We start from the raw sequence: 57,671 nt of genomic DNA, 5'->3' as shown, positions 1-57,671 counted from the left end.
GATACGTTCGAAGATCCGCAGGCCGAAGAGATCATGATGAAGGATCCGGTTTTCCATCAGGACGTTCAGGGAGCAAAAGAGCCCGCGCCGATGGCCGACATGCGACATGGCGACCCTGCCAGAGAGGGCGGCAAAAATCATGGGCCGCTGCCGGGAACGCACATGGGCCCCCCTCACGGCGAGGGACTTCCACCGCCACCACCGCCACCCAGTGTTATTAATAACGGCGGCGGCAGCAGTGGCAGCAGTAGCAGCAGCACCGGCACACCCGGTTTGGACCTGACCAATGGAGCGGGCAGTCCGGGTGTCAGCCACATCGTGGATAATATTAACAACCAGATAGGCCATTCCATCAGCGCCGTCGGGGACGCAAATAATGACGGCTATGCGGATTTCATGTTTACGAACAACTCAACCGCCGCTGGAGAAAATCATAGCTACATTATGTACGGGAATTCATCCGGAAACCTGAGCGGCTTGGTTTCTACGCTGAACGATACGAACATTGTTTCCTTTGCGGACGTTGATGCCGATCAGGGAGAGCTGGCGATTTTTGCAAACCCCAGCACGGGCACGGGATTTGACCATGCGGCCATCTCCGGTATCGGCGATTTCAACGGGGACGGCGTAAACGACTACCTGGTCGGACAAGGCCAAAACAACGCGACAGGAAATGCCTTTATTGTGAGTGGGGATAACCCCGTCAATTCCATTGCACTCGGCGGCTTAAACCCTGCCGACTTGGCCGGCCATTCCGTTTCCGCTATCGGGGACATAGACAATGACGGCTATGCCGATGTGATTATCGGCGCACCGGGAACAGCGACGAATACCGGCTCCGCCTTTATTCTGACAGGCCACATGGGAACCATAATAGGCACGGAAGACGTATCCACCGGCTTTACCGGAACACGCGTTAACGGCGCCGCTGCCGGGGACCGTTTTGGCGAATCCGTGATCGGGCTGGGTGATTTTGACAGCGATGGGAAATCCGACTATGCCGTTGGCGCCAGCGGCCACAACAGCCTTACAGGCAAAGTGAGCATTTACAAGAGCGACGGATCGACAATAACAGACCTTTTTGGCACAAATGTGGGAGACCAGTTCGGATCCGGCCTCTCCGCCATCGGTGATTTTGACGGCGATGGAAAAAGCGACCTGATCATCGGAACGGAAAGCACGGACACAGCCCGGCTCTACGCAGGCGGAACAGGCTACGAAATCTCCACAGACGCCCACAGGATCATGGGTGGCGGCGGTGTCGGCGATTTCAACGCGGACGGGTATGACGATTTTGCCATCGCGGTGGAAAACGGATCGAGGGCTGACATATACGTCGTTTTTGGGGACGATACCCCGATCAACATGACTCTGGCCGAGTTGAACGATCCGTCAAAGGCGTTCAAAATGAGCTATGAAGGAATTGCCGCAGGCTCCGATATTTCCATTTCTTCTGTCGGCGACGCCAACGGAGACGGATTTGACGACATGGCTATCGGAATCTCCAGCTATGATATCAATAGTGATACGCTCGGAGACGGTCAGGTTATCGTTGTAAACGGCCGTGAGGTCGGAAACACGAACTATGTCAGGGACGGATATGGGCTGGATGCAAACGGCGGTGCAGGAAACGTTTCCGCCAGCGCAAACAGCCAGCATCTGGTTGACATGAGCGGCAGCGACAATTTCAGCGATAACGGATTTGCCGGCCTGAGCTTCCGCGGCGGCCATGGGGACAATGAAATATTCCTCAGCAACACCCTCTTTCAGGATATTGACGGCGGGCTGGGTTACGATACGCTTAGGATTGACAGCTCTCTTGATTTCAGCAATATCGACTATGAAAGAATCTCCGGCATTGAAGAAATTTACCTGCAAGGATCAGCGTTGGGCCCCGGCCCCACCCTCACGCTGACGGTTGAAAATATTTTCAATATGCTCAAATCCAGCGATACGGGAGAGCTAAAGATTGATTTCAGTAATGATTTCTCCGATCTTGTCATTGATGATGGTATACTGGGTGATCCTTATGCAAACGATGATGCTGCAGATATTGCTACGGCGCTTGGAACATTGGCGGGCGGCGCTGTCTCCATCGGATCAGGAGGAGGCTATGATACGTTCACTGTTGGGGGCTACCAGCTTCTCATTGATAATACCAACCCCTTAACATTCCAGTACGTCGTTTAATCACTTGCTCTTGGCTTCAAAAACCCCGTCCCAGGGCGCCTGGGGCGGGTTTTTTACAAGGTCTACAATACGTTCCATATACAGATCGTAATAGAAAGAAAGCTGTCCGTCTGCCGCTGCGCGCGCCTCCTTTAAGTCCTGCGCGGCGCAATCGAAATCCCCTGCGCGGTAAGCCGCAAGCATGCCGTTGTGAAGGGTTTCCCATCGCCTGAAACCGTCTTCCCCGGCAAAGGATTCATCCCCGAGAAGCGTAAAAACCTTCAGGGCGTTTTCCCGCCCCTTCACCTTTAAAAGGTCCAGTTCGATGAAAGCCATTTCCTGAACGACGTTGCGCGTGTCTTCCCCCACCAGAATATCCACGCCATATGTTTTTGTCTGCCCTTCCAGACGGGAGGCCAGATTGACGGCATCCCCCAGCGCCGAATAGGCGAAGCGCTGTCTGGACCCCATATTCCCGACGCTGCAGGGCCCTGTGTTAATCCCGATCCCCGCGCTCAAAAGAAGCGCCTCCCGCCCCTCTTCTTCGGCCCGCGCTTCAAGCTTCCGGTTGATCGGCCCCAGCGCCTCCTTCATTTTCAGCGCGCTTATGCAGGCATGGCGCGCGTGGTCTTTGTCATCCAGCGGCGCGTTCCAGAAGGCCATCATGGCATCGCCCATATATTTATCGATCGTGCCGCGATTTTCCATGACCGTGTCGGACATAGGCGTCAGGAAATCGTTCATCAGGTGGATCAGCTCTTCCGGCGTCAGATTTTCCGATATGCTTGTAAACCGCCGGATATCGGTGAACATCACCGTAAGGTCCCGAACCTCTCCGCCCAGTTTCAGTTTGTCCGGGTTTTTCGTCAACTCCTCCATAAAGCTTGGCGAAATATAAAGGCCGAAGGCCTGGCGAACCTGCCGCCGCTCGGATTCGCTGCGAATGTAGCTGAGCAGGGAAGACACCAGAAACAAAACGGACAGCGCCGCGCTCGGATAAACGGGGTCCAGCAAAATCCCCATGCGCGTATAGGCTTCCCACGAACCCAGAAACATCCCGCCCATCAAGATCGCCGTAAACAGCGCGAGCCATATCACATTGATAAAAGGCGCCAGAACAATAATCAAAAATCCGGCCAGACCGATAATGAGAGCTTCCACGCCAACGATAATATCAGGACGTTTGAGATATTTCCCCTGCAGGATTTGCTCGACAATATTCACGTGGACCTCCACGCCCGGCACAAAAATATCCAGCGGCGTGGAACGGATATCTCTTAACCCTTCCGCGCTTGTCCCGACGAAAACGATTTTATCTTTCAGGCGTTCGCGCAGCCGCTCTTTTTCCGCCGGATTAAAAAGCCTTTGCGCGGAAATATATTCTTCCTGCGCAATATCGCGGTAATACACCCAGAGTTTTGAATCGCTCTCGATCGGCACGTCCAGCCCGGCGATTTTAATCAGGTAATTCGTATCCAGAGCCGTTTTATCCTTGCGCTGGCGCAGCACAAGACGCGCTTTTTTATTGATATAAACCCGCAAGGCTTCGATCCCCAGCATGGGATAAAGCTCCGGTTCAATGCCTTTGGTATTCTCCGGCGGGTAGCGCACAAGTAAAGAAACTTCCCGGATAATCCCGTCGACGTCCGGAGTCGCCATAAAGCTTCCGTTTCCCGCCGCCGAAGAGGAAAATTCCGGCAGGTTTGTCGCCACGCCGGGCACTGAAAACCCGTCCCTGAAAAAAGGGGTTTTATCTTTCATCAGGAAGGTCGGCTTGCCTGTCTGAAACGGACGGCGCAGCGTTTCTTCGGGGCGGGCGCGTGTAAAACCGGTTACAACGTTTCCGGCTTCCCGGATAGCCTGTGCAAAAATCTCATCGTTGTCCGGCAGCTCTTTCAGCCGCTGGCGAATATCGTCATACCCTTCCTCGGGGAGCGTTGCCGCTACAAGCGCAGGAGAGGTGCGGTCCTTCTCGGCAAAAACAATATCGAAAGCAATGACTTTTGCGCCCAGTTCTTTAAGCGTGCCGACCATGTCCGCTATCACGCTGCGCGGCCACGGCCATTGCCCCATGACCTTCAGGGATTCTTCATCCAGATCTATAATGACCACGTCACCGGAAGGCGGGCGCGGGTGCAGCCGGTTAAAACTGTCGAACGTTGCGTACTGGAGACGCTTGCGCAGTTCGTGAGAGGAACCGCTGAAATAAACGCCGGCACCCAAAAGCCCGAAAAGGATAAGAATATGTATCCATTTATTCGTGAGAAATTTTATCATCTCTCCGTCAAAGCGCGATCGCGTGCACGCAAGATAGGTTTCAACAAATATTCCAAAATCGTGCGTTTGCCCGTAATGACTTCTGTTTCCGCAACCATCCCCGGCGTAATAGGAAGCGGTTTTCTCTCTGTGCCCAGATAGTTTTTATCCGTTCGCACTTCAATTTCAAAAAAGACGTTTCCCTCACGGTCCGTGACGCTGTTCGCGCCGATCCGCACCAGATTTCCCTTTAAGGACCCGTAACGCTGCGGATCGTAAGCGGTGATCTTAACGTTGACATCCTGCCCCGGATGCAGGAAAGCAATTTCATGCGGCGGCACGCGCGCCATGATCTTCAATTCATCGTCCAATGGAACGATCTCCACAAGCTGCATGGCCGGTTCGACGACACCTCCAATCGTTTTGAGCGTAATTTTGTTTACCACCCCGTTCACCGGAGAACGAATTTCGGATCGAAAAACCCGGTCCCCAATCGTGGTCAGGTTTTCATCCAGTTGTTTAATGCTCGTTTCAACTTCGTTCAGTTCGCCCAAAGCCTGCGTATGAAACTTGGCCCTTTGGTCTTCGCGCTCTTTCCTGGCGGCCCTGAGTTCAGCCTCCAGCCCGCTGCGTTTTTGACTGGCCTCCCGTATCTGGCCGGAGATATCGTTCAGCTCCCGTGTCAGCCTGATTTCCTCAAGCTGCGGCACGGCTCTTTTCTTGACCATTTCACGGGTAATCGTCAGCTCTTTTTGAAGGAGGGTCCGACTGTCCGCCAAACGCGCAATTTTAGCGCGCACTTCCGCAAGCCCCGCGCTCGCACGGGAAATCTTGTCTTCCAAAATAGATTGTGCATTGTCGAGTTCCTGCTGGCGGGAGTGATAAAGAGCCTCTTCATTCTCCGCAATCTTGGGTGCTTTTTTACGAATGTCTTCGGATAAAGAAAACTCGCTTCCATCCGCCTCTGCCTTCAGCCGCGCGCGCTTGGCCTTGAGCGCGACCGACCGCGCCTCCACCCCGCGCTCTTCCGAAGCGGACGCCACATCGCTGATCCGCAGCAAAACCTGATCTTTTTCGACAACGGCCCCTTCACTGACAAGAAGCTCGCTCAAAATGCCGCCTTCCAGAGATTGTACCACCTGAATTTCACTTGTCGGCACCACCTGCCCGCCGCCGCGAATGCGTTCTTCGATTTCTGAAAAGCCGGCCCAGACGATAAAAGCACCCACCAACGAAGCCACGGCAAGCAGCATAAAATGAGAGCTGTCCGACGGCTTCAGCCGCGTCGCCGCCTCCAGTTCGTCCATAAAGTCTGTTTCGTCTGTCATGCCGCTTCTATTCCTTCGGAACCTCAATACCGCCCTTGCTCAGAACCTCAATTACCTTATCCCGCGGGCCGTCGGCCACGACCTTGCCCTGATCTATTAAAATGAGCCGCTCCACAAGCGTCAAAAGATGATGCCTGTGCGTAATCAGCACCAGCGTTTTGTCTTTTGTCTGTTCCTGGATATGCCGCGTAAAAACGGCCTCGGCCTGCATATCCATGGCGTTTGTCGGCTCGTCGCAGATATAGATATTCGGCTTTAAAAGCATCGCGCGCGCCAGCGCGACACATTGCCGCTGACCACCGGAAAGCCCTTCCCCGCGTTCCCCCACCGGCGCGTCATACCCCATCGGGTGGCGGGAGATAAAATCGTGCACGCCCGCGGCCTTCGCCACTTCCAGAATTTCGGCTTCGGAGGCATGCGGCGCGCTCGCGGTGATATTGTCGCGAATGGAGCCGCTGAACAGGACAACATCCTGCGCGATATAGGCAATGTTCCGGCGCAAATCTGCCGGATCGATCTGCTGATAGTCCGTTTCATCAAACAAAATCGTGCCGCCGGCAGGATCGTAAAGCCCCATCATCAGGCGGGCAATCGTGCTCTTGCCCGATCCGATGCGCCCGATGACTCCGACCTTTTCTCCGGCCTGAATGGAAAAGCTTACCTCATCCAGCGCCTTTCCTTTTGTCCCCGGATAGGCGAAAGAAACTTTTTGAAAAGAAATCTGGCCCTTGAGATCCGGGCGGTGAAGAAAGTGTTTATGCGGTGGACGATCTACGGGCTTGCCCATAATGCCGTTAAGCGTTTTCAGCGCGCCCTTGGCGGTATGGTACCGGCTCATCAAATTGGCAACCTGCCCGATCGGCGTAATGGCCCGTCCTCCCAAAAGCACGCACGCAATCAGCCCTCCAACCGTAAGCACATGATCTTTTACCAGATACATACCGATTAAAACGATCAGGATAGAGGCAATCTGTTGCAGGAACGTTGCGGCGTTGACGCCCATTCCCGACACAAAACGCGAGCCCTGGGCATAGCCTGCATTCTCCGCCACATAGCCCCCATAGCGCGCCCGCAGACGTCCGTCCGCTCCGGTGGCCTTAATGGTTTCCAGCCCGTAAATGCTTTCCACCAGAAGCCCGTGCTTGGCTTCCGATGATTTTGTGGATTTACGCACCAGCGCTTTCAGGGGAAACTGAAGCGCAAGTCCCGTAACAAAAACAATGACGATCAAAGCGAAGAGAAGAAGCGCAACCGGCCCGCCGATCAGCCAGATCACAAAAAGGAAGAAAAAGGTAAAAGGCAAATCGACAACAGCCGTCAAAGTGGCCGAGGTGTAAAAATCGCGCACGGAATCGAAGTCCCTGAGCATATTCGCAAAAGATCCGCTCGAGGCAGGACGATCCGCCAGCTTCATATTCAGCAGATGATCGTAAATCCGCCGGGCCGCAATCACATCGACCCGCCGCCCCGCCAGATCAATGAAATAGCCGCGCAAACTGCGCATAATAAAATCAAACAGGAAAACCGTAAGCGCCCCCAGCGCCAGAACCCATCCCGTTTCAATCGCATTATTCGGGATCACGCGGTCATACACATTCATAATAAAAAGCGGGCTGGTAAGACCGAACAGGTTGATAAGAACCGCCGCCAGCGCCACGCGCATATAAATTGATTTCGCCTCGCTTATCGGCCCCCAGAACCAGTGACGGTCGCTATCCTCCAGATGGGGCGCGTCGGGGTCCGAGAATTCAGGCTTTGGATGCACGAAAATGGCATACCCGCTATAGGACTTTTCCAGATCCGCCATAGAAACATCCCGCAAAGCGCGCGTTTCAGGCGACCAGATATGCGCCTTTTTCCGGTCTTTGCTCACCCCCAAGAGCACACAGGCCTGGTCCTTTTCGAGAATAAGCACGGACGGCAAAACCGGCGCGGGGATTTTGACGGGTTTTTTACGCTTAACAACCCGCACGTTAAGATTGATTTTTTCTGCCGCTTCGCAAAAAAGCTCCGGCCCCATATTTTTTTCGCCGTAAGCGAGCCCTGCGGTTAAAGCAGGAGCCGATTTTGCACGTCCAAAATGGCTCGTCAGGAAAACAAGGCACTCCAGCAAAGGGTCTATAGAGGAGGCGTCAATTTTGCTCATGCGATACAGAAACCCCCTTCAGAGAGGATTTATAAAGCAGGGTTTCGTCTGCCTTTACAAGAGGCACAGATTCTTCCAACGCTTCTTCTCCTTCTCCCCCCTCCTCTGCCACAGGTGCCGCTGCCGCAGGCACGTCCGACTCCGCAAGTTCTAAAGACTGTTGCAACCGGCCGGTAGAGGCCAACGTCATATATTCGGACAAAAGAGTACGGTATTCCGCATTCATTTTTTCAATCTGCGCGCCAAAGAGCTGGTTATCCGCTTGCATGAGCTGCAAAAGCCGAATGCGTGCGCCTTCGAACTGGCTCTCATAAGCTTCGAAAAGTTCGGCGGTAACCGCCTCCCTTTCCTGCGCCAGATCGCTTTGCTTGCGGGCCGTTTCAAGCTGCGCATAAGCCAGGCGAACCTCCTGTTCAATCTGGCGCACAACTTCCTGAGAACGTGCCTGTTTTTCCGCATAATCGGCCTTGGCGCGGCGAATCCGGGCCAGTTCCGCGCCGCCTGTTGAAAAACTCCAGCTTGCGCGCAAAAGCGCCCGCCGGTCTTCGATCTCGCCGCCGATTTCTTCGAGCTGATCTTTTTTCAGATAAGACAACTCCCCGTTCAAATCGGGATAAAGGGTTCCTTTTTCTGCCGTCACGTCATATCCCGCAGCCTCGGATTCCTTGCGCGCAGCCATAATGCTCGGATGATGCGCCTTGGTGTAAGAGAGAGCTTCTTCCACAGAAGGGAAAATCATCTCCTCATGCACGGAAGGCTTTTTGAGCGCCCCGTCCGGCATCTTCCCGACAACTTCCACATAGGCCGCATAAGCCGATTCAAGCTGCCCGGTCGCCTCGCTCAAACTATTGGCGAGCAACAAATTGATATTGCGCGCCTGCGCCGCCTCGACCTCGTCGGCAGCGCCAGCATCCACCATCATTTCGACCCGTCCCAGATAATCCTGGAGCTTGTCTTTATAATCCCTCGTTTTTTCCAGCGTATCGCGCGATTGCAAAACATTGATGTAGGCCTGAACGGCGCGTAATGCGAGGCTTTCTTCTACACTGGAAACATTATAGTCTGCGGCAAAAATTCGCGCGCTTGCGGCATCCACGCGGTTTACCGTTTCAAAACCGCTGAAAATAGGCTGGGTCACGGAAGCGTTTCCTTCCCAAATCCATGAATAGGCCGCCCCCCTGCTTACGGTCAAACCGCGGCTTGTACTGTTATCGCCGTACATTCGTCCGCCCGAAGCGTTCGCATTCAAAACAGGAAAGAAATCCGATTTCTTTTCCCGGCGTTCCTCCATAGAGGAAAGATGGCTTGCCTTGGCCGCTTCTACGCTCGGATGATTGTTTAAAGCCGTCTGAACCGCTTCGCGCAAAGTCTCCGCATGCGCACCCGAGGACAGACTCAGGGACGCTCCAGCAACCGCCAGCAATAAAAATCTATAACACATCAAGAAATCCCCAGAATCGAGGCCAGAACTTCAGCCTTATTGAATTTAAAGGTTTATTGGACTTTAAGCAAGACTCTGACCCAAAATAACGCACGATTATGTATTTTTGGGAAAAACTTCACAAATTATATGCTTTCAGGCATTGTCTCTTTCGTTCTTCCTGCGTTAAATAACGTATCAAATAGAAAGTGAAAGGGTTTCCCTGTGACTCTCAAGATTGCCGTACCAAAAGAAACTTCGCCGGATGAAAAGCGCGTGGCCGCCTCACCGGAAACAGTCAAAAAGCTTGCCGCCCTTGGCGCAAGCGTCTGTCTTGAAAGCAACGCCGGAAAAGGGGCTGCCTTTTCCGACAAGGCCTATAAAGAGGCGGGCGCAACGATTGTCAAAACGGCAACGGAAGCCCTCAAAGACGCCGATATCGTCCTTCGTGTCCGTCCGCAAGCCGGCGAGGATTTCAAATCCTTACGTAAAAACACGCTTCTGGTGGGCATGTTAAACCCCTATCAAAACGAAGCGCTGATTAAAAACTGTGCCGAAAGCGGCATAACCGCTTTTGCGATGGAACTCGTGCCGCGCATCACGCGCGCGCAGGCAATGGATGTCCTGTCCTCCCAGTCCAATCTGGCGGGCTATAAATCCGTTCTGGACGCTGCGGAGCATTACGCCCGCTCCTTTCCGATGATGATGACCGCTGCCGGCACGATTGCGCCGGCAAAAGTGATGGTGATGGGCGCCGGCGTTGCGGGATTGCAGGCAATTGCAACAGCCAAAAGGCTGGGCGCGATCGTCTGCGCCACGGATGTCCGCCCGGCCGCCAAAGAGCAGGTGCAATCTCTGGGCGGCACTTTTGTGGCTGTCGAGGACGATGAGTTTAAGGAAGCGGAAACATCCGGCGGCTACGCCAGGGAAATGTCAAAAGCTTACCAGAAAAAACAGGCGGCCCTGATTGAAGAAACCATCGCCAGACAGGACATTGTAATTACGACCGCCCTGATCCCCGGACGCCCTGCGCCTAAACTTATCTCGGAAAAAATGGTGAAATCCATGAAACCCGGGTCCGTGATTGTCGATCTGGCCGTGGAAGCGGGTGGAAACTGCGAACTCTCGCAAAGCGGAAAAGTCGTTGAAAAGCATGGCGTTACGATTGTCGGACATTCGAACACGCCTTCCCGTCTCGCGACAGACGCCTCCGCCCTCTACGCCAAAAACCTTCTGAGTCTTCTGGCCCTGATAATAAAAGACGGCGCACTTTCGATTGACTGGGAAGATGAAATTATCAAGGCCATTGCCCTGACCAAAGACGGTGACATTATTCACCCCGGTTTTCACAAGGAAAAGGCGCAAGAAAACCCTGTCAAAGGCAAAGCCGCATCGGAAGAGCACCTTGTAGAGGAACCGGAATCGCAAAAGAAAACAGGGACGGATAAAGAATAGAAAGCAAAAAAATGAGCGAAGACAAAACACTTTCCGAAAGCGCGGCGGATCTCGCCAACAAAGCGCAAGACATAGCAGACCAGGCCGCAAATATAGCGGTGCAGGCAAGCCAGGCCCTTGCGGACATGGATGGCGGACACGGCTCGTTCTTCCTAAGCGGCCTGACCGTCTTTATTCTGGCCTGCTTTGTCGGCTATTACGTCGTCTGGCACGTCACCCCGGCCCTGCATTCACCGCTGATGGGTATCACAAACGCATTGTCTTCCGTGATTATTGTCGGCGCCCTGATTGCCGCCGGACCGGCGGAGATGAGTTTTTCAAAACTCCTCGGATTTCTGGCCGTTGTTCTGGCAGGCGTCAATATTTTCGGCGGCTTTATCGTGACCCGCCGTATGCTAAGCATGTTCAGGAAAAAAGGATCGTAAGCCATGGAAGCCCTCTCCACCCTCGCCTATCTGGTGTCTGCCATATGTTTTATCATGGCGCTGCGCGGTCTTTCCCATCCTGAGACGGCGCGCGCCGGCGCCGTTTACGGCATGGGCGGCATGGCCATCGCCATTACAGCCACACTTTTTATCGCCGTCCAGTCATGGTGGCTTATTCTGTGCGGGCTTGCGATCGGCGGAAGCATCGGCACCGTCATCGCCAACAAAATCAAGATGACGGCCCTGCCCCAACTGATTGCCGCGTTTCATTCCCTTGTGGGCCTTGCCGCCGTTTTTGTCGCCGCCGCCGCGTTTTTCAGCCCGGAAAGCTACGGCATCGGACTGAAAGGGGACATCCCCGCAGGCAGCCTGATCGAAATGTCTCTGGGGGCGGCTATCGGGGCCATTACCTTTACAGGCTCGGTCATCGCCTGGGGGAAACTGCAGGGCAAAATCAGCGGTAAACCCGTGACCTTTCCCATGCAGCACCTTATCAATGCCGCATTGGGCGGAGCGTTAATCGCGCTGATTATCCTCCTGACCTTAAGCGAAAGCACTCTCCTGTTCGGTCTGGTCGTTCTGGCGGCGCTGGCACTGGGCGTCCTGATTATCATCCCGATCGGGGGCGCGGACATGCCCGTCATTGTGTCCATGCTCAATTCCTATTCGGGATGGGCCGCCGCCGGTATCGGCTTTACGCTGCAAAACGATCTTTTGATTATCACCGGGGCGCTGGTGGGCTCTTCGGGCGCCATTCTGTCTTACATCATGTGCAAGGGGATGAACCGCTCCTTCCTGAACGTGGTGCTGGGCGGATTCGGCGCGGAAGAAAGCGGCGGCGGCGCCGCGGATACGGGAGACAGACAGGCCCATATCGGATCTGCCGAAGACGCGGCCTTTATCATGAAAAATGCCTCTAAAATCATCATCGTGCCCGGTTACGGCATGGCGGTGGCGCAGGCGCAGCACGCTTTGCGGGAAATGGCGGATATCCTGAAGGCTGAAGGCGCGGAAGTGAAATACGCGATCCATCCCGTGGCGGGCCGGATGCCCGGCCATATGAATGTGCTTCTGGCCGAAGCCAACGTGCCTTACGACGAAGTGTTCGAACTGGAAGACATCAACCGCGAATTCGCTCAGGCGGATGTCGCTTTTGTCATCGGCGCGAATGACATCACCAATCCGGCAGCCAAAAAAGATTCCTCTTCTCCGATTTACGGCATGCCCGTTCTGGACGTGGAAAAGGCCAAGACCGTCTTCTTTATCAAGCGTTCTTTAGGCTCCGGCTATGCGGGGATCGACAACCCGCTCTTTTACGCGGACAACACCTATATGTTGCTCGGCGATGCCAAGAAAGTCACCGAAACCGTCGTCAAGGCGATGGAGTAGGCTGGGGAGGGCATGGATTTTTCCAATTCCCCTCATGAATCTCAAACCTTGTCTCATCGACCCCCGGCAAAACATTGAACGCCTCCGGCGTTTTATTTCCTGCCAGAAAACGGGTATCGAGAAATTCTTTTTGTTTCTCGAACTCGTTCCAGAACAAGACATGCGTCCCCGGCTTGTCGAGGGCGCCGGGCTGCTGAATTTTTGTCATCAACTCGCGGAAGCCTTCATCGTAGGACGAAATAAGAGCGCCGTCGTTAATCAATAAAACCCTGTTTTCTGGATTTGTATTATGAAATACGATTCTGGCCTTTGAAAAATTGGAATCTGTCGCATGGAGGACTATCTTTTTTCCTTCCAGAAATTTCATAAGGGCCTGACGCTCTTTCAGATCGGGATAGGCCGATTCGATCAGATTCAAAGCCTGTTGTGCCCCGTCGGAAGGGGAATAGCCCGGAAAACCTTGGCCTTGAAGTGTATTGTCACAACGCTGCGCCCTGTCCTTAAAAACAAAGGACATCCGGTGAAGATCATCCAGCGCCGCCTGCTCTTCCGGCGTAGGAACAGGATCATCAAATGCCCCGCCGAGCCACAAGCCTCCCGCCACAACGGCGATACCGACAGGTGCCGCCGCCCATCTATATTGTTGCAGAAGAGAAAAAAGGCCACCCTTTTCAGCGTCCCTTGCAGGTTTCACGCCCAGTTCAACAGCCATAACATAATCCTTTCCCAAAATACTTCCGGCAAAAATAGCCAAAGATAAAATTATGTCAATGAAAAATCCATTCGAACCCCGGAAAAAGAAACGGTAAGATGAACATCATGAAAAACACGCCCGATCTCGCCCCCCGCTTTTTACCCCCTGAAGGCTGGGAGGAAGATTACTTTAACAATCCAAAAACGGGCCATAAAATCCGTTACGGCTATGTCCTCCCGAAAACGCCGGCCAAGGCCGCCGTCGTCTGTCTCGGCGGCCTGAGCGAATTTGCCGAAAAATATTTTGAAACGGCCCGCGACATGCTCGAACGCGGTTTTTCCTTCTGGACGATGGACTGGAAATATCAGGGGCTTTCGAAACGCCACGATGTCAATGTTCACAAACGCCACAGCGACGGATATGAGCAGGATATTCTGGATCTGGACCATTTTGTCACTCAAATCGTCCGGCCGGAAACAAAAGCCCCCCTCCTGCTGCTTGGCCATTCGATGGGAGGGAATATCGGCCTGCGTTATTTAAGCCGGACCCCCGGCACGTTTAAAGCCGCTGCGTTTTCCGCCCCGATGCTCGGAATCAAAGCGCTGGACCCATACGGTCCTTTGGCAAATCTTTTGCTCTTCCTGCTGCGCCCTTTTTACGATTCTTACGTACCCGGCGGGAAAGACTGGCATGAGGAAATGCGCACAAGCCGTAAAACGGATATTTTTTCAAGCGACCCTGTCCGCAAGGAAGTCCATAATGCGTGGTGCCTTGCCCGGCCGGACCTGCAGGTCGGAAACCCGACGCTTGGATGGGTACGGGAAAGCATGAAATCCTGTCGGGCCCTCCAACAGGACGGCGCTTTGGAAAAAATAGATATCCCGGTTCTCCTGGCCTGCGCGGGAAAAGATACTCTGGTCAGCAACGCGCTTATCCGCCGGGCTGCGCAGCATATTCCGCAGGCCGTTCTGCTGGAACTCCCCGGGGCGTATCACGAAATCCTGATGGAACGCGACAGTCTGCGCGGTGTTTTCCTGAAAGGTTTCGATAAAATTCTTTAAAGCCCGTCCAAAAAAGCATATGATCTTCCGGTAAAAAGGACCTTTGAAAATGCAAAATTTCTCCATTGAAAAACTCCGCCTTTGCGACCGTATTCTGACCGCCTTTCAACTGGCGCTGGAACAGGAAGATATCGAAACGGCCGAAGCCCTGAATAACGCCATGGAGCTCTCCATGACCCGGAAAACCGGCGGCGGGGAATTCATCGAACGAAGGGATTATCCCATAGATGTCGAAAAAGCGATTGAAAAGCTTCGCTCTCTAAAGAAAAAAGCCGACAAGAAATAATCACCCTCTAATAAGCGCGGCCCATTCCTCTTCACTCAGGATTTGCACGCCCAAGGCTTCCGCCGCCTTTGCTTTTGATCCCGCATCCTCCCCCGCGACCACATAATCCGTTTTTTTAGACACGGAGCCGGACACTTTCGCGCCAAGGCTTTCGGCTGTGGCCTTGGCCTCGGGGCGCGTCATGGAAGACAGGGTTCCCGTGAAGACAACCCTTTTTCCCGAAACGGGACTTTGCTGTGTTTGAGGCGCTTCATAGGATTGGATCGTCAGAAGGCTCTCCAGATCCTTCAGTACCTCCTGATTATGCTTTTCCGCAAAAAATCCCAGAAGGTCGTCCGCAACGGACGGCCCTATATCCTCGATATTTATAAGGTCCCGATACGCGTCAGACTCGCGGTTTTGAGCCTTTTCCATTTCATTTTTTAAATTTTGGAAACGTTCGTATGCCTGCGCGAGGCGTTTGGCCGTAGCCTCTCCGACCTGACGAATGCCCAGCGCGTAAATAAAACGGCTCAGGGAAATCGTCTTGCGTTTTTCTATCGCCTTAAAAAGATTTTGAACCGATAAATCTCCCCAGCCTTCCCGCTCCTGCAAAGGAGGATCAAGCTCCCCGGCCTTTTCCGGAAGACGGAAAATATCCCCCGGCGTTTTGACCAGCCCCTCTTCCCAGAACTGCTGCATGACTTTTGCGCCGAGCCCCTCGATATCAAATGCATTTTTGGATACGAAATGCTTGAGCCGTTCGAGAGCCTGCGCCGGACAAATCAGGCCGCCGGTGCAGCGGCGGACGACTTCCCCCTCCTCCCGAATAGCCAGAGAACCGCAGGCCGGGCAATGGTCCGGGAAAACAAAGACTATGGACTCTTTTTTTCGTTTAGCCTCAATATGTTTCAAGACCTGCGGGATAACGTCGCCCGCCCGCTGGATAAGAACATGATCCCCGATGCGCACATCCTTTCGGGCCAGTTCATCCTCATTGTGCAATGTCGCGCGGGAGACAACGACGCCGCCAACCGTAATCGGCTCCAGCTCCGCCACAGGCGTCAGCGCGCCCGTCCGCCCCACCTGAATGACAATATCGTTCAAAATAGTCACAGCCTGCTCGGCGGGAAATTTATGCGCCGTCGCCCAGCGCGGCGATCGCGAGATAAACCCGAGACGGTCCTGAAAATCCAGACGATTGACCTTATACACCACCCCGTCAATCTCATAAGGCAGGTCGGGGCGTAAATCCATGATATTCCGGTAGTAAGAAAGAATATCCTCCAGTGTCTGGCACAGGGAAACAGGCTCGGCTTCCTGAAATCCCCACTCCTTTAATTTTGAACGAATACCGGATTGAGTGCTTGCAAAATCCTGGCTGGTTTCCCCCAGCGCATAACCGAAGAAATGCAGCGCCCTCTGCGCGGTAACCGTAACATCGAGAAGACGAACGCTCCCGGCAGCGGCATTGCGCGGATTGGCGAAAACCTGCTTTCCTTCTTCTTCCTGCCGTTTGTTCAGCGCCATAAAATCATCCCGGCGCATATAAATTTCTCCGCGAACTTCCAGAATATCCGGCGCTTCTTTTGGAAGAGTCTGCGGAACATCGAAAATCGTTTTGACATTCTCTGTGATATCCTCCCCTTCGCTTCCGTCCCCGCGGGTCGCCGCCAGAACAAGTTTCCTGTTTTCATACCGCAGGGAACAGGACAGGCCGTCAATTTTCGGTTCTGCCGATATCTCAAGCGGCTCCTGTTCCTCCAGTCCTAAAAACCGCCGCACACGCGTCAGGAAATCCTGCAACTCTTCTTCATCGAACACATTGGAAAGAGAGAGCATCGGCACAGCATGCCTGACTTTTTGAAACCCTTTTGAGGGGGCAGCCCCTACTTTCTGCGTCGGACTTTCCGCGCTTGCAAGATCCGGATATTTTTTTTCCAGGGCTTCCAGTTCACGGCGCAGCGCATCATAATCCGCGTCTGAAATTTTCGGCGCATCTTTCTGGTAATAGGAAATATCGTGCGCCTTGACCTGTTTTACCAGAGCGGCGTGCCGGGCGCGCGCCTGCTGCTCATCCATATCAAAAAGCGTTTCCATCTTCATGCCGCCCGTGTCTCCAGCAGCCTGTCCGCCGCCGCGCGGGCTTCTTCCGTAATTTCCGCGCCGGCCAGCATGCGTGCGATTTCTTCGCGTCTTTGCGTATTTTCAGGCAAGGGAACAATATCGGTCTTCACTTCCTTGTCGCCGTTTTTGCTCACAATCCAGTGATGTGCTGCCCGCGCTGCGACTTGCGGCGAGTGTGTCACCACCAGAATTTGACGGTATGCGGACAGGCGCGCCAGCCGGTCCCCTACGGCCGCTGCCGTAGAGCCGCCGATGCCACTGTCCACTTCGTCAAACACAAGCGCGCCGGCGGCACCGACTTCCGCCAGAACCACTTTCAGCGCCAGCATAAAACGCGCCATTTCCCCGCCGGAAGCAATTCTGGCCAGAGGCCCTGCCGGCGTCCCCGGATTCGTGGCGACCATAAACTGGACGCCGTCTATCCCGGAAGGCCCCCACTGATCTTCCGGCAGCCGTTTGATTTCCGTTTCAAACCGGGCCTTTTCCAGCTTCAGAGGCCCCAGTTCCTTTTGCACCAGTTCGTCCAGTTTTTTTGCGGACTTCCGGCGTGTTTTTGAAAGAGAGTCGGCCTGTGCCAGATAAGACAGGCGGCAGCGTTCGACCCTTTTAACAAGGTCTGAAAGCCTCTCATCCTGCCCTTCGATCAAATCAAGCTGCTGTGCCAGATCCTCCCGTTTTTGGGGCAGGTCGTCAATCCGGCAGCCATGTTTCCGCGCCTGGTTTTTAAGGGCAAAGAGACGCTCATCGATCTCTTCCAGAGAGCCGGCGCCTTCCTCCATCTCACTTGAAAAGGAGCGAAGCTGCGCCGAAACTTCCTGCAATTCCGCCGCGGCACGGTCCATGCCCGCCGCCATTTCCCTTGCCTCCTCACCAATCTGCTCCAGCGCTTTCCACACGCCGCCCATTTTGTTTTCCACCGCCTCAAGCCCCTGATGGGCGGCGTTCAGCCCTTCGAATATTTTGTCCCGCCGCATCAAACGTTCCCGTTGCAACGTCAGCTCTTTTTCTTCCTCCTCTTTTGGCGCGAGTTCATCAAGGTCTTCAAGGGCCCCGCGCAAATACTCCTCTTCCTGTTTCGCTTTTTCCATTTTTGCACGGCTGTCGCTCAATGCCTGATCGGCCTCTTTCCACGCCTCCCACAGGCGCGAAAGCGCCGCCCGTTCTTCGGACACGTTCGCATAGTCGTCCAGCAACCCACGATGCTCTTTCGGGTTTAAAAGCCCCTGCGTTTCAAACTGCCCGTGGACTTCGACCAGCGTTTCCCCGATTTTTTTGAGCAGGGCGATGCTTACAGGCTGGTCGTTTACAAACGCGCGGGAGCGTCCATCGGCGTTAACGACCCTGCGAAGAATAAGCGTATTCTGGGTTTCCAAACCGGACTCACACAAAAAAGCGTGCGCCGGATGGTCTTCTTCTACTTCGAAAGTGGCGCTGACCTGCGCCTGATCCGCCCCTTTTCTAATCAGGGCGGACTCCGACCGGGCGCCGAGCGCCAGCCCCAGGGAATCCAGCAAAATAGACTTTCCGGCCCCCGTTTCCCCGGTGAGGGCGCACAAACCTTTTTCAAACTCGATGGTCAGGTGGTCGATCAGAACCACGTTTTTGATGGTCAGGCTGGCGAGCATCCCGCCCCCCTCTAATCTGGCTTAAAAAGGGAATCGACCGTCTTGTCGACGAAAGAACGGTCATCCATAATCTTGGCGCGCATGGCCGGATCAAGAATTTTATAGCTGTCTTCGTACCATTTCGACCCGGGATAGTTATATCCCAGAACGGCGGCCACACGCGCCGCTTCCGTTTTCAACCCCAGGGTCAGATACGCCTCTACAAGACGGTGAAGCGCCTCGGGGACGTGGGTTGTGGTTTGATAGTCGCGTACAACGGTCCGAAAGCGGTTGATGGCCGCGTTGATCTGAACCCGGTTCAGGTAATACCGACCGATTTCCATTTCCTTTCCGGCAAGGTGGTCGAGCGTCAGATCCCTTTTCAGTTTGGCATCGCGCGTATACTCGCTGTCCGGAAAACGTAAAATCAGGGTGTTAAACGCCTCCAGCGCGTCGTTTGTTACAGCCTGATCGCGGGCCACGTCCGAAATCTGCTCGTAATAAGCCAGCGCCTTCAGGTAATAGGCGTAATCAATATCCTCGTTTCCGGGGTGAAGCTCTATAAAACGGTCCAGCGCCAAAATGGCTTCGTCATAGCGGTCGTCCTGATACGCCGCATAGGCCGCCATAAGCTGTGCCTTTGTTGCCCACTGGGAATAGGGATGCTGGCGCTCCACTTCTTCGAAATCCTTGCTGGCCTGCTCATATTCCTTGGAATCCAGCGCATCGGCCGCCTTGTTATACAGTTCCTCCACGGGACGCTCAAGCTGCGCGGAGTCTTCCTTGTTTTTATCGGAAGAACAGCCCGCCGCCAGAAGCGAAAGCGCGGCCAGGGAAACCGTTATAAGAGATTTTTGAACCATGCGTTATTTTTAGCCTGATCGTGTGGATATGAAAAGGAATTTACCTCTCCCTTCCCCATAAATATTCTTCTTTTTTTAAGAAAATCAGGCGATTGCGACAGAAGAGGCCCGTGGTTTTTCGGGATAAACATGACCGTCCGCCTCATCCACGTCCACGAAGAGATCGACGATCTCATAAGCGGAAGGGTCGGCAAAAAGAGCGCGCAGGACCTTGTTGTTCAGCGCATGCCCGCCGCGAATACCTTCATAAGCGCCCAAAACCGGGCCGCCGGCCAGATATAAATCTCCAATTGCGTCCAGAAGTTTATGGCGAATAAATTCATCTGCGCAGCGCAGTCCTTCCGGATTTATCACGCCGCTCTCATCCAGAACGACGGCATTTTCCAGAGATCCGCCCAGTGCCAGCCCTGCGGCCTGCATCGCCTCAACTTCAGCCAGAAATCCGAAAGTCCTGCAATCGGCGATATCGTGCTTGAAATTCCCGTTCACAAGCTTGACCTCATGACGCTGCGTTCCCACATCCGGATGTTCAAAATCTATCTGCCCCGAAAAAACCGGCACGGCGGAAGGGGAAAGGGTCACTTTCTTGTCGCCGTCGCGAACCGTGATCTCTTTCAGAATCCGGATGGCCCGGCGCGGCATGGACTGGACCTGAAGCCCCGCCTCTTCAATGCGCTCGACAAAGGGAGCGGCGCTTCCGTCCATGACAGGAACTTCCGGCGCATCGACTTCGACCAGAACGTTATCGACGCCGCATCCGCGCAGTGCAGACATCAGATGCTCAATCGTCCCGACCGTGACACCATCAGAATTTCCAATCACCGTGCAAAGGCGCGTATCGACAACATGGTCCCATTTTGCGGGAATAAGGGGATTTTTACCTGTGATATCCGTGCGTTTGAAAACAACGCCATGCCCGGACGGCGCAGGCTTTAAAGAAAGGTGAACAGCTTTGCCGGAATGGAGCCCCGTTCCCTGAATGTCAATTTTATGGCGTAAAGTGTGCTGCATCCCTGAATTATATGGGAGAGCGCAGAATTCCTTCAAGACACGGTTTGTATCGCATTGTTACAAAGACAGGGCAAAAAAAGAGGGAGCCGGATTTCCGGCCCCCTTAAAGGGATACTCTGGAGGACACCCGCCAAAAGGCGGGATTCTTTAATTTGCTTGTCGTCTTAGGAAAGCCGGAATATCAAGATCGTTCTCTTTCGTTTCGGATTTCGGGGCCGCAGGCGAATCAATCCCGAGCTGGCCCTGTGAAGGACTGTTTTGAGGCCGCTCCGCACGCAAACCTGAATGGAAAGCTTCCGTTTCCGTAGCGTCTCCCTCATCTCCCTTCGCATAGTGGCCGCGAACGCCGGTAATACGTTCAAACAAAGAAGGGGTTTTCTTACGATGTTCCGCGCTATGCGCCCCCGGCACAGGAGGACGAAGAACAAGGCTTGAATCAGCAGGCGCCCGGACAGGAGCCGGAGGGACAAATTGCCCGCCATACCCTACGGGAGCCTCATTCCGCGGCTCTGCAATCGCAGGTGCCGGCGGGATAAAACGGCCGGCCTGGACACTTCCCCGCAGAACATCTCCCTCAGCATGCATCTGGGGCATTCTGTACTGGGCCGGGGCAGTGGCAATAAACTCGCGCTGTTCGAACATATCCGCTTCGGCGGATACAGATGGCGCCATCGCCGAAACGGGAGGCATAGCCGCAGCTCTGGCCGCCGCCGTTGCGGACTGGATGGTCGTTTCCGTATTTGGCCTTGCGCGCTCCAGTGAGGGCCGCGTATCCGCACTCTGCACATGTCCGACGGATGTAACTTTAACGCCGCCGCCCAAAGAACCCGTTTTTTTGGATTCGACAACATCAATCCCTGTTGCGACGACAGACACCCGCATTTTACCTTCCAGTTTATCCTCGAAGGTGGACCCGAATATGATATTAGCGTTCGGATCGACTTCTTCGCGGATGCGGTTACAGGCTTCATCGACCTCAAACAGGGTCATGTCCGGCCCGCCCGTCACATTTATAATCACGCCCCTGGCGCCCTTCATGGAAACATCGTCCAGAAGAGGATTGCTAATAGCCGCTTCGGCCGCTTCAATGGCGCGGCGCTCCCCTTCGGCCTCGCCGCTTCCCATCATCGCTTTCCCCATTTCCAGCATGGCGGAACGGATGTCGGCAAAATCGAGGTTAATCAGTCCCGGCACGACCATCAGATCAGTAACGCCCCGCACGCCGGATTGCAAAACGCTGTCCGCCATCCGGAAAGCTTCGGGAAACGTTGTTTTCTCATTGGCTACACGAAAAAGATTCTGATTGGGAATAACGATGAGCGTATCCACGAACTCCTGCATTTCCTGAATGCCGCTCTCCGCCATACTCATGCGGTGAGATCCTTCGAAATGGAAAGGTTTTGTCACGACGCCGACAGTCAAAATACCGCTATCCCGGCAAGCCTTTGCAATAACGGGAGCCGCCCCCGTACCCGTACCGCCCCCCATTCCGGCCGTGATAAACGCCATATTGGAGCCTTCGAGATACTGCATCAACTCATCGAGGCTTTCCTCTGCCGCCTGCTTGCCGACGCTCGGTTTTGCGCCGCTGCCAAGCCCGCCGGTGACGTGAACCCCAAGCTGGAGTCTGTCTTCGCAAAGAGACCCCTCAAGCGCCTGAGCATCCGTATTGCAGACAAGAAACTCGCACCCTTCCAAGCCCGACGAAATCATATTATTGACGGCATTCCCGCCTGCGCCGCCGACACCGACAACTGTTATTCTGGGAGACAATTTTTGAACCTCTGGTGTTTGAATTCGAACGTTAATCATTTTGAAACCTCCGTAATTGAAAGGCCTTGGTTTTTGATTCTATGGGCATTTTTCTCGGAACGGAATCCTGAAAATTCATTCGCTAAGAAAAAACGGCAGGTTTAAGTGGCTAAAAAACAGTTTCTCTCCCCCACTCACTTATCAAGAGTCACGTCCAAGTGACTCTTTTGATTCGTGATTTCAGGATTGTCTCACAAGGACCATACCCCGCCAACCCTTGTACACAAATAGCTGTGGATAACTCCTGTATTATCCACTGGACGATTTTGAAAAGTCTTTACCAGTTTTCTTTCCACCAGAATTTCACCCTCTCCCAAAGTGATTCGGGATGGGCGCTCGTCATAATTTCAGCCGGCATTTCATCGTGACGATTGACAAAATAAGTCAAAAGACCGGCTGTGGTTGAAAAGGCGGGACCGCTTACCGCGTCAGGCAAAGAGTTAATGCGAAGGGGACGCCCGAGCCGGACCTGTTTATCCAGAACGGCCTGGGCCAGATCGCGCAGACCGGGCATCTGGCTCGCCCCGCCGGTCAGGACGACGCGGCGGCTTACCGAAGCTTTCAGCCCGCTATCCTCCAGCTTTGTCCGCACCAGCTCCAGAATTTCTTCCAGACGCGGCTGGATAATACCTATCAGAACGGAGCGCGGCACATGGTTGGGGCTGTGGCGATCCGTCTCGCCGACCTGCGGAACATCAATCATTTCATTGTCGTCATGGCTGGAAACCATTGCGCTGCCGTACAGGGTTTTTAAGCGTTCGGCATCCGCGCTGCTGCATGTTAAGCCGCGGGCAATATCGTTGGTGACATGCCAGCCGCCGACAGGAACATGGTCACTGTAAATCATGGCGCCCCCCTGAAAGACCGCCAGAGAAGTCACGCCGGCTCCCATGTCAATCACGATGCAGCCCAGATCTTCCTCGTCCTCGACCAGGCAGGACAGGCCGGCCGCATAGGGAGAGATGCACAGCGCTTCAATATCCAGATGGCTGCGTTCCACACATTCCGCAATATTCTGCAAAGGGCCCAGCTGGGCTGTAACCATATGAATCCCGACTTCCAGATTCTGTCCCACCATGCCGCGGGGATCCCGTATTCCCTCCTGACCGTCTACGCGATACCCGACGGGAATTGTATGAACCAGTTCGTACTCTGCGCTTAAAACCTGCTGCTGGCTTTTGTTTAAAGCGCAGCGCACGTCATTGTCTGTAATGTCATGACCATGCACCTGAATATCGGCAGACAAAATATGGGACTTGGCATGAACGCCCGGCACATTGATAACCACCTCGCGCAAAGGATACCCCTTCATAACATCGGCCGCCATGTTTTCCGCCGTGTGAACACTCTGCCGGATGGCGGATTCGGCAGCTTCCAGATCAACAACGCTGCCGCCCTTAATGCCTTTGGAAGCCTGATACCCAACCCCCATGACTTCGATACTGCCCTCATCGTCCGAAACACGGCCAATAAAGCAGGCGATCTTATGTGTCCCTACATCCAGGGCCGCCACGAGAGTTCCACGAGGTTTGGGGGCATGCTTCATGTTAGATATCACCGCCGGCCGCCGGATTAAAACCTGCTTTATATTCCTGAACGGCGCCCGGATGTGTCCGGACCGTAATCTTGTTCGGATCGCGCAAATCTATAGAGCGCACATCTTTTTTCAAAAGCCCCTCTTCCCTGTGCGTAAAAGAAAGCCGCCTGAGCGCCAGCCCCAGTTCTTCCTCCGGCAATTTCACAATCACACCCGTCTTCAGTTTCAGATCCCAGCGGCGATCTGAAACAAACGTGGCCGCCTCGACCATCTCTTTAATTTCGGGCTCAACCTCAAGCACCTCAAGCAACGCCTGCGCATGGACCGGCGCGTCTTCACCGACAAGGATAATCAGGTCCTGAAACCGCTCCAGCTTATAAGACGTCAAAACGGTCCCCTCTTCGTCGATCACGGAAAGCTTTCCCTTCCGCTGCCAAAGGGCCAGAGGCTTCCGCTCGGTTAACCGGAGATAGACCGTATCGGGGAGACGCCGCTCGACATGGACCGAGCGCACCCATGAAAGTTTCTCCACAGCCTCCTGCGCGGCCTTGGGATTAAAGGCAAAAAGCGGATCGCCCTTTTGCACATTCACAATGGCTTTTAAAGCTTCTGAATCCGTATACTCGCGCCCTTCCACCAGGACATTGCGAACCGAAAATCCGGCCCCGGCGCTCATTTCGAGAACAGACTCCCTCGTCCAGCCGCCCAGACGGTCCGCCGCGCCGGATAAAAACAGCCATGAACCGATCCAGAAGACAAATGCGAGCACGCCGCCAACGACACCCGCACGCTGCACCCAGAAAATCAGGCGCTGCGTTTTAGGGGCGCGCTGCTTGAGGATTGAACTTCGTTTTGTGCCTGTGTGTTGCCGTGACATTTTGCAGTTTCAACCAGATGAGCGCAAAGCGCGGGAAAGGACATACCGTTATAAACGACTTGGGAAGGGCCGATGCTTTCCGCCGTCAGCCCCGGCTGGGTATTGATTTCCAAAAAATACAGGCCTTCCGGCCCCTTTTTGGAGTCATCAAAACGGAAATCACAGCGCGCAAGCCCGCTGCATCCAATTGCATTATACACGGCCTGCGCATTTTCCAAAGCCCTGTCGTAGACTTTTTCCGGCAATTTAGCGGGCAAAACGAGCTCCGTTTTCTGATCATGATATTTGGCCTCATAATCGAAAAAGCCGCCCGTATGGGAAATAATCTCCGTCACCGCCTGCGCCTTGCCGTCCAGAACAGCCACCGTCAGTTCCCTGCCGGGGATATATTCTTCCACCAGGACCTCATCCCCGAAGTGCCAGCTTTCCTCATCCAGCGGCACGTGATTATCGTTTTCCATGACAATACGAATACCCAGGCTGGAGCCTTCACAAGGCGGCTTTACAACGTAAGGCGCTTCCATGACACCTCCGGCCAGAACGTCTTTTTTGGTCACAACTTTCCCGGCCGGACTCTGGACACCGGCAGCCGCTGCGATGCGTTTGGACAACGGCTTGTTCATCCCGATCGCCGAGGCCGTCACGCCGGAATGGGTATAGGGAATGTCCATAATTTCAAGCAGGCCCTGAATCACGCCGTCTTCCCCGCCCTGCCCGTACAGATTGTTAAACACGACATCCGGTTTCGGCGTCAGGTCATCTATCAATTTCCGAATGTCCCGTGTGACATCAATCACGCGCAAATCATATCCGCATTCGCGCAAAGCCGCTTCGACCGCCTTGCCCTTGGTCAGGGACACCTGCCGCTCCGCCGACCATCCGCCGACCAGTAAGGCCACTGTCTTTGTCATGCCCGTTCTCCCATCCTTTTGATTTCCCAGCGTAGCCTGATTCCATGCGTTTCGTAAATACGTTTTCGGATTTCCTCGCCCAAAGCTTCCAGATCGGCGGCGCTCGCCTCCCCTTCGTTAATCATAAAGTTACAATGTTTTTCAGACATTTTTGCGCCGCCGACCCGAAGGCCGCGCCCGCCGACGTCCTCTATAAGCTGCCAGACTTTCGTATCTTCGGGCAAGCCGGCCTGCACCAGTTCCGCAGGCAAAGGGTTGGCGAATGTGGACCCGCCCGTTTTCTCGCGCAAAGGCTGGCTGTCCTCGCGGCGCTGTTTAATCTGCGCAATACGTGCCTTAATTTTTTCAGGCTTGTCCTTTTGTCCCCGAAACGTCGCCGAAATAAAGATGTAATCTTCCGGCGCCTCCGTATGACGGTAGGTCATACCCATTTGATCCGGTGTCAGGACATGAAGAGTCCCTTCCCGGTCCACCGCTTCGCACCTTACCAAAACATCTTTTGTCTCGCGGCCATAGCAGCCTGCATTCATCCTGAGCGCCCCGCCGATAGAGCCGGGAATCCCGCTATAGAACTCAAGACCTGCAATGCCCGCTTCCGCCGCCGCCAGCGCGACATTGGCATCCAGCGCCAAGGCGCCCGCCTTTACAAGGTCCCCTTCCGTTTCAATATCGGCAAAGGCCCGCCCCAGACGAACGGTTACGCCCGGAATACCGCCCTCGCGCACAATCACATTCGACAGCGCGCCCAGCACCGTAACGGGCACATCCCCGGAACAATTTCTGAGAAATGAAATCAGATCCTCTGCATCCGCCGGTTTGAAAAGGACCTCCGCCCTGCCGCCGCAGCCAAACCAGCTCTTCCGCCCCAACGGTTCGTCAAAGCTGTAGCGCCCGCGCACTTCGGGCAGCGAATCCGATATTGTTTTTGCCTTACGCATAGCCGTCTTCATCACCCAATAGTTTGATGGTGCTTCCTTTTCTATTCAACCTATCTATTTGATTTTCCATGACGTTCCAATAGTTTCTTTTTCTTCGCCATGCGGTCATCCGCGATCCGGAGCCTGCCAAGCTGCTGGAGAAAGGCTGCATTCAGCCGTAAAAGTTCCTCATATTCCTGCAGGTTCCTGGTGCGCATGCCGTGTTTCCACGCATTCAGACTGACGCGGGCCTTGCCTGCCTCGCTTTTGGGACCTGTCGATTTTTCCCAGGGTTTCCAGCGCCGGATCGCCTCGGCCTGCTTTCGTTTTCTTTCTTCCGTCCATCCGTTTGCCACGACGTCGCCTCCTTCGGTTTCAGGTCCTGCCGCCCCTATTATAGGATAATTTTCCTATAAAGGAAAGGGGGTTTTTGGGCGGACTTCACACTGTGATTACAGCCTGAAACGTCATGCCCGCAGAGGCGGGCATCCAGCCTTTTGGCCCTGGACTCCCGCCTTCGCGGGAGTGACGAGCAACACGACATACCGCAGGCAGGACACTTATCTGCATAGGCACATTTTGTTTTTACCACGGAGACACGGAGATTCTTTTATAGTCGTTCTTCTTGGGAATTGAATATTTTTTCTGTACCGTCATTCCCCGGATTGGCAGGGCCAATCCTAGGGGAATCTATGGATTGCCCTAGAATCCGCTTCGCGGATTCGGGCAATGACAATATAAAAAATGTCCCGTTCTTAACTCAAATCACTATATTATAAAAACCCGCGATTTTGACATTCGTGTAATGCCCAGCGCGTATAATCCATGATTTTGGGATGTTTCAATGCTTCCGAGACATCTCCATAATGCACAGCTTCGCCCTCATAGCACCCTGTAATCGTCCTATTTCTATCTTGCCAAAAATGGACATGGACCAATTCTTTATGTCCCGTCCAGTCTTCGCTCACGGCACCAATATTAACGACATCCTCTTCGAGGACTTGTGCGCCAAGTTCTTCGTTCAACTCCCTTATCAGCGCTTGCATAATAGTCTCACCTTCTTCAACATGACCGCCAAAAGCATTTAAACATCCGCCCCAACGCCCCCAGTTTACAGGACGTTGCTGTAATAAAAGCTTACGGTCATGCGTTAAGATAACGCAGTCCGCAAGATTCTTATCAAACACGGAAATATCTGTTTTCGTCAGATCAACAACACGAACAGATTGTATATCATGTGACATTAACAAATCCTCCGTGCCTCTGCGTCTCTGTGGTTCAAAAACCTCAAGCGCTTTGTTTTTCGTGAGACTGAAAAATCTTTTCAAGCTGCGCCGGCAGGGCATAGGCCCAGGCGGTGATATTCCCCGCGCCGAGGCACACGATATAATCCCCTGCTTCGGCGATGGCCGCCACGGCCCCGGGCAGGTCGTCCGGCGAAGACAGCACATGCGCGTCCTTGTGCCCGCGCTCTTTGAGGCCCGCAGCGAGATGCTCCTTGTCCGCGCCGTCAATCGGCTCTTCCCCCGCCGGATAGACATCGGCGATAAAAACGCTGTCGGCATCGTTAAAGCAGGTGCAGAAATCATCAAACAAATCGGACAGGCGCGTATAGCGGTGCGGTTGCATCACGGCAATGACCTTGCCGCCGCTTTCTTTGACCGCCTCCCTCGCGGCCTTTAAAACCGCCATGATTTCGACCGGATGATGCCCGTAATCATCAATGACGGTCATACCGCGCACCTCCCCCGTCTTCGTAAAGCGGCGCTTCACACCGGAGAAGTTTTTCAGCGCCGTTTTCATGACCGCCGCGGGCACGCCCATTTCATGCGCAATCGTCAGCGCCGCCAGAGAATTCAGGACGTTATGCGCCCCCAGCATCGGCAAAAACACGTCGCGCAGGATTTCTTCCTTCCCGCCGTTCATCCAGCCTGCAAAGCGCACATCGAATATGTTTCCTTCCCCGTTGCCGCGGACATTTTCCGCGCGCACATCCGCCTGCGGATTAAACCCGTACGTCACCACACGCCGGTCCGACAGCTCGGGGATAAGCGCCTGCACCTGCGCATGATCGGAGCACAGAACCGCGAACCCGTAAAAAGGGAGATTTTCAACAAAGGTCCGAAAGGCCGCCTTCACCCCGTCAAAAGAACCGTAATGGTCCATATGTTCGGGGTCGATATTCGTGACCACCGCGACCGTCGCCGGAAGCTTTGTAAAGGTTCCATCGCTCTCGTCGGCTTCGACAACCATCCAGTCGCCTTCGCCAAGGCGCGTGTTGGTGCCGTAACGGTTGACGATCCCGCCATTGATAACCGTCGGGTCATAGCCCGCTTCCTCCAGCATCACGCCTACCATCGAGGTCGTGGTCGTTTTCCCGTGCGTGCCGCCAATCGCGATCGACCATTTCAGCCGCATAAGCTCCGCCAGCATCTCGGCGCGGCGCACCACAGGCATGCGTTTTTCACGCGCAGCCTTTAATTCCGGATTGTCCGGTTTGATCGCCGTCGAAACGACAACAATGGACGCCCCTTTGATATGCGCGGCCTCGTGCCCGACAAAAACCCGGATGCCCTTTTCGCGCAGGCGCACCACGTTCGGCCCTTCGGCAATATCGGACCCCTGCACCTTATAGCCCAGCGCATGCAGGACTTCGGCAATCCCGCTCATCCCGATCCCGCCGATCCCGACGAAATGAAGCGTCCCTATATCCAGCGGCATTGCGCGCATTGTTCTAAATCTCTTAGTGTCCTTCGTGGTTCAAATTCATTCTTCCTAATCATGCCGTCCCTGCGTGAGGTCAAAAGGCTTGGAGGCCTCTTTGTCCCAGCCCGACGCCAGCGCGGTGACCAGATTGCCCAGCTTCCGTGCAGCATCCGGCCGGCCGCACGTCCGCGCGCCTTCCGCCGCCTGAAACAGGATTTGCGGATTTTGCAAAAAGGTTTCAATGCGCGCCAGGAGCGCTTCGGCCGTAAAGCCGTTCTGGCTCATCACCCAGGCGCCGCCGCTTTCGGCCACCGCGTCCGCATTCCGCTTTTGCTGCTGGTCCTTGTGATGCGGATAGGGCACGAAAATGGCCGGACGCCCCGCCGTCGTGACTTCCGCCACTGTCCCCGCGCCCGAGCGCGCGATCACCAGATGCGCCGCAGAGAGTTCCTCCGCCACATTTGTAAAGAACGTCTCCAGCCGGGCCTTGATGCCCGCCTGTTCATAGACGCGGCGCGCCGCTTCAATATCTTCTTCGCGGCATTGCTGGACAATGTTCAGCCGCGCCTTGTAAGCGTCCGGCAATTTCGAGAACGCCTCCGGCAACACCTCGCTGAAAACGCTTGCCCCCTGCGACCCCCCCATCACAAAAATATGCAACGGGCCGTCCTGTTCAATGGCCGGATAAGGCTGGTTATATAAAGCGGCAATTTCCGGGCGCACGGGGTTTCCCGTGACCACGCTACGCACCAGATCGCTGTCTTCCAGCCCTTCAATATCCGGCAGGCCCAGCGCAATCCGGTCGGCCTGCGGCGCCAGCCATTCGTTGGCCTTCCCGATCACCGCGTTCTGTTCATGAATAATGGTCGGAATTTTTTTCTTCTGCGCCGCATAAACAGCCGGATAGGAGGGATACCCGCCAAAGCCGACCACAACGGCCGGATGTAAGCGCTCCATCAGCCTTCTCGCCTGAAGATATCCGACCCCCAGCGCCAGAACCGATTTTATCTTGCTCAAAACCCCCGAACCGATACCGCCCGACTTTAAGGTGTAAAGCGGCACGCCGCCGGCAAAAGGTTCGTATTTTTTGCCCCGGCTGTCGCTCGCCAGCGCAACCCGGTACCCTCTGGAGATCAGGTCGCGCGCCAGCGCGTCGGCCGGAAACATATGGCCGCCGGTGCCGCCCGCGCTTAAAAGGATCAATTTGCTTTGCGTACTCACTCTTTTCCTCCGATGCCGCGGAGGGATAATCCCCCCCGCGCGATACCCGATTTTGCCTGCCGTCTTGTCAAGGCTAAGACCATACCCATTGCCATGGACATCGACAAGAGGGATGAACCGCCGTAACTGACAAAAGGCAGGGTCATCCCCTTGGCCGGGAGCAAATGCAGCGCAGATCCCATATGAATCAACGCCTGAAGCCCGAACATGCATAAAAGCCCGCCGGTGGCCAAAACAACAAAAAGATCGTCGCTGTCCATGATCCGGTTAAATCCCCGTATCAGAACATAAGCATAAAGCGCAATCAGAATAACGACAAAGAAAAGCCCAAGCTCTTCCCCCGCAACCGAAAAAATAAAATCCGCATGCGCATCGGGAAGGGAAAGCTTCACGCTGCCCTGCCCCGGCCCCGTCCCGAAAAAGCCGCCGCTTTGAAAGGCCTCCAAAGACCGGTCAACCTGATAGGTGTCGCTGCCTTCCGGATGAAGGAAACGATCGACCCGGCTGTGCACATGGGAAAAACTGAAATAGGCAAAGACGGACGCCGCCACAAGCGCGCCGCAAAGCAAGACAATCCAGCGCAGCGGAATCCCCGCAAAGAAAATCAGGCCGAGAAAGCAGGCCGTTACCACGAAACTCATCCCCATATCCGGCTGCATCAGAAGCAACCCGAGCACGGCGGCATAAAGCCCGCACGCCACTTTCATGCCCGAGAAACCGGACTCTTCGCGCCCGGAACTCATAAACCATGCCGCGACAAGGATAAAAGCGGGCTTTACAAACTCGCTGGGCTGAAGGGAAAAACCGAAAAGAGGAAGCCACCGCTGCGCCCCTTTGACTTCCTCGCCGAAAATCAAAACCAGAACCATCGCGATCATGCCGCCGCCCAGAACGAGAAACGCGCTCCGCCGAAGCAGGCGAAGATTCATCATCGAAAACAAAAACAGCACGGCCAGAGAAGGCACAAGCAAAACAAAGTGACGAAAGACGAAATGATATTGCGGCGCGCCGATCCGCAGCGCCACAGGCGGACTGGCCGTCGCCACCAGCGCCATGCCAAAAACGATAATGACCAGAAGAACGGCCAGCATGCGCCGGTCCACCGTCCACCACCAGCGGCCGAGAAAAGAATGGTCTGTGCGCTGAAACATGCTCATAATTTCTCCACCAAGGCCATAAACAAGTCGCCGCGCTTCTCATAGCTGCGGAACTGATCCCATGACGCGCAGGCCGGCGCCAGAAGAACCGTCCCCTTTCCGGCCGCCTGCGCCGCTTTATGCGCTTCCGGCAAGGCCGAGTCCAACGTTTTATTGAGGCAATAAGGGATCTTGTTCTTCTCCATCCAGACGGAAAAGTCTTCCGCCGCCGCCCCGATCAGATAGGCATGGCGAATTTTATCCGCGTACGGCTCCAGCCCTTCAAGCCCCCCGTCTTTGGCAAGACCGCCGGCGATCCAGTAAATATCGTCATAACAGCCCAGCGCTTTTTCGGCCGCCTGCGCATTCGTCGCCTTGCTGTCGTTTATATAGGAAACGCCGCCGATCCTGCGCGCCAGATATTGCCTGTGCGGCAGGCCGGGATAGGTCTTCAGCGCCTTCAGAAACAGGTCCGCACCAACCCCGAACTGGCAGGAAACACCGTAAGCCGCGCAAATATTCTGATAGTTATGCGCCCCGCGCAATGTCTCCAGCCCTTCAATCTTTCCAACCTCTTTTTGCCCGCCGCTGCGGTCGTCTATCAACACACCGCCGCGCACAAAAATGCCGCCCTCCACCTCTTGTTCGACGGAAACGGGAATCATTGTCCGCTCTCCCCGCTCCCGCACCCTTTCATAAACAAGGCGGCTATGCGCATCGTCCACGCTGCAAACCCCCACGCCCTTTCCTTCGAAAATCCGGGCCTTGGCCTCTACGTATTTTTCCAGCGTGCCGTGCCGGTCGATATGGTCCGGGGAAATATTCAGGAAAACGGAAACATCAGGACGAAAATCCGGGCACAAATCCATCTGGTAAGAAGAAATTTCCAGCAAAAAGCACCCGTCTTTTTCAGGCAGGTCCGTATCCAGAATGGCCGTGCCGATATTCCCGCCCATTGTACAGCCGATCCCGCCGGTTTTGAAAATATGATGGAGCAGGGCCGTTGTCGTCGATTTTCCGTTCGTGCCCGTAATTCCGATTATTTTTCGCGACAGGTCCGCGCGATGCAGGATTTCAAGATCGCCCAAAATCTCGATCCCCAGTGCCCTCGCTTTTTCGACGACCGGGTGCGGCGCGGGAAAATGGAGCGGCACCCCCGGCGATAAAACCAAAGCGGCGCATTCCGATATATCCTCTTTTAAAACGGCCCCGATCTCTTCGGCCTGCCGGCGCCCCTCCGGATCGTCATCCCATGCAACGACCTGCGCGCCGCCCTGAAGAAGCGCCCTCACGACAGACAGGCCGGACACCCCCAGCCCGAAAACGGCGACGGGCTTTGCCTTCAAGGATTTTACAAATGCGGAAACATCAATCATCTCAGCTTCAACGTAGACAACCCGACAAGCGCCAGAATAACGGCAATAATCCAGAACCGGATCACAATTGTTGGCTCAGACCATCCTTTCTTTTCGAAATGATGATGGATCGGCGCCATGCGGAAAACGCGCTTGCCCGTCATCTTGAAAGACATCACCTGCACAATGACGGAAACGGTTTCGAGCACAAAAAGCCCGCCAATAATGACCAGGACCAGTTCATGTTTCACGATCATCGCAATCGCTCCCAGCCCGGCCCCCATGGACAAAGAGCCCGTATCCCCCATAAAGACCGCCGCAGGGGGCGCGTTAAACCACAAGAATCCCATCCCCGCGCCGATCAACGCCCCGCAGATCACTGCCAGTTCCCCGCTGCCGGGAACAAAATGAACCCCCAGATAACCGGAAAAAACGGCATTCCCGACCAGATAACTGATAAAGCCGAAGCATCCGGCCGCAATCATCACAGGCCCGATCGCCAGCCCGTCAAGACCGTCCGTCAGGTTCACGGAATTGGAAGCCCCGACGATCACCAGAACGGAAAACGGAATAAAAAGAACGCCCAGAGGCAAAAGATAGTCCTTCACAAACGGGATGGCCAGACCGCTGTCCAGCGCATCGCTTGTAAAATGCAGGTAGGCCAGCACGGCGCAAAACGAAATGGCGCATTCCAGCGCCAGGCGGACTTTGCCCGGCACGCCGTTATGCGAGCGGTTGGTCAGCTTCACGTAATCGTCGGCCAGCCCGACACAGCCGAACGCCAGAACGACCAGCCCCACGATCCAGACATACGGGTTGGTCAAATCCGCCCAAAGCAAAACGGAAATACCGGAAGAAATCAGGATCATCAGCCCGCCCATCGTCGGCGTGCCCGCTTTTTTAAAATGCGTATCCGGCCCGTCCTCCCTGATGGGCTGCCCTTCTTTTTGCTTTTTCTTAAGCCACCTGATCGTCATCGGCCCGATGACAAAGGCAATAACCAAAGCAGTCACAACCGCCCCGCCCGTCCGAAACGTCAGATAGCGGAACAGGTTAAAAAGGATGAAATCATCCGAAAGGGGAACAAGCAAATTATAGAGCATTTCCAGCTAATCCTTTTTTCTCAATTTTTCCGGCAAAGCGCGAAGCGCCTCGACCACAAGCTGCATACGCGGTTTTTCGCCGCCGCCGCGCGAGCCTTTCACCATGACCACATCCCCCGGCACCAGAACCTCCGGTACAATCTGCGCCAGCTCCGCGCTGTCGTCCCTGTGCGCCCCGCGCTTTTCTTCCGGCAGCGCATTATACAGGTTTTTCATCAGCGGCCCCGACGTATACACAAACTGAACATCCGCGTTTTGTAAAGGCACAGCCATATCCGCGTGCAGCCTGGGCGCGTCCTTTCCCAGTTCGTACATGTCCCCCAAGACAGCAATCCGCCGCCCGCCGCGCCCCGGATCAATCAAGGCCAGGACCTTGAACGCCGCCCGCATCGCCACAGGAGAGGCGTTATAACTCTCGTCGATCAGCGTCACCGGATTGTCGGGATCCCCGATATCCAGATATTCCCGCCGTCCGCGCCCCGGCGGCGGCACAACCCCGGCCAGCGCCTTGGCCGCCTTTTTCAAATCGCAACCGCTCAATTTGACGGCGGCCAGAACACTTAAAGCGTTCGAGGCAATATGCCGTCCCGGCGCCTGAAGCGTCAAAACAATTTCCTCGCCCAGAACGCGCGCTTTCACCCGGGAGCCGTTGGCGGCGATCAGGCATTCCAGCATGCACACATCCGCCCGTTCGTCTTCGCCGAAACTGCAAACCCTGAGGCCGCGCGCCTTCGCCTTTTCCTCCAGAAACCCGAACCATTTGCAATCCCGCGGAAGGACGGCGGCCGCCCCCTCTTTCATGCCTTCGAAGATTTCGGCCTTGGCCTCCGCGATCCCTTCCTCGCCCTTTTCAAAACTTTCGATATGGACCGGCTGGATCGTTGTGATAATCGCAATATCGGGCCGCACCTGCCGGGTGAGCGGGACAATTTCCCCGCTGTGATTCATCCCCATTTCAAACACGCCAAAATCGCAGCCGGCATGCATCTGCGCCAGAGACAGCGGCACCCCCCAATGATTGTTGTAGCTTTTCCCGGAGGCATGGACCTGCCCGCACGCCCCGAAAGCCGCCGCCAGCATTTCCTTGGTGCCGGTCTTGCCGACGCTTCCGGTCACCCCGATTATTTTGGCCCCGCTGCGCGCGCGTGCGGCCCCGCCCAAATCCTGCAACGCCTTGAACGTGTCCTCCACAACAAGAAGCCGCCCCTCATCGACACCTTCCGGAATTCTGGACACGACCGCCGCCACAGCCCCTTTTTCCAGCGCAGCGGCGACATAAGCGTGCCCGTCCCCGTGATCTCCGGCCAGGGCGACAAACAAATCCCCTTCACACACGGTCCGGCTGTCGATCGACACGCCAAAGGCTTTCCAGTCCGCAGGCGCCCTGCCGCTTGTCGCGGATGCCGCTTCCTTCGCCGTCCAGATCACATTAGATGCACTCATATTCACTCCTTTAATCAAACCCTTTTCATCGCATTTTTGACTTCCTGCGTGTCGTCAAACTCTTCCCTGCGGTCCGAAAAAATCTGCCCCTGTTCGTGCCCTTTCCCCGCCACGACAAGAACGTCCCCTTCCTGCGCCTGTGAAACCGCCCATTCGATCGCTTCCTGCCGCCCGGCAATTTCCCTGGCCCCCGGCGCCGCCTCCAGAATTTCCTGCCGGATAAGGGCCGGATCCTCGCTGCGGGGATTGTCGTCCGTGACCACCACCAGATCCGCCAGATCCGACGCAATTTTCCCCATCATCGGACGCTTGCCCCGGTCCCGGTCCCCGCCGCAGCCGAAGAGACAAATCAACCGGCCCTTCGTATGGGGCCGCAGCGTCTTTAAAATCGTCTCCAGCGCCGCCGGTTTATGCGCGTAGTCCACGTAGACCGCAGCCCCTTTCGGATGCGCGGCCACAAGCTGCAGCCGCCCCGGGACGCCTTTCAGGTTTTCAAGCAAAGGAACGGCGTCTTCCGCCCCGGCGCCGCCCGCCATCAGGAGCCCCAGCGCACACAGCGCGTTCATCACCTGAAACTCACCCACCAGCGGCAATGTGACGTTATATTCCCGCCCCTGCACATCAAGGATAACAGCCTGCCCCCGCGGATCGGGCACGCAGCTTTTCAAAAGAATATCTTCCCCCGCTTTCCCGAAACCGATCGTTTTTTGCACGCAGCTTTTCAAAAGCCTTTGCCCGTATGCGTCGTCCGCATTGATAACGGCCGTCGCGTCCGGCGGTAAAATCTCCGTGAACAGCCTTTCCTTCGCGGAAAAATACGCCTCCATGTCCGCGTGATAATCCAAATGATCGCGGGAAAGGTTTGTAAAAGCGGCCAATGTCACCCTCACCCCGTCCAGACGATACTGATCCAGACCGTGAGAGGATGCCTCCATCGCCAGATGCGTAATCCCCGCAGCCGCAAGATCCGCAAGATCCGCGTAAAGCGCCACAGGATCCGGCGTGGTCAGGGAGCCGGGCCGGGTAAAGCCGGGCGCGCGCACCCCCAGCGTTCCCAAAGACGCACAGTTCTTTATGCCCGACAACGCCCAGAGCTGCTGCAAAAAGGAAACGGTAGAGGTCTTCCCGCTCGTTCCGCTAACGGCCGCGATATTTTCGGGTTGAAGGCGGTAAAATTTCGCCGCCGCCAGCGCAAAGGCCCTGCGCGGATTTTCGTCCGTGACCAGAATGACATCCGCATCTTCCGGCAAATTTTCCGGCAAAACCGTCCCTGACGGCGCAAGGATAGCGCACGCGCCGTTGGAAACGGCGGCAGAGATAAACTTCCGCCCGTCCGTTTTATGCCCCGGCAAAGCGGCAAACAGATATCCCTTCCCGGCGCTGCGGCTGTCTGCCGTCACGCCTTTGATCTCCATATCTTTTTCGCTGTCAACCAAATCAGTGAGACGCAAGTTTTCTCTCCTTCTCGATTTCCTTTTTCGATTTCACATACCGGCGCAAAGGGGCCGCCAGGTCTTCCCCTCCCTCTTCCGGCGCGATCCCCAAAACAGAGACAACGGATTCGATCACACGGCGCATGGGCGGCGCGGCCACCCATCCCCCCGTCGCGTAACCGTACGTTTCCGGAATGCCTTTCGGTTCATCCACCATCAAATAAATGCTGTAACGGGGCGCCGAAACGGGGAAAACGGCAAAGAACGAAGAGATAAGACTGTTACGATCATACCTGCCGTTTACATTTTTTTCCGCCGTGCCCGTCTTGCCGCCGACCTCATAGCCGGGCACATCCGCCTTCTTCCCGGTTCCGTCCGTCACCACAAGCCTTAACAACTGGCGCATCCTGTGCGCCGTTTGCGGCGAAACGATGCGCACATCGCTGGCATTTTTGTCTTTTTTGCGGCCCGGCCGACTTGTTTTCGACAAAACGAAGGTCGGACGCACCAAAATCCCGCCGTTTACAATGGACGAGGCCGCGCCGACAAGCTGAAGCGGCGACACCGCAATACCGTGCCCGAAAGAAGCCGTCAGGGTGTTGACCTCCCGCCATGGAGACGGCACCAGCGGTTTTCCGACCTCCGAAATTTCCATCTCCGGCGCGTTCATCAGCCCCAGATCGGACAGGAATTTTTTAAACCGCTCCGTCCCTATTTTTTCTCCCATCAGCGCCGAACCGATATTCGAAGAATACATGAAGACTTCCAGAACGCTCAAAGCCCTGTTTTGCGCATGGTAATCCCTGATCCTGAAGCGTCCTATTTTAATCGGACTGGACGCGTCAAAAGACTGCTCCAGCGAAGCGTTCGTTGTCTCCAGAAGCGCCGCCGTCGAGAAAATCTTGAAGGTCGATCCCGGCTCGTACACACCGAGCGTCGCGCGGTTAAAGGTATTTTCCCCCTCCGCCTCTCCGGCCTTGTGAGGATCGAAATCAGGCAAGGACACCGATGCGAGAACCTCTCCGCTGCGCACATCCATAATAATGCCCGCGCCGCCTTTCGCATGATGCTTTTGAACGGCGTCCAGAAGCTCCCGCCTTAAAACATGCTGGAGCCGGACGTCCAGACTCAAAGCCAGAGGCGCGCCGTTATCGCGCAGCAGATTATCGAAAGAGCGCTCGATACCGGCCAGACCCTTGCCGTCCACATTTGAAAAGCCTACAAGATGCGCCGCCAGATCCCCTTGCGGATACACGCGCTTGTCTTCCTCCCGGAACCCCAGACCCGGATTGCCCAGATAAAGGACGCGGTAATGGCTCTCCGGCGTCATGTTCCGCTTTATCCAGACAAACCGTTTATTGCTTTGCAGTTTTTGCAAAAGACTGCCGTAAGAAAGATCCGGAAAAATTTCGGCCAGTTCTTTCGAAAGAGCAGCCGGATCGGAAACAAGCGCAGGGTCCGCATAAAGAGAGACCGTCTTCAAAGACCTGGCGAGCAGCACGCCGTTGCGGTCCACGATATCCGCGCGCCGCTGTTTGCGCTTTTCAGGCGGCCGGTTTTCAAAGGAAGAAAACTGCAAATTCCGGTAGGCCTGCCCCTGAATGATGGAAAGGTCAAAGGCGCGGGCGGCGATCATGATATAGGCAAACACAAAAAAGGCGCTCACCAGCACAATACGGCCGCGCGCCTGATCCAGCACAGACCGGCGGGAGCCCGTCATTTGCAGGGTTTTGCGAAAAGGCAGGTTCATCGCCCCTCCCCTTTCACGCGCTCCTTGATTTCAAGGGAAACAGGGTGCCCGTAATCTTCCGGATTCATAAACGAAGGGGAAACAGGTTCCGGAATGGAGGCCGCGTCCTCCACCACCGTTTCGCCGCCAGGCCTGGACATTTGCAAATAATCCCGCGCAAGCGTTTCCAGGCGCTCCGGCCGGTTCAGGTAGTCCCATTCCGTTTCCAGCACGCGGATAAATTCCTCCTCCTGCATAACCGCGTGGCTCACGCGCGATCGCTTTCGTTCCGCCTGCTGGACGGACTGGCTGGTCCAGAACAGAAGAACACCGAAAACAACGGCCAGCGCCAAAGACAAAAAATTGGAAATGCGGAAAAACTTCATGCCGTTTCCTCCTTGCGCCAGACGGGATATTCGCTGCGGACAGCGCCGCGCAAATGCGCGCTGCGGGAACGGGGATTCTGCCGGATCTCGGCTTCGGAAGGCTCCACGGATTTGCGCGGAGACAAAAGGAAGGAAGGCTTTACAGGCGAAAGCCGGGAAGGAAGGTGCCGGGAGGGCCCGGCTTTTTTGCCGGCGCGCTCGTAAAGAAACGTTTTCACAAGACCGTCTTCCAGCGAATGGAAAGACACAACAACCAGACGCCCCCCCGGTTTGAGAAGACGTTCCGCCGCCAGAAGGCCGCGCTCCAGCTCGCCCAGTTCATCATTCACGGCGATGCGCAGCGCCTGAAAAGTCCGGGTGGCGGGATCTTTCTTGTCTTTGGCGGATTTTGGCAGAGCGGCGCGAATGATATCGGCCAGCTGCGCCGTCGTCTCCACAGGCCCCTCCGCCCGTGCCGCCACAATCCGGCGGGCGATCCGGCGGGACTTGCGTTCCTCGCCATAGGCGTAGATCAGATTTGCCAGATCCTCTTCCGCATATGTGTTCACGATATCCGCCGCCGTTTTTCCCTCCGGCGTCATCCGCATATCCAGAGGCCCGTCGGATTTAAAAGAAAAGCCGCGCGCAGGATCGTCAATCTGCATGGAAGACACCCCGACATCCAGAATGAAACCGTCGACTTTTTCATACCCGGCGGCGCAGACAAGCTCCAGCGCATCGCCGAAACACCCCTCCACAACAATCAGACGCTTTCCAAATTCGCTTTTAAGGGCTCCGGCCCGCGCAAGCGCTTCAGGATCCCGGTCAATCGCAATAACCGTGCAGTCCGCCGCCTCCAGAAAGGCGCGGCTATACCCCCCCGCGCCAAAAGTGCCGTCGACATAGACCTCTCCGTCACGCGGTTCCAAAACCGCCAGAACCTCGGAAAGCATAACGGGAATGTGGGGAGACTCAGCCATGCCGCCCCCCCTTCGGAATGGTCAGGTTTTTCTCTTTGACCCGTTGACGGGCGGCGGCTTTGCGCGCCTCGAGAGCTGCCGGTTCCCATATCTGGAATTTATGACCCAGCCCGACAAAAGCGGCCTGATCCCGCACACCAATAAAGGCCAGAAGGTCCCCGGGCAAAACGATCCGCCCGTCCCCGTCGAAAGAAAGCTGGAGAGCCTCCCCGAACACACTGGCAGACAAATCGTCCTGCGCATCGGAAAACAGGTCAAGCCCCTCGTCGAGACGGCGCGCCACCTCTTCCATATGAGACAGGGAAAATCCCTCCAGCGCCTTATGCCTGCCCGAGCAAAACAGAACGATCTCTTTGGCCCCCTGCGCCACAAGAGCCGCGCGAAACTGCGCAGGAACGGAAACCCGGCCCTTTTGATCGACTTTATTCACGTATGTAGACAAAAACAGCGCCATGCGCGCGAGGATCTCCTTAAAAAAAACACAAAACACGAAAAGACCGGAAACATCCGGTCTGTCATGGATATATATGGGATATCATGGGTTCCTATGGGTCGTCAATTTGCGCAAGCGCTGCACGGACGTTTGATACACAATAAAAAAACGAAATGGGACCTCCTGTCATTCCGGGCGCAGCGAAGGATGACAAAACCGGAGCTTTTTCGTAAAAAAAGGGGGTTAACGCGAAGGGCACAAAGGACATGAAGTCCGCGAAGGCGTCCCGGGAGCGCATTTCATTTTTTTGCCACGGAAGGCACGGGGGGCACGGAAGAGTCGTTATTCTAACCTGAACTATGAATAACTATCCTTGTATACCCGTACCTTAAATGTCATCCCCGCGCCCCCTTGTCATCCCCGCGCAGGCGGGGATCCAGAAAAACCAGACACTTGCTGGATGAGGCCGGTTTGTTTTCACCACGAAGCTCCAAAGCTTGCGAAGAAACACGAAGTCGTTGTTTGAAAAAGAAAAACTTCGTGAAACTTCATATCCTTTGTGCCATTCGTGTTATAGCGATTTGGGTTAGGAACCGGACGTTTTCTTATATCGTCAGTGCAGGAAAATGTCCGATTTTTAACGAAATGGGCTAGATTCCCCGACTTCAGGCCGCCTGCGCGGCCCCTCCCCCGGAATGACGGGAATATTCGTCTCTTATCCATAGTCAGGGTTAAGAAATTAAATTATCCCTTTTCCTCCTAAAAAAGAGGTTTCTTGCCAAAACTGCCCGGCCCGGAAGAATATTAAAAGTTATGAAAAATATGCGTTTTACTTTGTTTTTTACTAAGCTGTTGTTTTTATTAGAAAAATAATTGACACTCCTGTTTTTTTATGGCAAAAGACAGCATCACGCGACAAAATGATACTGTGTATGGGGATTACTGTTATGTTAACTGCATTATTTATTCTGATCTTATCAATCAATGGCGGACTGTATCTTGGAACCATTACCTATTCGACCTACAAGTCGGAAGAGATAGGAAAAGCCATCGACCACTTTCAACAAAAACGGCCTTTTTCCGGCGAACTGGTCCGGCAATTTGGAAATACGGCCAAACAAAAAGGGCGTTTTATAAATAACTGCCTTATGAATCTGGCCCGGGCCGCCTAGCTGGCAAAGGCGGGCGGCGCTGAGATCCTTCGCCTTCGGCTCAGGATGACAAAATCGGTCAGAGGGCCTGTAAGCCGGGTTCTGTTCCGTCTTCGCCCTGCTTGCGCAACGCGCCGGCGGAGATAGCCATTCATCTGGGGCGTTTGTTACCAAAAACCTCTAGCGATCTACCCGGGCTGCGGATCGGAAACAATCCATATGCAGCCCCTATTTGATCTTGCTTCCGGCGGGGTTTACCATGCCGTCTTTGTTGCCAAAGACGCGGTGCGCTCTTACCGCACCCTTTCAGCCTTGCCTGTGACCGTAAGGCCCATCGGCGGTTTCCTCTCTGCTGCACTTTCCGTCAGGTCGCCCTGCCCGGGCATTACCCGGCACCGTGTTTCCGTGAAGCCCGGACTTTCCTCCCGGCAAAGGCAAAAGCCCTTGCAAAGCGGCTATCCGGCCCTCTGACCGGAAAGAGGTATATCACCAAGTTCCCTAAACATGCAAATGCCCGGCAAGAAGCGCATAAAGGCGCGTGCGGGTCAGGCCCGTGACTTCTCCCGCGCGCCCTTCCGAAAAAGCCTCCGGCACGAAATGCCGCTGGAACGCCAGCAGGTTGGCCTCGAACGCCTCACGGGGATCGTAACCAAAATCGGACAAAGCCCGCGCCATCATCAGCCCCGCCCCCCTGACCACATCGTCGTCGGAAGGCCTGGGCCACGCCCCGATGCCGCTTTTTGCGAGCCGTTCCCACGGGAAAAGCTCCCCGGGGTCCGTTTTGCGCGCCGGCGCGATATCCGCATGCGCCAAAACAGATTTTTTATCCATTTCGATACGGCTCGTAATGTCTTTGCAAAGGGCCGTCAGGCTTTGGATTTGCGCCTGCGGGAAAGCGCGATACCCCCACTCATGCCCCGGATTGACCAGCTCTATCCCGATGGAGTGGCTGTTTATATCCGTGGCGCCCATCCAATAGGCCCGCCCCGCGTGCCAGGCCCGTTTTTCCTCCGCCACATGCCGGTAAACCGTTCCGTCCTCGTCAATGGTGTAATGTGCGCTTACCTTGCTGCCGGGATCCGTAAGGCGCGCCAGCGCCGCCTGCGCGTCCGGCATACCCGTATAGTGCAAAATAATGAAAGAAGGGCCGACCCCGCCCGCGCGCTCGTCGAAATTGGGCGAAGGCCTGGAAACAAGGGAAAGGCTCATGGCGCCGTCTTTTCCTCATGGACCAGCGAAAGCAAGACCAGTCCCGCAATCCAGAAGACAACAATGCTCATCATGCCGGCCTGCTGATTGTCGAAAAAGACCGTGGCCCAGCCATAGGCAAGCGGCCCCAGAAAACTCACCGACTTGCCCGTAAACGCATAGAGGCCGTAAGTCTGCGTCACCATCCCCGGCGGAGCCAGCCGCCCGGCCAGTGTCCGGCTGGCCGCCTGAACCGGTCCGATAAAAATCCCCAGCGCAAAGGCCAGCCACGTGAACGTCTCTTTATCGGCGATAAACAGAATGGAAAGCCCGCAGAGAATCAGGCCGCAAAGCGATAAAATCGCGGTCGGTTTGGAGCCGAACCAGTCATCCAGAGAGGCAAACAAAAAAGCCCCTGTCCCGGCCGCCACGTTCAACCCGATCGCAAAAATGATAATCTCCTGAAAATCCATCCCGAACTGCCCGGCGGCATAAACCCCGCCAATAGCAAAAAGCGTGACCAGCCCGTCCCTGTAAACGGCGCTGGCAATCAGGAACAGGAGAATATTCCGGTGCGTGCGGATTTCCCTCGCGGAGGCAACCAGTTGCCCCCACCCCGCCCTGAAAGACTGGATAAAACTGAGGGGACTCCGCTCCACATCGTGGGTAAAGAGGAAAAACGGAATCGCAAAGACGCCGAACCAAAGCGCCGTTAAGGGACCGCTGGCGCGGATATTGGCGCTGTCCGCCCCTGAAACGGGCAAAAAGGGCTCGATCTCGCCAATCCCGACAAGCCCGAACAGGCAAAGAGCCAAAGCCAGAAGACCGCCCATATACCCCATCGCCCAGCCCCAGCCGGAAATCCGGCCGATCATGTGGGGCGGCGCGATATGAATCAACATGGCATTGTAAAAAACCTGCCCCAGTTCAAACCCGATATTGGCGACAACAACGCAAGCCAGCACAAAAAAGACGTTTGACGGCGTGTCGTCCGGCTGCGCAAAAAACAAAAGCGCCGTGGGCACGATGCAAAGCAGGGACAAGAAGAAAACCCAGCGCTTGCGCGCGCCGGAATGGTCCGCCACCGCGCCCATCAGAGGCCCGAAAAAAGCGATGAACACGCCGGAAAGCCCGATCGCGAAACTCCATTGCGCCGCGCCGAGCGTTTCGTCCCCGATCATCCCGCGCGTAAAAAACACGCTGAAAACAAAGGTGATAATCACCGTCCCGAAAGCCGTGTTCGCCCAGTCATACAGGCACCAGCAAAAGATGGAGCGCCTGCTGCCCTCCGGGGAAAGAGACTGTGGGGTGGAATCCGTCATAAGATCATTGTACGTTGTAACTTTTTCAAAACAACAGCGAATTATCGGGTATGAAACCTCTATTTTCCCTGATGATCGTCCTTTTATCGGCAGGACTTTGGACAAACAGCGCGAAAGGAATGGACGTGGCCGACACGATCGCAAATGAAAAACCTGAAAACGCCCCTTACGCCTCTTTGGCGGGCGGGTGCTTCTGGTGCCTGGAAAGCGAATTCAGGGCCCTTAGGGGCGTTTTATATACCCGCTCCGGCTATGAAGGCGGGGATCTGGAGCATCCCGCCTACCGCGACGTCACCACCGGGAAAACAGGCCATGCCGAGACGGTGGAAGTGTATTACGACCCCGCCTTGATCTCATACCGGCAAATCCTCGATTTCTTCCTGCGCAAGGCCCACGACCCCACCCAGAAAGACCGGCAGGGCGTCGATGTCGGACCGCAATACCGCTCTGCCATTTTTTATCACGACGACACGCAAAAACAGATCGCCGAGGAGGCTATCAAGGCCGCGGAAAAAGACAAGGTCTGGCCAAAGAAAATCGTGACAACCCTGGAACCACACACGCAGTTCTGGGAAGCGGAAGGATACCACCAGCAATATTACGAGAAATATGAGGCCGAAAAAGGCCGCCCGCATATCCGCGTTTTAATGAAAAAGGCGAAGAAAAATTCCCGCTGAAAAAGCCGCAAAAAAGCCTGTCGCTCTGAGCGAAGAAAGGTATCTCGCGATATCGGCAAATCAGGGATCCTTCGCTGCGCTCAGGATGACAAAGCCGGGGCTTTTTCGTAAAAAAAAAGGGGGGTAACACGAAGGGCACAAAGGACATGAAGTCCGCGAAAATATCGCGGGAGCGCCTTCAAAAAAAACGAAACTTTATCCAATTCCCGACTTCTAGAGCATTATCTCTTTAGGTTGCCCCACCTTTTTTTTCGTCATCGCCTGAATTGGCGAAGCCAATTCGGGGAATGACAGCGGAAGAATGTTGGGTCTACCGAAAAGAGAAGTGCTCTAAGGTATTGAAAAACAAAAAAGTCGAAACCCTGTTTCTAAAACGGGGTCCATCGCATATGCTCCAAAATCCCATAGACCCCGCATTAAATGCGGGGTTTCGGTTTTAAAAGAAAAAGAAGAAAAAAGAAGTCGGAAATGGGGTTAAGGAAAGAACGGAATATCACCAGCGGAAAAGATGCCCTCGATTTATCGCCCGCTCAAACATTAGAGTTCTCTCAAAATTTAGCGAGCGCGTCGGGCCAAACTCCTCTTTGGGGCCCTGCTCTGTAACACACTCATGCCACGGCGCGTTCTGTATTGCCACCCGCGCCTCTGCCGCGTCCTTAAAAGCCCTCAAGCTTGTAAATTCAAATGGTACAGGGTTGGAAAACGTTGTTGTACCCCTGGCAAGCCTTGCCCCCTCATATCTTTCACCGCTGGGAGTCCTGGTATTATCAAAAAACACCCAGTACAAGTTTTCCCTGGGCTTATTAAGCGTATGTGTAATCATTATACTATCAACCTTTCCAGCCTGTGAGCCGCAACATATTACCGAAAATACAATTGTTGTTTTATAATAAAGAAAATATATGTCAATCCCCCCGCATAAAAGCCGCCGGCCCTTTCACCGGCAGACATATTTTCCGGCGGAGCCTGTAGAAAGCTTTGCAAAGCCCGGACCTTTCCGGTAGAAATTTCGGGTTATGACGCAAAACCTTGCCTACACGGATGAAATCGCGCGGGAAACCTCGCCCGTCCGCAACCTGCTCGAAAAACAGTATGACGAAAAATACTGGCAAAGCATTGCGCCTTATATTCATGAAATCAACCGGCTGAAACGCGAAAAAAATGCGGTTTTGCTTGCCCATAATTATATGACCCCGGACATCTTTTTCGGCGTGGGCGACATCACCGGAGACTCCCTGCAACTGGCGCGCGAAGCCGCCAAAACGGATGCGGATATCATCGTCCAGTGCGGCGTGCATTTCATGGCGGAAACGGCCAAAATTCTGTGCCCGGAAAAAACGGTTCTCATTCCGGACCCCAAGGCCGGCTGTTCCCTGGCAGACGCCATCACGGGCGAGGACGTCCGCCGGCTCAAAGAGAAGCATCCCGGCGTGCCGGTCATCACGTACGTGAACACCTCCGCCGAAGTGAAAGCGGAAAGCGATGTGTGCTGCACCTCGGCCAACGCGCTCCAGATTGTCGAGGCGCTGGGACGTGAAGGGCACAAACGCGTCATCATGACGCCGGATAAATTCCTGTCGCAAAACGTGGCCGCCCAAACGGATATCGAAATTATCTTCTGGGAAGGCACCTGCGTGGTGCATGAAAAATTCACCGCTGAAGACGTGCGGAAATTCCACGCCCAATATGACGATATCGCGGTCCTGGCCCATCCGGAATGCCCGCCGGAGGTCATTCAGCAGGCGGACTATACCGGCTCCACCTCCCAGATGGACGCCTATCTCAAGGAAAACAAACCGGCCCGCGCCGCCCTGATGACGGAATGCTCGATGAGCGATAATGTGGCTGCTGCCAACCCCGACATAGAAATGATCGGCACCTGCCAGATGTGCCCTTACATGAAAATGATTACCCTGCCGAAAATCCTCTCCTCTTTGCAAAACATGACGCATGAAGTGACGATTGACGCTGAAATCGCCGCCCGCGCGCGAAAACCTATCGAGCGGATGCTGGAGCTGAGCAAATAAGGAGAAAGCCAAACCCATGAAAACCGCTTTCCGTCTTTTACCGCTCGCCGCCCTGATTTTCGCTTTCTTCCTTGCCGCCCCTGCCCGCGCAGAGGAAAAGGAATCCGTCTATGAGCGCGTCATGCGCACGGGCGTTCTGCGGTGCGGATTTATCCCGTGGCCGCCCGGATTCGAGATCGACCCGAACACAAACGAAGTCAAGGGCCCTACGAAGGACCTCTTTCAAAGCATCATAGAATTAACAGGCTGGAAAGTGGAATTTGTTCAAACGGCTCTTGGAAATGTCCCGCTTGATCTAAAGACTGAAAAAATAGACGCGATGTGTGCGGACGGCCCATGGACGATTACCAATATCAAACTCGTCGACTACACGACGCCTGCCGTGTATTCCCCCGTTCTCGTTTATATACGCGCCGGGGAAACGCGTTTTTCTTCCTACGCCGACCTGAACAGTGAAGACGTATCCTTTGCAGGAATCGACGGGGATATCAGCATCGATCTTGCAAAGTTACGGTTTCCCAAGGCAAAGTTGCAAACACTTATCAATCTGACCGATCCGGCCCTTATGATGATGGAGGTCGCTTCCGGCAAGGCAGACGCCGTAATCCTAGACCCTGTTACAGCGGAGAATTACATGAAAAACAACCCCGCCAAAATGCGCCCCTTTCCGGTGAAGGAGCCGCTGGCCACTTATCCTGCCGGCATGTCGGTCAAACGGGGGGAATCCCTCCTGCAGCAAACGCTGAGCCGTGCAACTGAAATGGCAATCAATATCGGACTGGCAGACCAGAAAATAGATCTGTACGATCCGGCACGTAAAACAATTTATTCCCCCGCCAAACCATACGAACTGCCGGAGTGAAAAATGAGCCTGTCCCCGCTTATGATTGAAAAGGCCGTGCGCGCGGCGCTCGAAGAAGATATGGGCCACGGGCACGACATCACGACAGACAGCCTGATCCCCTCCGGCGCCACAGGCCGGGCCGTTCTGCGCACACGGGAAGACGGCGTTCTGGCAGGCCTGCCGGTCGGCCTGTCCGCTTTCACGCTGCTCAATCCGGCCTGCGAAATAACATCGCTGAAACAGGATGGAAATTTTCTCGGCGCCGGCGAAAACATCGCCGCTATAGAAGGTCCGGCGCGTTCGATTTTAACGGCGGAGCGGGTGGCCCTGAATTTCATTTCGCACCTGTCCGGCATCGCCACGAAAACCTGCCGGTATGTTCAGGCCATTGAAGGAACGGACGCGGCCATTTCCTGCACGCGCAAAACGCTGCCCGGGCTGCGCGCTTTTCAAAAATATGCCGTGCGCTGCGGCGGAGGCGTCAATCACCGCTTCGGGCTGGACGACGCCATCCTGATTAAAGACAACCATATCGCGCTGGCGGGCGGAATTTCCGCAGCTTTGGACCGCGCCTTCGAACATGCCGGCCATACCGTTAAAATCGAAATCGAGGTCGATACGCTTCCCCAACTGGAAGAGGTTCTGGCGCATGGCGGCGCAGACATCGTCATGCTCGATAATTTCACGCTGGAAGACATGGCCGAAGCCGTGGATATCGCAGAAGGCGCCCTGACGCTTGAAGCCTCCGGCGGCGTGACCCTCGACACGGTGCGCGGCATGGCGGAAACGGGCGTGGATCTAATTTCCGTCGGCGCCCTGACCCATTCGGTCAAAGCCCTCGATATCGGTCTGGACATCGATCTTTAACACAAACCTGAAAGGGAAAACCTGATGAAAATATTGCTTTTCGCGGCGCTGGTGCCTTTGTTTGCCTCCCTGCCCGTCATGGCGCAAGAGCACATTTCCGTCTTAACGGAAGACTCCATTCAGGCGTTCGTCGATGACTCTGCCGCGCTCACAGACCCGGATAACGGCATGAGCGACGAGGATATCCGTTCTTTTCTGGACACCCACCTGAAAGCGGACGGCGCATATAAAAGCGTCATTACCTATGAAATTCCCGGCTACCCGCCGCAGGCGCGGCAAGTGTCCCTGAACAAGGAAGACTTTATCCAAAACGTCATCGAAGGCCGGAACGCTCTTGAAGATTACGCGGCGGATGTCAGGATCAACAGCACCGAAATCGAAAAAGACGGGCAGCAGGCAAACATCCGGACACGCACAACGGAAACGGGCCGCATGCCTTTTCAGGACGGCGCCATGGTCCCCTTTGAAGGAACCTCCATCTGCACGCAGGGCCTGTCCCTGAACCCGCAAGGGCAGGTCGTGCTCTCAACGGCCGACTGCCGGACAACGATTACGATTCTGGAAGACTGATTACTGGATATATAAAAATACGATATGGGTCAGCGCGAAAATATAATACCCGCCAAGCTGGTAGGATGTATCGATCGCCACGGCTTCAAACGGATACCCCGTATATAACGCCCCCATAAGCGCCGGCGGCATGGCAAAAGCCACCCAGAGCAAACAGGCCAGGGCGAAATATCCCGCCGGATTGTTTATCCCCAGAAAATGGGCCATGAAAGCGTAAAAACAGGCCGTCAACAGCCACAGAAAAAAAGAAGCAACATACGGCCACGGCGTAAGCTTCGTGCTGTCCACGCCCCTGACCTCCCGCCACTTGTTCCCCATAACCTTGGGATGGTACCAGAGAATCCCCAGTAAAAAGGCCAGAACGCCCGACAACAAAAACGCAAAGAAATTGATTTCGATGTTAAGAAACATACCTACCCCCTTCGAGACACCATGAGTTTTTTTATTTCAGCAACTGATTTCGCAGGATTTAAATCTTTCGGACATGCATTGGTGCAATTCATGATCGTGTGACACCGGTACAGCCTGAAAGAATCTTCAAGCTGATCCAGACGCTCTCCGGTCGCTTCATCCCGGCTGTCCGTTATCCAGCGCCACGCATTGAGCAAAATGGCCGGCCCCATAAATTTGTCGCTGTTCCACCAATAGCTGGGACAGGATGTGGAGCAGCAAAAACAAAGAATGCACGCCGCCGGACCATGCCCGTCTTCGCCGTTCAGCATTTCCGATTCTTCCGCGCTTTGGAGACGCTCCCGCGTTGGCGCCGGGCTGTCCGTTTTCATCCATGGCTCGATAGAGGCATATTGCGCATAAGCAAAATTAAGATCGGGCACCAGATCCTTTACCACCGGCATATGCGGCAAAGGCGTAATCCTGGCGTCACCGCTAATCTCGTCAATCGGTTTGAGACAGGCCAGCGTATTGCGCCCATCGATATTCATCGCGCAGGACCCGCAAATCCCCTCGCGGCAGGAACGCCGGAACGTCAGGGAACTGTCGATTTTGTCCTTCACGTGGATCAGCGCATCCAGCACCATCGGCCCGCATTTATCCAGATCCACCGTATATTCATCCAGACGCGGATTGTCGTCGTCTTCCGGATCCCACCGGTAGATTTTAAACGTCTTTTTACGCGCCGCGCCTTGCGCCGCATCGTATTTTTTGCCTTTTTTGATTTTTGAATTCTTCGGAAGGGTAAACTCAGCCATAAAAAATGCCTTTTGTTTTTGCTTACACAAAAGTACAGGCAAATTCGGAATTTGTGAAGGCGGAAGTTACCAGTTATTCATTCTCGTAACGCAGCGCCGGTTCATGCGCAAGATTGACCGTATGATGCCGGTCGTTGCTGGCCGCATGCGTCCTGATCGCCACTTCGCTCCACCCTGCTTTGCCAAGCTCAATATCCTGCAGCGGCACATCCGGGATATAACCGCCATGCGCGGCCACATCAAACCCTTTTGCAGGAGTCATATCGTGCTTCATACCGACAGGCCGCCAGTCGTAAGGATGGCCGGAGCGGAAATGTTCCGGGCTTTTGGGCCTGAGTTTCAGGTCATCCGGAGCGTGATGCGGGTGTTTATCGACCGCCCCCTCCATCGCCATCACCCTGATATGGGCCTCCCAATGGCTTCCGCAGGGATTTAGCTCCAGAAGTTCGACAAGCAAGGAAGAGTTTTGTTCCAGAACCGGCGCGCAACGGGAAAGCGCCTCCCGAACAGCTTCCTGCGAATCCGGCCCCTGCCCCATATAAAAAAGCATCTCGTTCATGATATGCCTGCTTTCCGATCCCTGAATGAAGGCAAGCATACAACAACCCGCCCTCTTCCACAATCAAAGGCGCATTTAATGTACGGAAAAGGGATAATGATGATGATAGTCATAGCCATGAAGATGCTCCAAATGAGAATGAAAGGGGTTTCTGGCGATCGGCAACGTCCTCAAATTAAGCCCTGCCATATCCCGCAACCCCCAAAATATAGGCCACTCAGAGGGCGTGAGGACCTGCCTTCCCCCCCGCCCCGCGACCTGCATAGGCACGCGGAACCGCACCTCCTGCCCCGTCCCGCGGGTCATCCGCCCTGCCTGCCCCGAAGACTCCTGCGGTCTTTCTTTCGACGCGCCGCGGCGCGCCGGAGATGCCTGCGCTCCGCGAACGCTTTTGTCACCGGACCGCGCAGGCGGAACGAACATCGCCGTGCATGTCGCCATCCATGTGCCATCGGGATTTTTTGTAACTTTAACCGCGGTGATAACAACCCGGCCTCCGGGCTCACCCACCGCTGCATGCGCTAACGCGCCTGCCTGCGCACCTGCCGCCGCCGCACCGGCGCTCTGCGCGAACACCCCCGCTGTATAAGACATGGGGCCTCTCTTTCCGTTCACTCGTAAAATGAACCCAGAGCTACTCGCTATACCGTGCAGCGTAATAGCTGTTAATATTATGTCAAGAGAAAATCCTTCTTTTGTCCGACTTATCCACAGAAATATGTGGAGCTGGTGTTTCGTAAAACAAGCGGGTAAGAGGAAAATGTGTTTTTTTATTTTCCCGTTTTATTTACCTAAAATTTTAACAGAAAAACCGTGAAGAAAACGCACTTTAACGGTATAATTAAAGGACGTACAAATACGTTTTTCTATAACGCTTCCTGTTCACACGTTTTAACTTCCGAAAATAAAAGCTCATGCCAAATTTCAAAATTTTTATGTTCTGCCTTGCCGCCGCCGGATTTGCGGCCCTGCCTTCCGTCGCCCGGGCGCAGGATTTTTTGCCGCCTACTTCGACAACGGTGGAACTCGGTGACTCGGTCCTTGCGACACATCCGATGCTGCGCCTCACCCCGGAAAAATCGGAACTGCTCCGGCTGGACCGGGACGCCATAAGCGTCGTTGTCGGCAATCCCGCGCATCTCAGCGTCATGATGGACACGCCCCGCCTGCTTGTTCTGGTCCCGCGCGCACCCGGCGCAACCCACTTCACAGTCCTGGACAAAAAAGGCGAGATCGTTATGCAGCGTCATGTCATTGTGGCCGCGCCGAAAGAAAACTACATCCGTGTCCGCCGAAGCTGCGCCAATGCGGCCCAGGACTCGGGCTGCCGCGCAACAAGCGTTTATTTCTGTCCCGATATGTGTCATGAAATAAATGTGACCCAGATGGGAGAAGAAACAGAGCAAACGGATTCCCCTGAAGAAGCCCCTTCTTCCGGTGCATCGGGCGCCTCCACATCTTCTCCTGCCGCCAGCACCCCCCCGCTTGAGGAACAAACGGAATAGGGCGCTCCCTTTTAACAAACAACAGATTCACATACGAAAAACCGACATCATGCCTTCTTCATTCTTTCCCAAAAAATCTTTCTGCCTCTGCCTTATGGTATCGGCCCTGGCCCTGGGCGCCTGCGAAACCACAACAACAAGTGAAGAGCGCCCGAAACCGTCACCGGAACAGACGGAAAACAGGATTAATTCCGCCATTGAAAAAGCATTGCAGGATGCAGAAAATCGTGGAAATAAACAGGAGAGCCTCCTGCTGCTGGAACAAATTTACAAACGTAATTCGGCAGATCCGGTGGTCGCGGCCCGCTTTGCAAGGGCCTTGCGCGAAGACGAACAACTGAACAAGGCCCGCCTTGTTCTAAAACCGCACACAACGGGCAAGAAAGCCCACCCGGATACCTTAACGGAAATGGCCATGGTCCATTTGGGATTGGGAGACTACCAGTCAGCGGAAGAAACGGCCCGTGAATCCATTGCCCTGAACCCGGACCAGGGGCGGGCTTTTCTCGCGCTGGGAACGGCGCTGGACGCCCAGAACCGCCATGAACAGGCCGAAGAAGCCTTCCGGCAGGGTTTAAGCCACTGGAAAGGCGACCCCGCCCCCATCCTGAACAACCTGGCGCTCAATCTGGCCTCGCAGGGAAACCTGAAAGAATCTCTCAATGTCCTTGAAAAAGCGCGCAGCCTCTCGCCCAGACGCATGGAAATCGAACGCAATTACCGGATTATTTCCACCCTGTATGAAACGTCTTCGGGGCAAAGCAGAAGATCTTTTGCGCCGCCGCCCCCTGCGCCATCCCATAAGCCGGACGCACCTGAAAGCCTGAAAAACAAAATCGTGATTCCCGCGCCGGCAACCGAAAAGGTTGAAAACGCCGAAGTCGAAAAAGTCGAAAAAGAAACGCTGGAAGAAATTCAAAATCTGGAAGAACCGGCCGCACCGGCACAAACGTCTCCGTCCCCCAAAAAACGCCGTCTCAACGATTAACCGCCGCCGATCCCTGCCGCCGACGCGCTGATCCCGGCCGGGCCAAGGATGACAATAAAAAGCGCGGGCAAAAAGAACAAAATCATCGGCACCGTGAGTTTGGGCGGCAAAGAGGCGGCTTTTTGCTCAGCCTTGGCCATGCGTATGTCGCGCAGCTCATCCGCCATGACGCGCAGCGCCTGCGAAACGGACGTCCCGTATTGCTCCGCCTGTATCAGCGCCGTGGCAAAGGATTTCCCATACCCGCCGACACGCCGGCCAAAATCGCTCAAGGCCGCACGACGGTCGCTGAGCATCGCCATTTCCGCACTCAGGATACCAAGCTCTTCCGCCAAAACAGGCGCATGTTCGGACACTTCTTCCGCCACCCTCTCGACGGTCTGCTCCAGACCGATGCCGCCCTGAACACAAATCAGCATCATATCCAGCGAGTCGGGAAAAGAGATATTCAGCTCTTCCTGACGCTTGATGCCCTGATTTTTCACAAGCAGGCGCGGCAAAAAGAAACCGGTAAAAATAGCGCCAACCAAAATTATCATCGTCATACTGTTGGAGACTTCTTTTTCGGCAGCCGAAATAAACAGCATTGAAAAAGCGACAAAAATAATCGGCAGAATAATTTGCGCCAGGATATAAAAGATCGGCGCCATCGGATTTCGAATACCGGCCACAAGCAATTGCGTCCTGATTTTTTCGCCAAGCTCCCCCGCCAGCTTCTGAACCTTGAAAAAGGTTGCCACGGAGTCTTTTGCCGAAACGGATTTCTGCCCCTTATTCTCAAGCTCCTGCCGTGTGGTGTCGAAAAGGGTTTTCCGGCGCTTTTCGATCACATCCTTATAGCGCGCCTTCTGCTCTCCCCGTTGCAGAAAAGGCAGGGCAAAAGCGGCAAAAGACAGCGCGGCGGCAAGCGCGCTGACAACCACAATAATTAAATCGCTCGTAATCCCGAACATAGCCTACACCTTAAAGTTAATCATCTGGCGCATCACGAGAACGCCGATAAACATCCATGTAAGAGCGCTCCCCAGCAAAACTTTCCCCGTGGGGTCCGTAAACAAAAGCCTGATATATTCCGGGTTGATAAAATACATCCCCAGGGCAACAACGCAGGGAAGCGCCCCGATAATCATGGCAGAGGCCTTGGCCTCCGAAGACAGCGCCTCCACTTTCCGCCTGAGACGAAAACGCGCGCGAATGACCGTCGCCAGATTTTCAAGAATTTCAGACAGGCTCGATCCCGTTTGCGCCTGAATGGCCACGGCCGTTGCAAACATCTGCATTTCAGGCAGCGGCATGCGCCGCCCGGCCGCCAGAACGGCTTCGGCCAGCGGCACCCCGATTTTCTGCTGATCGAACACGCGGTCCATTTCTTCCCCGAGCGGACCGGAAAATTCCCGCGCGACCATCTTGATCGCTTCGCTGACCGGCATACCGGCTTTTAAAAGCCGCGTCATGGACTCCAGCGCATCGGCAAAATCCGCCATGAATTTTTTCTGGCGGCTTTTCGCGCTCATCCGTAAAAACAAACGCGGCACCCCGAAGAAAAAAATAATGGCCACCATCGTCACAAGAAACACGGACAGACCGGCGACATAGGCCACTAATGTCGCCACAACGGAAAGGAGAAGAGAGCCCGTCCAGAATTTCCTGGTTGAAAACCTGTAGCCCGCCTGCTCGATGGAATCGGCAAGCTTGTTCCTTTTCTCCGCAGAGTCTTCGCTCCCGCCTTCTTTCAGCTTTCTGGCAAGATCCGCACGGCGGCGATTTTGATCCGACCCTTTTTTTCCTTTCTTGAAAGACGCCCCCCCGCCGATAACATTTAAAACCCGCTTGCGCTTTTCCGCTTTTGTATTGAAATGCATCGCGGCGGCCATGCCAACGACAAGCAAAAAAATCAGTCCGATGATAACGGCGGAAAGCATATCAGTCGTAAGCCTCCTCCATGGCGTCGAGCACCATTTTCTCCACGCCGAACTGACGCGCATTGTCCCAGAATTTCGGACGCATGCCGGAAGACCTGATTTCGGTAATCAGCTTCCCGTTTTCATCCTCCCCGAGAAATTCCAGCTTGAAAAGGTCCTGCATCGTCACGACCTCTCCTTCCATGCCGGTAATCTCGGAAACATGCGTCACCTTCCGGGACCCGTCCCGCAAGCGCTGCACCTGGATAATGACGTTCACCGCCGAGGCAATCTGTTCCCGCACGGCAATGGTCGGCAAATTCATCCCCCCCATCGCAATCATGTTTTCCATACGGGAAATGGCCTCGCGCGGATTGTTCGCGTGCACCGTTCCCATGGAACCGTCATGCCCCGTATTCATGGCCTGCAAAAGATCGAACGCTTCCGGCCCCCGCACCTCCCCCACGATAATCCGTTCCGGGCGCATCCGCAGGCAGTTCTTCACCAGATCCCGCATGGTAATTTCCCCCACGCCCTCCAGGTTCGGCGGACGGGTTTCAAGCCGCACCACGTGAGGCTGCTGAAGCTGGAGTTCGCACGCATCCTCGCATGTGATAATCCGCTCCCCCTGTTCGATATATTTGGTCACGCAGTTGAGCATTGTCGTCTTGCCGGACCCCGTTCCGCCGGAGACAAGAACATTCACGCGGCAACGCCCGATCGCCATAATCAGCTTGGCGCAGCTCGGCGACATCGACCCGAACTCCAACAGTTTTTCAAGCGTCAGCTTGTCCTTTTTGAATTTACGGATGGTCATGCAGGCGCCGTCAACGGCCAGCGGCGGGATAATAACGTTGACCCGCGACCCGTCCGGCAAACGCGCATCGCAAATAGGGGACGCTTCATCGACCCGCCGCCCGATCGCGCCCACAATGCGCTGGCATATGGTCGTCAGATGCTGGTTATCCCGAAAATCGACTTTCGCTTTTTCAATTTTTCCATTGACCTCGATATAGGTCGTCTCCGCCCCGTTAATCATGATATCGGCGATATCATCGCGGGACAAAAGCTCTTCCAGCGGACCAAACCCCAACATATCGTCGCCGCATTCCCTGGCGATTTTGGAAAGTTCGGACGGCGTTAAATCAAGATTTCGAAAACGGGAAATCTCCTCGACGGCGCTGCGCACTTCCTCGCGCGCTTCTTCGGTTTTCATCCGCGCCAGCGCCTTCAAGTCAATCCCATCCCGCAAATCCAGCCAGATCCGGTTACGGGCGCGTTTCAGCCGCATGGACGTCACCGCATCGGCCGCATCGTGGAATTTGTCGGCGACATCTTCCTCTTCTTCTTCCAAAGAGAACGCGTCATCCTCAAATTCTTTGGGAGGCCCGGCCTGTTTCTTTTCGCTTTTGGCAGGTTTCTCTTTTGAAGAAACATCTTCTTTGACGTCTTTTGTGTCTTTGGGTTCTGTTTTTTCGGCTTCGGGCGCAGGGGCCTCCTCCGCTACCTCTTCCTTTTTCAGGGGCGGCGGTTTTTTCGGCGGCGTGGCGGAGCCTGATTGTTTTTTCCCAAACATTTTATTTTTTCAGCTTGCCGATAAACTGCCCCAAAAAGCCCGAAGTTTCCGCTTTTTCGTCTGAGCCTTCCCCCTTGGCGACAATAAGCTTGCGCGCAAGCGGCAAAAGAGTTTCAACAATCTGCATCCCCGCTTTATCCGACGTAATCTGCTTTCCTTCGCTTTCCAGACCAAGGAAAAGCTTCGGATCAAAAGGCACCAAAACGGAAGGATCGCGGTCCAGCGCCGCCTTGATATCCGCCTTCGGCACTTCTTTCCCGGGAGCCATGCCCTGCATGTTTAAAATCAGTTCCAGACCGCCGTCCGAACCGTCCCGCAGGGCCTTGACTTCGGCAAAGAGACTCCGCGCCGCCCGCAAAGAGGCCAGGGTCGGCGTCGACACAACAATCAATTCATGCACGCGGTTAATAATCGTCCGCTTCAAGGACGGGATAGAGCCGGATAGATCCACCAGCACGACAGGATACAGTGCCATCACCATATCCAGAAGCGCTTCATATTGCTGGGCCTGCACAGACGGCTCCAGCATGGACTCGCTCCCGCTCGCCAAAACGCTGAGTTTGTCATTGGCAGAAAACAGCATGCGTTTGAGGGTATCTTCATCTTCCGTTACGGCCGCGCGCACCGCTTCGTGCAAAGAGCCGCTCGGCTCAAACCCCATGCCAACGCCCAGAGAAGACCAGCCTCCCGCAGCGTCCAGCAGAAAGGTCTTTTCCCCCAGCTTTTCAGAAACGCCCAGAGCCAGCGCCTGCGCCAGAACGGAAGCGCCGACACCGCCTTTGGAACCGATCACGCCGATCAGCCGGCTGCCGCTGGCCCCAAGCTGGCACACAAGCGCCTTCGCGACAACTTCGCTCAAAACATCTTTCGGCACCGGCCGCACCAGATAATCGCTTACCCCCATGGAGGTAAGGCTCCGGTAAAGATTGACATCATTCACCGGACCGATCACAACCGCGTTCGTGCCTTCCGCACAATAGCGCGACAGCGTTTCCAGATGCGCAATAAAGCTCTCATCCGTGGTGTCCGTTTCGATAATGACCAGCGCAGGCGACTGGGAAAGCTGGTATTCCTTAATGGCGGATTCAACACCCCCTTCACGGACATTCACATTCAC

General features: G+C 55.0%; 51 protein-coding genes and 1 other RNA gene (2 of these 52 only partly in view). 14 read left to right on the top strand and 38 right to left on the bottom strand.

From position 1 onward, the window contains the following. Window positions 1-2,190, top strand: partial view of an FG-GAP repeat protein gene (locus H6853_04675; protein ID USO02847.1) — the 3' portion only. 1,017 nt of this gene lie to the left of the window's left edge; 2,190 of the gene's 3,207 nt are visible here — the last part of the coding sequence; its start codon lies beyond the left edge, outside the window; it ends in the stop codon at window positions 2,188-2,190. Here the strand turns inward: H6853_04675 and H6853_04670 are convergent, their stop codons facing one another. Genes H6853_04670 through H6853_04655 form a run of 4 tightly spaced genes read right to left on the bottom strand, consistent with a single transcriptional unit; the run spans window position 2,191 to window position 9,340 of the window. Continuing rightward, window positions 2,191-4,446 carry an adenylate/guanylate cyclase domain-containing protein gene (locus H6853_04670; GenBank protein USO02846.1) on the bottom strand — a complete coding sequence of 752 codons (2,256 nt, stop codon included), beginning with the start codon at window positions 4,444-4,446 and terminating at the stop codon, window positions 2,191-2,193. It lies immediately after the preceding gene. After that, window positions 4,443-5,753: an HlyD family type I secretion periplasmic adaptor subunit gene (locus H6853_04665; GenBank protein USO02845.1), complete on the bottom strand. Its 1,311-nt coding sequence runs from the start codon at window positions 5,751-5,753 to the stop codon at window positions 4,443-4,445. The genes H6853_04670 and H6853_04665 overlap by 4 nt, the downstream gene beginning before the upstream one ends. Before the next feature lie 7 nt (window positions 5,754-5,760). Continuing rightward, complete coding sequence (locus H6853_04660) at window positions 5,761-7,899, bottom strand: type I secretion system permease/ATPase (GenBank protein ID USO02844.1); 2,139 nt, start codon at window positions 7,897-7,899, stop codon at window positions 5,761-5,763. Next, window positions 7,886-9,340, bottom strand: a complete 1,455-nt coding sequence (locus H6853_04655) for a TolC family protein (protein ID USO02843.1) — start codon at window positions 9,338-9,340, stop codon at window positions 7,886-7,888. The genes H6853_04660 and H6853_04655 overlap by 14 nt, the downstream gene beginning before the upstream one ends. 204 nt (window positions 9,341-9,544) lie before the next feature. Between H6853_04655 and H6853_04650 the strand changes: the two genes are divergently transcribed. Genes H6853_04650 through H6853_04640 form a run of 3 tightly spaced genes read left to right on the top strand, consistent with a single transcriptional unit; the run spans window position 9,545 to window position 12,588 of the window. Continuing rightward, complete coding sequence (locus H6853_04650) at window positions 9,545-10,774, top strand: Re/Si-specific NAD(P)(+) transhydrogenase subunit alpha (GenBank protein ID USO02842.1); 1,230 nt, start codon at window positions 9,545-9,547, stop codon at window positions 10,772-10,774. An 11-nt stretch (window positions 10,775-10,785) separates the two neighbouring features. Beyond that, window positions 10,786-11,199: an NAD(P) transhydrogenase subunit alpha gene (locus tag H6853_04645; protein USO02841.1), complete on the top strand. Its 414-nt coding sequence runs from the start codon at window positions 10,786-10,788 to the stop codon at window positions 11,197-11,199. Window positions 11,200-11,202: 3 nt separating this feature from the next. After that, window positions 11,203-12,588: an NAD(P)(+) transhydrogenase (Re/Si-specific) subunit beta gene (locus H6853_04640; GenBank protein ID USO02840.1), complete on the top strand. Its 1,386-nt coding sequence runs from the start codon at window positions 11,203-11,205 to the stop codon at window positions 12,586-12,588. Here H6853_04640 and H6853_04635 read toward each other — a convergent pair. After that, complete coding sequence (locus H6853_04635; protein USO02839.1) at window positions 12,572-13,300, bottom strand: hypothetical protein; 729 nt, start codon at window positions 13,298-13,300, stop codon at window positions 12,572-12,574. The two genes, H6853_04640 and H6853_04635, sit on opposite strands and share 17 nt — an antisense overlap. Window positions 13,301-13,398: 98 nt before the next feature. On the opposite strand from H6853_04635, the gene H6853_04630 reads away from it, so the two are divergent. After that, the gene (locus H6853_04630) at window positions 13,399-14,343 is read left to right on the top strand and encodes an alpha/beta hydrolase (protein ID USO02838.1); all 945 of its coding nucleotides are present in this window, start codon (window positions 13,399-13,401) and stop codon (window positions 14,341-14,343) included. 49 nt (window positions 14,344-14,392) lie between these two features. Then, window positions 14,393-14,629 (top strand): hypothetical protein, encoded by a 237-nt coding sequence (locus H6853_04625; protein ID USO02837.1) that lies wholly within the window; start codon window positions 14,393-14,395, stop codon window positions 14,627-14,629. Here the strand turns inward: H6853_04625 and ligA are convergent, their stop codons facing one another. The 22 genes from ligA to H6853_04515 all read right to left on the bottom strand — a co-directional run bounded on the left by ligA (window position 14,630) and on the right by H6853_04515 (window position 40,192). Beyond that, window positions 14,630-16,708: an NAD-dependent DNA ligase LigA gene (gene ligA, locus H6853_04620; protein USO02836.1), complete on the bottom strand. Its 2,079-nt coding sequence runs from the start codon at window positions 16,706-16,708 to the stop codon at window positions 14,630-14,632. A 2-nt stretch (window positions 16,709-16,710) separates the two neighbouring features. Then, window positions 16,711-18,360, bottom strand: coding sequence for a DNA repair protein RecN (gene recN, locus H6853_04615; protein ID USO02835.1), 1,650 nt, complete (start codon window positions 18,358-18,360; stop codon window positions 16,711-16,713). Window positions 18,361-18,371: 11 nt separating this feature from the next. Then, the gene (locus H6853_04610) at window positions 18,372-19,202 is read right to left on the bottom strand and encodes an outer membrane protein assembly factor BamD (protein ID USO02834.1); all 831 of its coding nucleotides are present in this window, start codon (window positions 19,200-19,202) and stop codon (window positions 18,372-18,374) included. Between the two features lie 84 nt (window positions 19,203-19,286). After that, window positions 19,287-20,213 (bottom strand): UDP-3-O-acyl-N-acetylglucosamine deacetylase, encoded by a 927-nt coding sequence (locus H6853_04605; GenBank protein USO04547.1) that lies wholly within the window; start codon window positions 20,211-20,213, stop codon window positions 19,287-19,289. A 147-nt stretch (window positions 20,214-20,360) separates the two neighbouring features. Then, window positions 20,361-22,025, bottom strand: a complete 1,665-nt coding sequence (ftsZ, locus tag H6853_04600; protein USO04546.1) for a cell division protein FtsZ — start codon at window positions 22,023-22,025, stop codon at window positions 20,361-20,363. Between the two features lie 277 nt (window positions 22,026-22,302). After that, a complete protein-coding gene (ftsA, locus tag H6853_04595) occupies window positions 22,303-23,571 on the bottom strand; it encodes a cell division protein FtsA (GenBank protein USO04545.1) in 1,269 nt (422 codons plus the stop codon). A 1-nt stretch (window position 23,572) separates the two neighbouring features. Further along, on the bottom strand, window positions 23,573-24,238 hold the full coding sequence (locus H6853_04590) for an FtsQ-type POTRA domain-containing protein (GenBank protein ID USO04604.1): 666 nt from the start codon (window positions 24,236-24,238) through the stop codon (window positions 23,573-23,575). A 128-nt stretch (window positions 24,239-24,366) separates the two neighbouring features. Further along, entirely contained in the window at window positions 24,367-25,350 is a 984-nt protein-coding gene (locus H6853_04585) for a D-alanine--D-alanine ligase (protein ID USO04544.1), read from the bottom strand. Further along, window positions 25,347-26,288: a UDP-N-acetylmuramate dehydrogenase gene (gene murB / locus H6853_04580; GenBank protein ID USO04543.1), complete on the bottom strand. Its 942-nt coding sequence runs from the start codon at window positions 26,286-26,288 to the stop codon at window positions 25,347-25,349. Before murB ends, H6853_04585 begins: the two co-directional genes overlap by 4 nt. Window positions 26,289-26,338: 50 nt before the next feature. Beyond that, window positions 26,339-26,623 carry a hypothetical protein gene (locus H6853_04575; protein USO04542.1) on the bottom strand — a complete coding sequence of 95 codons (285 nt, stop codon included), beginning with the start codon at window positions 26,621-26,623 and terminating at the stop codon, window positions 26,339-26,341. A 417-nt stretch (window positions 26,624-27,040) separates the two neighbouring features. Then, a complete protein-coding gene (locus H6853_04570; GenBank protein USO04541.1) occupies window positions 27,041-27,511 on the bottom strand; it encodes an NUDIX domain-containing protein in 471 nt (156 codons plus the stop codon). A gap of 43 nt (window positions 27,512-27,554) precedes the next feature. Then, on the bottom strand, window positions 27,555-28,997 hold the full coding sequence (locus H6853_04565) for a UDP-N-acetylmuramate--L-alanine ligase (GenBank protein ID USO04540.1): 1,443 nt from the start codon (window positions 28,995-28,997) through the stop codon (window positions 27,555-27,557). A gap of 45 nt (window positions 28,998-29,042) precedes the next feature. Continuing rightward, window positions 29,043-30,194, bottom strand: coding sequence for an undecaprenyldiphospho-muramoylpentapeptide beta-N-acetylglucosaminyltransferase (gene murG / locus H6853_04560; GenBank protein USO04539.1), 1,152 nt, complete (start codon window positions 30,192-30,194; stop codon window positions 29,043-29,045). After that, entirely contained in the window at window positions 30,191-31,351 is a 1,161-nt protein-coding gene (gene ftsW / locus H6853_04555; protein ID USO04538.1) for a putative lipid II flippase FtsW, read from the bottom strand. Before ftsW ends, murG begins: the two co-directional genes overlap by 4 nt. Further along, complete coding sequence (locus tag H6853_04550; protein ID USO04537.1) at window positions 31,348-32,706, bottom strand: UDP-N-acetylmuramoyl-L-alanine--D-glutamate ligase; 1,359 nt, start codon at window positions 32,704-32,706, stop codon at window positions 31,348-31,350. The genes ftsW and H6853_04550 overlap by 4 nt, the downstream gene beginning before the upstream one ends. Beyond that, window positions 32,703-33,788 (bottom strand): phospho-N-acetylmuramoyl-pentapeptide-transferase, encoded by a 1,086-nt coding sequence (locus H6853_04545; GenBank protein ID USO04536.1) that lies wholly within the window; start codon window positions 33,786-33,788, stop codon window positions 32,703-32,705. Before H6853_04545 ends, H6853_04550 begins: the two co-directional genes overlap by 4 nt. Before the next feature lie 6 nt (window positions 33,789-33,794). Continuing rightward, window positions 33,795-35,231 (bottom strand): UDP-N-acetylmuramoyl-tripeptide--D-alanyl-D-alanine ligase, encoded by a 1,437-nt coding sequence (gene murF, locus H6853_04540; protein ID USO04535.1) that lies wholly within the window; start codon window positions 35,229-35,231, stop codon window positions 33,795-33,797. A 14-nt stretch (window positions 35,232-35,245) separates the two neighbouring features. After that, window positions 35,246-36,646 (bottom strand): UDP-N-acetylmuramoyl-L-alanyl-D-glutamate--2,6-diaminopimelate ligase, encoded by a 1,401-nt coding sequence (locus H6853_04535; protein USO04603.1) that lies wholly within the window; start codon window positions 36,644-36,646, stop codon window positions 35,246-35,248. 22 nt (window positions 36,647-36,668) lie between these two features. After that, window positions 36,669-38,414 (bottom strand): penicillin-binding protein 2, encoded by a 1,746-nt coding sequence (locus H6853_04530; GenBank protein USO04534.1) that lies wholly within the window; start codon window positions 38,412-38,414, stop codon window positions 36,669-36,671. Then, the gene (locus tag H6853_04525; GenBank protein USO04533.1) at window positions 38,411-38,779 is read right to left on the bottom strand and encodes a hypothetical protein; all 369 of its coding nucleotides are present in this window, start codon (window positions 38,777-38,779) and stop codon (window positions 38,411-38,413) included. The genes H6853_04530 and H6853_04525 overlap by 4 nt, the downstream gene beginning before the upstream one ends. Continuing rightward, window positions 38,776-39,738, bottom strand: a complete 963-nt coding sequence (gene rsmH / locus H6853_04520; GenBank protein ID USO04532.1) for a 16S rRNA (cytosine(1402)-N(4))-methyltransferase RsmH — start codon at window positions 39,736-39,738, stop codon at window positions 38,776-38,778. Before rsmH ends, H6853_04525 begins: the two co-directional genes overlap by 4 nt. After that, window positions 39,731-40,192: a division/cell wall cluster transcriptional repressor MraZ gene (locus H6853_04515; GenBank protein ID USO04531.1), complete on the bottom strand. Its 462-nt coding sequence runs from the start codon at window positions 40,190-40,192 to the stop codon at window positions 39,731-39,733. Before H6853_04515 ends, rsmH begins: the two co-directional genes overlap by 8 nt. 926 nt (window positions 40,193-41,118) lie before the next feature. Here H6853_04515 and H6853_04510 point away from each other — a divergent pair. After that, the gene (locus H6853_04510; protein ID USO04530.1) at window positions 41,119-41,343 is read left to right on the top strand and encodes a hypothetical protein; all 225 of its coding nucleotides are present in this window, start codon (window positions 41,119-41,121) and stop codon (window positions 41,341-41,343) included. Window positions 41,344-41,397: 54 nt separating this feature from the next. Here the strand turns inward: H6853_04510 and rnpB are convergent. The 3 genes from rnpB to H6853_04495 form a co-directional block, all read right to left on the bottom strand. Next, window positions 41,398-41,793, bottom strand: an RNA gene (gene rnpB, locus H6853_04505) — RNase P RNA component class A. Window positions 41,794-41,820: 27 nt separating this feature from the next. Further along, window positions 41,821-42,531: an N-acetylmuramoyl-L-alanine amidase gene (locus H6853_04500; protein USO04529.1), complete on the bottom strand. Its 711-nt coding sequence runs from the start codon at window positions 42,529-42,531 to the stop codon at window positions 41,821-41,823. Next, window positions 42,528-43,832, bottom strand: a complete 1,305-nt coding sequence (locus H6853_04495) for an MFS transporter (protein ID USO04528.1) — start codon at window positions 43,830-43,832, stop codon at window positions 42,528-42,530. Before H6853_04495 ends, H6853_04500 begins: the two co-directional genes overlap by 4 nt. A gap of 119 nt (window positions 43,833-43,951) precedes the next feature. On the opposite strand from H6853_04495, the gene msrA reads away from it, so the two are divergent. The 5 genes from msrA (at window position 43,952) to H6853_04470 (ending at window position 48,817) form a co-directional block, all read left to right on the top strand. Next, entirely contained in the window at window positions 43,952-44,509 is a 558-nt protein-coding gene (gene msrA, locus H6853_04490; GenBank protein USO04602.1) for a peptide-methionine (S)-S-oxide reductase MsrA, read from the top strand. A 1,016-nt stretch (window positions 44,510-45,525) separates the two neighbouring features. After that, window positions 45,526-46,536 carry a quinolinate synthase NadA gene (nadA, locus tag H6853_04485; GenBank protein USO04527.1) on the top strand — a complete coding sequence of 337 codons (1,011 nt, stop codon included), beginning with the start codon at window positions 45,526-45,528 and terminating at the stop codon, window positions 46,534-46,536. Window positions 46,537-46,552: 16 nt separating this feature from the next. Then, a complete protein-coding gene (locus tag H6853_04480) occupies window positions 46,553-47,398 on the top strand; it encodes a transporter substrate-binding domain-containing protein (GenBank protein USO04526.1) in 846 nt (281 codons plus the stop codon). A 3-nt stretch (window positions 47,399-47,401) separates the two neighbouring features. Further along, a complete protein-coding gene (nadC, locus tag H6853_04475) occupies window positions 47,402-48,247 on the top strand; it encodes a carboxylating nicotinate-nucleotide diphosphorylase (protein ID USO04525.1) in 846 nt (281 codons plus the stop codon). Window positions 48,248-48,271: 24 nt separating this feature from the next. Continuing rightward, window positions 48,272-48,817 (top strand): hypothetical protein, encoded by a 546-nt coding sequence (locus H6853_04470; GenBank protein ID USO04524.1) that lies wholly within the window; start codon window positions 48,272-48,274, stop codon window positions 48,815-48,817. On the opposite strand, the gene H6853_04465 is transcribed toward H6853_04470, so the two are convergent. The 4 genes from H6853_04465 to H6853_04450 all read right to left on the bottom strand — a co-directional run bounded on the left by H6853_04465 (window position 48,818) and on the right by H6853_04450 (window position 51,178). Further along, on the bottom strand, window positions 48,818-49,228 hold the full coding sequence (locus H6853_04465) for a DUF1761 domain-containing protein (GenBank protein ID USO04523.1): 411 nt from the start codon (window positions 49,226-49,228) through the stop codon (window positions 48,818-48,820). It lies immediately after the preceding gene. Between the two features lie 2 nt (window positions 49,229-49,230). Beyond that, window positions 49,231-50,025: a succinate dehydrogenase iron-sulfur subunit gene (locus tag H6853_04460; protein ID USO04522.1), complete on the bottom strand. Its 795-nt coding sequence runs from the start codon at window positions 50,023-50,025 to the stop codon at window positions 49,231-49,233. Window positions 50,026-50,098: 73 nt separating this feature from the next. Beyond that, window positions 50,099-50,623: a hypothetical protein gene (locus H6853_04455; protein ID USO04521.1), complete on the bottom strand. Its 525-nt coding sequence runs from the start codon at window positions 50,621-50,623 to the stop codon at window positions 50,099-50,101. Between the two features lie 36 nt (window positions 50,624-50,659). After that, window positions 50,660-51,178, bottom strand: coding sequence for a hypothetical protein (locus H6853_04450; GenBank protein USO04520.1), 519 nt, complete (start codon window positions 51,176-51,178; stop codon window positions 50,660-50,662). 320 nt (window positions 51,179-51,498) lie between these two features. Between H6853_04450 and H6853_04445 the strand changes: the two genes are divergently transcribed. Together H6853_04445 and H6853_04440 are read left to right on the top strand one after the other, a co-directional pair. Then, on the top strand, window positions 51,499-52,089 hold the full coding sequence (locus H6853_04445; GenBank protein ID USO04519.1) for a pilus assembly protein N-terminal domain-containing protein: 591 nt from the start codon (window positions 51,499-51,501) through the stop codon (window positions 52,087-52,089). Between the two features lie 49 nt (window positions 52,090-52,138). After that, window positions 52,139-53,077: a tetratricopeptide repeat protein gene (locus H6853_04440; GenBank protein USO04518.1), complete on the top strand. Its 939-nt coding sequence runs from the start codon at window positions 52,139-52,141 to the stop codon at window positions 53,075-53,077. On the opposite strand, the gene H6853_04435 is transcribed toward H6853_04440, so the two are convergent. The 4 genes in view from H6853_04435 to H6853_04420 are tightly spaced (at most 3 nt apart) and all read right to left on the bottom strand, a layout consistent with a single transcriptional unit that may run on beyond the window. Next, window positions 53,074-54,030: a type II secretion system F family protein gene (locus tag H6853_04435; protein USO04517.1), complete on the bottom strand. Its 957-nt coding sequence runs from the start codon at window positions 54,028-54,030 to the stop codon at window positions 53,074-53,076. The genes H6853_04440 and H6853_04435 overlap by 4 nt on opposite strands. Window positions 54,031-54,033: 3 nt before the next feature. After that, window positions 54,034-54,999 (bottom strand): type II secretion system F family protein, encoded by a 966-nt coding sequence (locus tag H6853_04430; GenBank protein USO04516.1) that lies wholly within the window; start codon window positions 54,997-54,999, stop codon window positions 54,034-54,036. A gap of 1 nt (window position 55,000) precedes the next feature. Then, window positions 55,001-56,554: a CpaF family protein gene (locus H6853_04425; protein ID USO04515.1), complete on the bottom strand. Its 1,554-nt coding sequence runs from the start codon at window positions 56,552-56,554 to the stop codon at window positions 55,001-55,003. A gap of 1 nt (window position 56,555) precedes the next feature. Beyond that, on the bottom strand, window positions 56,556-57,671 hold the 3' portion of the coding sequence (locus H6853_04420) for an AAA family ATPase (protein USO04514.1). It continues 126 nt past the right edge of the window; only the last 1,116 of its 1,242 coding nucleotides appear in the window; its start codon lies beyond the right edge, outside the window; the stop codon is at window positions 56,556-56,558.

This window comes from Rhodospirillales bacterium (assembly GCA_023898765.1).
Taxonomy (GTDB): domain Bacteria; phylum Pseudomonadota; class Alphaproteobacteria; order Micavibrionales; family Micavibrionaceae.
This window is presented reverse-complemented; position numbering and strand designations above follow the sequence as displayed.

Bases quoted from the DNA above. Each gene is read 5' to 3' on its own strand.
- H6853_04585 (USO04544.1), bottom strand. From the start codon at position 25,350: ATGACAAAGACAGTGGCCTTACTGGTCGGCGGATGGTCGGCGGAGCGG.
- ftsZ (USO04546.1), bottom strand. From the start codon at position 22,025: ATGATTAACGTTCGAATTCAAACACCAGAGGTTCAAAAATTGTCTCCC.
- H6853_04450 (USO04520.1), bottom strand. From the start codon at position 51,178: ATGTCTTATACAGCGGGGGTGTTCGCGCAGAGCGCCGGTGCGGCGGCG.
- H6853_04495 (USO04528.1), bottom strand. From the start codon at position 43,832: ATGACGGATTCCACCCCACAGTCTCTTTCCCCGGAGGGCAGCAGGCGC.
- H6853_04605 (USO04547.1), bottom strand. From the start codon at position 20,213: ATGCAGCACACTTTACGCCATAAAATTGACATTCAGGGAACGGGGCTC.
- H6853_04565 (USO04540.1), bottom strand. From the start codon at position 28,997: ATGCGCGCAATGCCGCTGGATATAGGGACGCTTCATTTCGTCGGGATC.
- H6853_04640 (USO02840.1), top strand. From the start codon at position 11,203: ATGGAAGCCCTCTCCACCCTCGCCTATCTGGTGTCTGCCATATGTTTT.
- H6853_04530 (USO04534.1), bottom strand. From the start codon at position 38,414: ATGAACCTGCCTTTTCGCAAAACCCTGCAAATGACGGGCTCCCGCCGG.
- H6853_04625 (USO02837.1), top strand. From the start codon at position 14,393: ATGCAAAATTTCTCCATTGAAAAACTCCGCCTTTGCGACCGTATTCTG.
- ftsW (USO04538.1), bottom strand. From the start codon at position 31,351: ATGAGCATGTTTCAGCGCACAGACCATTCTTTTCTCGGCCGCTGGTGG.
- H6853_04655 (USO02843.1), bottom strand. From the start codon at position 9,340: ATGTGTTATAGATTTTTATTGCTGGCGGTTGCTGGAGCGTCCCTGAGT.
- H6853_04610 (USO02834.1), bottom strand. From the start codon at position 19,202: ATGGTTCAAAAATCTCTTATAACGGTTTCCCTGGCCGCGCTTTCGCTT.
- H6853_04430 (USO04516.1), bottom strand. From the start codon at position 54,999: ATGCTTTCCGCCGTTATCATCGGACTGATTTTTTTGCTTGTCGTTGGC.
- H6853_04455 (USO04521.1), bottom strand. From the start codon at position 50,623: ATGCTTGCCTTCATTCAGGGATCGGAAAGCAGGCATATCATGAACGAG.
- H6853_04545 (USO04536.1), bottom strand. From the start codon at position 33,788: ATGCTCTATAATTTGCTTGTTCCCCTTTCGGATGATTTCATCCTTTTT.
- ftsA (USO04545.1), bottom strand. From the start codon at position 23,571: ATGAAGCATGCCCCCAAACCTCGTGGAACTCTCGTGGCGGCCCTGGAT.
- H6853_04500 (USO04529.1), bottom strand. From the start codon at position 42,531: ATGAGCCTTTCCCTTGTTTCCAGGCCTTCGCCCAATTTCGACGAGCGC.
- H6853_04525 (USO04533.1), bottom strand. From the start codon at position 38,779: ATGAAGTTTTTCCGCATTTCCAATTTTTTGTCTTTGGCGCTGGCCGTT.
- H6853_04470 (USO04524.1), top strand. From the start codon at position 48,272: ATGAAAATATTGCTTTTCGCGGCGCTGGTGCCTTTGTTTGCCTCCCTG.
- H6853_04460 (USO04522.1), bottom strand. From the start codon at position 50,025: ATGGCTGAGTTTACCCTTCCGAAGAATTCAAAAATCAAAAAAGGCAAA.
- msrA (USO04602.1), top strand. From the start codon at position 43,952: ATGGACGTGGCCGACACGATCGCAAATGAAAAACCTGAAAACGCCCCT.
- nadA (USO04527.1), top strand. From the start codon at position 45,526: ATGACGCAAAACCTTGCCTACACGGATGAAATCGCGCGGGAAACCTCG.
- nadC (USO04525.1), top strand. From the start codon at position 47,402: ATGAGCCTGTCCCCGCTTATGATTGAAAAGGCCGTGCGCGCGGCGCTC.
- ligA (USO02836.1), bottom strand. From the start codon at position 16,708: ATGGAAACGCTTTTTGATATGGATGAGCAGCAGGCGCGCGCCCGGCAC.
- H6853_04465 (USO04523.1), bottom strand. From the start codon at position 49,228: ATGTTTCTTAACATCGAAATCAATTTCTTTGCGTTTTTGTTGTCGGGC.
- H6853_04635 (USO02839.1), bottom strand. From the start codon at position 13,300: ATGGCTGTTGAACTGGGCGTGAAACCTGCAAGGGACGCTGAAAAGGGT.
- H6853_04665 (USO02845.1), bottom strand. From the start codon at position 5,753: ATGACAGACGAAACAGACTTTATGGACGAACTGGAGGCGGCGACGCGG.
- H6853_04590 (USO04604.1), bottom strand. From the start codon at position 24,238: ATGAGCGCCGGGGCCGGATTTTCGGTTCGCAATGTCCTGGTGGAAGGG.
- rsmH (USO04532.1), bottom strand. From the start codon at position 39,738: ATGGCTGAGTCTCCCCACATTCCCGTTATGCTTTCCGAGGTTCTGGCG.
- H6853_04425 (USO04515.1), bottom strand. From the start codon at position 56,554: ATGTTTGGGAAAAAACAATCAGGCTCCGCCACGCCGCCGAAAAAACCG.
- H6853_04570 (USO04541.1), bottom strand. From the start codon at position 27,511: ATGTCACATGATATACAATCTGTTCGTGTTGTTGATCTGACGAAAACA.
- murF (USO04535.1), bottom strand. From the start codon at position 35,231: ATGAGTGCATCTAATGTGATCTGGACGGCGAAGGAAGCGGCATCCGCG.
- H6853_04440 (USO04518.1), top strand. From the start codon at position 52,139: ATGCCTTCTTCATTCTTTCCCAAAAAATCTTTCTGCCTCTGCCTTATG.
- H6853_04510 (USO04530.1), top strand. From the start codon at position 41,119: ATGTTAACTGCATTATTTATTCTGATCTTATCAATCAATGGCGGACTG.
- H6853_04670 (USO02846.1), bottom strand. From the start codon at position 4,446: ATGATAAAATTTCTCACGAATAAATGGATACATATTCTTATCCTTTTC.
- H6853_04550 (USO04537.1), bottom strand. From the start codon at position 32,706: ATGATTGATGTTTCCGCATTTGTAAAATCCTTGAAGGCAAAGCCCGTC.
- H6853_04660 (USO02844.1), bottom strand. From the start codon at position 7,899: ATGAGCAAAATTGACGCCTCCTCTATAGACCCTTTGCTGGAGTGCCTT.
- H6853_04535 (USO04603.1), bottom strand. From the start codon at position 36,646: ATGGAGATCAAAGGCGTGACGGCAGACAGCCGCAGCGCCGGGAAGGGA.
- H6853_04515 (USO04531.1), bottom strand. From the start codon at position 40,192: ATGGCGCTGTTTTTGTCTACATACGTGAATAAAGTCGATCAAAAGGGC.
- murB (USO04543.1), bottom strand. From the start codon at position 26,288: ATGCGTAAGGCAAAAACAATATCGGATTCGCTGCCCGAAGTGCGCGGG.
- recN (USO02835.1), bottom strand. From the start codon at position 18,360: ATGCTCGCCAGCCTGACCATCAAAAACGTGGTTCTGATCGACCACCTG.
- H6853_04445 (USO04519.1), top strand. From the start codon at position 51,499: ATGCCAAATTTCAAAATTTTTATGTTCTGCCTTGCCGCCGCCGGATTT.
- H6853_04630 (USO02838.1), top strand. From the start codon at position 13,399: ATGAACATCATGAAAAACACGCCCGATCTCGCCCCCCGCTTTTTACCC.
- H6853_04480 (USO04526.1), top strand. From the start codon at position 46,553: ATGAAAACCGCTTTCCGTCTTTTACCGCTCGCCGCCCTGATTTTCGCT.
- H6853_04645 (USO02841.1), top strand. From the start codon at position 10,786: ATGAGCGAAGACAAAACACTTTCCGAAAGCGCGGCGGATCTCGCCAAC.
- H6853_04435 (USO04517.1), bottom strand. From the start codon at position 54,030: ATGTTCGGGATTACGAGCGATTTAATTATTGTGGTTGTCAGCGCGCTT.